The sequence below is a fragment of the Bradyrhizobium sp. UFLA05-108 genome, assembly GCF_059803455.1.
In genome coordinates, this window is the sequence record NZ_JBANAZ010000008.1 from 1 (window position 1) to 56904 (window position 56904).

Here is a 56904-nt window from a genome sequence, read left to right on the forward strand (position 1 = left end):
GCGCGCGCCATCTTCACACTCCAACGGTCGGGACGAAGAGCTGGCCTGCAATCGAACAAAGAGCTGACCAACCACCTTGACACACCAACTCCCCATGTGAGCAATCCAGAATATTCCCGCGGTGGGACTCTGGATTGCTTCGCTGCGCTCGCAATGACGATGTGGATGCAGCCTCTCCCCGCATCCGCCTTCGCTGACGCTTCGGCGGGACAAGCGCGGGAAGAGGCGAAGCATCACTTCTGCGGCAGGTTCACCCGAACGTGGAGCTCGCGGAGCTGCTTGGTCGTGGCTTCCGATGGCGCGCCCATCAGGAGGTCCATGGCCTGCTGGTTCATCGGGAACAGCGAGATCTCGCGCAGGTTCGTCGTGCCGCAGAGCAGCATCACGATGCGGTCGACGCCCGCGGCCATGCCGCCATGCGGCGGCGCGCCGTACTGGAAGGCGCGGTACATTCCGCCAAAACGCTCGACCACTTCCTGCTCGCCATAGCCGGCGATCTCGAACGCCTTCACCATCGCTTCGGGCACATGGTTGCGGATGCCGCCCGAGGCAATCTCGTAGCCGTTGCAGGTGATGTCGTACTGGAAGGCCTTGATGGTCAGAGGATCCTGGCCCTTCAACGCTTCCAGGCCGCCCTGCGGCATCGAGAACGGGTTGTGCGAGAAGTCGACCTTCTTGTCGTCCTCGTTGTACTCGTACATCGGGAAGTCGACGATCCAGGCGAGCTCGAACCGCTCCTTGTCGGTGAGGTTCAACTCCTCGCCGACCCTGTTGCGGGCGAGCCCCGAAAACTTCCAGAACTTGTCGGGATCACCGGCGACGAAGAAGGCGGCATCGCCCTCCTTCACGCCGAGCTGCGCGCGGATCGCAGCCGTGCGTTCCGGCCCGATGTTGTTTGCCAGCGGACCTGCGCCCTCGCCGCCCTCACGCCACATGATGTAGCCGAGGCCGGGCTGGCCCTCGCCCTGCGCCCAGGAGTTCATGCGGTCGCAGAAGGCGCGGCTGCCGCCGCCTGCGGCCGGGATCGCCCAGACCTGGTTCTTGGGGTCTTCGAGCATGCGCGCGAATACCTTGAAGCCGGAGCCGCGGAAGTGCTCGGAGACGTCCTGCATCTCGATGGGGTTGCGCAGGTCCGGCTTGTCGCTGCCGTATTTGCGCAAGGCCTCGGCGAACGGAATCCGCCGCCAGCCCTTCGTCACCGGCTTGCCCTTGGCGAACTCCTCGAACACGCCGGTGATGACAGGCTCCATCGCCGCGAAGACGTCGTCCTGCGTGACAAAACTCATCTCGACGTCGAGCTGGTAGAACTCGCCGGGCAGACGGTCGGCGCGCGGGTCCTCGTCGCGGAAGCAGGGCGCGATCTGGAAGTAGCGGTCGAAGCCCGACATCATCAGCAGCTGCTTGTATTGCTGCGGCGCCTGCGGCAGCGCGTAGAACTTGCCGGGATGGATGCGCGACGGCACCAGGAAGTCGCGCGCGCCTTCCGGCGAGGACGCGGTCAGGATCGGCGTGTTGAACTCGAAGAAGCCCTGCGCCTTCATCCGCTGGCGCATGGAATCGATGATCGCGACGCGCGTCATGATGTTCTGGTGCAGCTTCTCGCGGCGCAGGTCGAGGAAGCGGTATTTCAGGCGAATGTCTTCAGGGTATTCCTGGTCGCCGAACACCGGCAGCGGCAGGTCGCCGGCCGGGCCCAGCACCTCGATCTCGCTGACGTAGACCTCGACCTTGCCGGTCGGCAGGTCGTCATTGTCGGTGCCTTCCGGGCGGCGGCGGGCCTTGCCGTCCATACGCACCACGTATTCCGAGCGCAGCTTCTCGGCCAGCGAGAACGCCGGCGAGTCCGGGTCCACCACGCACTGGGTCAGGCCGTAATGGTCGCGCAGGTCGATGAACAGCACGCCGCCATGGTCGCGGACGCGATGGACCCAGCCGGAAAGGCGGACCGTCTCGCCGATGTGGCTCTCGCGGAGCGCGCCGCATGTATGTGACCGGTAGCGATGCATGGTAGTCCCAAAATGATGTCGGAGGATCGAATCGGACGGCCCAAAAGGCCGATCCGAAGTTGTGGCTGGGTTTACCCGACGAGGCCCGGTGCGGCAACCAAGGGAACGGCCTGTTTTGGGCCCGGAATGCCCATTTTTATACGAGCCTGGCCTGAGCCTTTGCTGACGGGCGTTCCAGCCCTACATTTACGACCATGACCGTCCATTTCCCGTTCCAGAACTCCTATTCGGCGCTGCCGGACACCTTCTTCGCCCGCGTGGCACCGACCCCGGTCGCCGCGCCCCGGCTGATCAAGCTGAACCGGCCGCTTGCCATCCATCTTGGGCTTGATCCGGACCTGCTGGAGACGCCGGAGGGCGCCGAGATCCTGGCCGGCAAGACGGTTCCCGCCGGCGCGGACCCCATCGCCATGGCCTATGCCGGGCACCAGTTCGGGCAGTTCGTGCCCCAGCTCGGGGATGGCCGGGCGATCCTGCTCGGCGAGGTCATCGACAAGGACGGCGTCCGCCGCGACATCCAGCTCAAGGGCTCGGGCCCCACCCCGTTCTCCCGCCGCGGCGACGGCCGTGCCGCGCTCGGGCCAGTGCTGCGCGAGTATGTGGTCAGCGAAGCGATGTACGCCCTGGGCATCCCGACCACGCGCTCGCTTGCCGCCGTCGTCACCGGCGAGCACGTGATCCGCGAGACGGCGCTGCCGGGCGCAGTCCTGACCCGCGTGGCGTCGAGCCACATCCGCGTCGGCACCTTCCAATATTTTGCAGCGCGCCGCGACACCGATGCGATCCGCGCCCTCGCCGACCACGTCATCGACAGGCACTATCCGGAGCTGCGTGGTGCAGAGCGCCCCTATCACGCGCTGCTCGCCGGCGTCGTGGCACGGCAGGCCGACCTCGTCGCGCGCTGGCTGCTGGTCGGCTTCATCCATGGCGTGATGAACACCGACAACACCTCGATCTCGGGCGAGACCATCGATTACGGCCCCTGCGCTTTCATGGACTCCTACGATCCCGCGCAGGTGTTCTCGTCGATCGACGAGATGGGTCGCTACGCCTATGCCAACCAGCCGCGCATCGCACTGTGGAATCTGACGCGGCTCGCCGAATGCCTCTTGCCGCTGTTCTCCGACGATCAGGAGAAGGCGATCGAACAGGCGCAGGACATTCTTGGCGCGTTTCCAGACGCGTTCAGCAAGGCCTATCAGGCAGGCCTGCGCAGGAAGGTTGGACTGTTCACGGAGCGTGACGGCGACGAGGCGCTAATCCAGGACCTGCTGGATGCGATGGCGAAGAACGCTGCCGACTTTGCCCTCACCTTCCGCAAGCTGGGCGACGTAGCGGGCGATGCCGCCGCCGACGAGCATGTCCGCGCGCAGTTCATGGATCCGAGCGCGTTCGACGAGTGGGCCAAACGCTGGCGCGAGCGTCTCGCTTCGGAGCCGCAATCGGCCGCAGAGCGGCAAGCCACCATGCACGCCGTCAATCCCGCCCTCATCCCGCGCAACCATCGCGTCGAAGCGGTGATCCGGGCTGCGGTGGATGACGACAACTACGCACCGTTCGAGGAACTGGTGAAGGTGCTGGCCAAGCCGTACGAGGATCAGCCGGAGTATGCGGCCTATCAGGACCCGCCGCTACCGGACCAGCGCGTGCTGCGGACGTTTTGCGGGACGTGAGAGGCGATTGCAACTTCGTAGGGTGGATTAGCCAAAGGCGTAATCCACCACCTTTCTCACTACGTGGAAACTAAAGAGGTGGGTTACGCTTCGCTAACCCACCCTACGAACTGACGCAGCCATCACATCCGCTCTCCGAACCCTCCGATAGCCTCGGAGTCCCCGCCCCAATCTTCCGGAAACAATCCGGCGCGAACATCGCGGTGAAACGACGAGTACGGCCAATCGCGCACCCTGGAGACGTGCCCGTGCTTTACGGGGTTGTAATAGCAGTATTCGACATGGCGCGCGTAGTCCGCTTCATCGCGGATCAGGTGCTCCCAAAAACGGCGCTGCCAGATGCCACGCTCGTTTCGAGCTGCACGGATAGCGCTCAACCGTTCGTTCGCTGGCAGCGCTTTCGCAAACCGGGTCTTGATCAACCGCCAGCGCACCGAGAAGTCGGAATCGCCCGACGGCAGCTTCAGGACCACGAACGCATTGATGCCGAACGGATGGCTCCGAAACGTTGCGGCGACAGCCTCTCGCAAAGTTTCGATCTGCTCGATTAAAATAGCCTTGCGTCGATCAAGTAGGTTCACCGTGAAGAACCAGCAACCTCCGGGGACGAATGCGCGGCGGTAGTCAGACATCTGCGGCAAGTAGCACAACTTGAAGTTGGCGAACAGGGGTGGATTACGCCTTCGGCTAATCCACCCTACGCAGTGCGTCGTTCAAATACCGCACCGCGAGACGACCCGGTTGACCCCGTCTGCCGTTCTGCCCAACAATTTGTCGCATCGGCAATCATCGTCATCAAACTGAAACACTCGCACTCTAACCGGCTGGCGGGCCGTCTTGCCGGAGGCGACCATCCTCCCAGAGACCTGATACGCGCGCCATGCCTTTCAAATTCATCCACCTCACCGACACGCATCTTGCGGGCCCGGGCCTGAAACTCTACGGCCTCGATCCGCGCGCCCGCCTCGACGCCGCCATCGATGACATCAACACGCACCATGCCGATGCCGCCTTTGCGGTCGTGACCGGCGATCTCACCCATTGGGGTGATGCCGCGGCTTACGCGGATTTCGCCGCTGCGATGGCCCCGCTTGGGATTCCCCACATCGCCATGGTCGGCAATCATGACCGCCGCGTCGCCTGCCTTGACGGGCTCAAGGCGGCGCCCCGCGATCCCAATGGTTTCGTGCAGGGCACGCGCACGACAGAGCACGGCCTGTTCGTCTTCCTCGACACGCTGGACGAGACCAGCGACGCCGGCGAGATGTGCACAAAGCGTCTCGGCTGGCTTGCGGACACGCTTGCCGCCGCGCCCGCAGCGATGCCGTTCCTCATCTTCATGCATCATCCGCCGTTCCCGGTCGGCGTCCACGCGATGGACGAGATCGCGCTGAAGCAGAGCGCTGAATTTGCCGAGGTGATCGCGCCCTATCGCGCGCGTATCCGCCACCTCTTCTTCGGCCATGTGCACCGGCCGATCTCGGGCAGCTACGGCAAGATCCCCTTCTCCACCCTGCGCGGCACCAACCACCAGGTCTGGTTCGAGCTCGATCCGAAGGCCACCAATCATCTCGCAAGCCATGAGCCGCCGGCCTATGGCGTGGTGCTGATCGACCAGGAGAACCTGGTCGTGCACAGCCACGACTTCCTCGACACCAACCTGCGTTTCCCCTTCTCTCCGCCAGAGGGAATGGACGATCGCGACTATGCGCTCAACTTCCCGGCGCGGTGAGATGAGCCTGGCCGAACCAGCACCGCTCGCCGTTACCCGATCAGCACCGCCGCGCCTCAACGTCCTCCAAAGGTTCACCGCCGGCTTCAAGGCCTCGCTTCCGGCCTATCTGCTGCTGTTGCCCTCGCTCATCTTCCTCGCAGCCTTCACCTACGGCGCGGTCGGACGGGTGATCGTCGATGCGCTCTATCAGCGTGCCACGCCGCGGGCGCCGAGCCGCTTCGTCGGGCTGGACAATTTGGCGGCGGTGCTCGCCGACCCCGCTTTCACAGGCGCCGTCGTCAACAATCTCATCTATGCGGTCGGCACCGTGGTGCCGAGCATGGCGCTCGCCTGCCTCTTTGCGCTGGCGCTGTCGCGTACCAATGCGGTGACGAGCGCGCTGCGCGCCGCGCTGTTCCTGCCAGTGCTGATCCCGATGGTCGCCGCCTCCGCGCTGTTCCTGTTCATCTTCCTGCCCAACGTCGGACTGCTCGACTACTATGTCGGCCGCCTGGTTCCGGTGCTGCCCAACTGGCTCGGCAATCCCGACGTCGCGCTGATCGTGATCATGGTAATCACGATCTGGAAAAACGCCGGCTACTACATGCTGTTCTTCCTCGCAGGCCTCCAGGCGGTGCCGGAGGACGCGATGGAAGCCTCCTATCTCGACGGCGCGGGGCCTTGGCAGCGCCTGCGCTACATCATCCTGCCGGAGCTTAAGCCCACCTTCCTGTTCGTCACCGTGATCGCCGGCCTCAATGCCGTGACGCAGGTCGACCATGTCTTCGTCATGACCCAGGGCGGGCCATCGAACGCGACCAATCTCGTGCTGTTCTACATCTACGAGCAGGCGGTCGAGCATTACGACGTCGGGAAGGCCTCGGCAGCAACGCTGCTCTCGCTCGGCGTGCTGATGGGCCTGACGGCGCTGTCCTTCCGGACTCTTGCGAACCGCGAGGGCGGGCCATGAACCCGTTCAAGGGATTGTTCACGCACGCGCCGCTCGCGACCCGCAACGAGATCACGCCAAAGCTCGGATTTGCGCTGGTGGTGCTGCTCGCGCTGGTCTGGCTGATCCCGTTCCTGTGGATGGCAGTGGCAACGCTCCGCCCCGCCTCCGACGGCATCAACGCGATGGCCGAGCTGATGCCGAGCCTGAAACCCACGCTCGACAATATCAAGGATGCCTGGGACATCGGCGATTTCCCGCGCTACTTCCTCAACACCACAATCATCTGCACCGGCATCCTGCTGGTGCAGTTCGTGACCGTGACTCTGGCGGGCTTTGCTTTTGCGCGACTTTCCTTTGCCGGAAAGTCGCTGATCTTCTATCTCTTCCTGCTCCAGCTCATGCTGGTGCCGGTGCTGCTCATCGTGCCGAACCTGACGCTGGTGGCAAAGCTCGGCCTCTACGACACCTTGACCGGTGTGATGATGCCGTTCTTCGCCTCGGCCTTCGGCACCTTCCTGATGCGACAGGCCTTCGAGGCCATCCCGACCGAGCTTGAGGATGCAGCCCTGATCGACGGCGCCGGCGTGTTCGCGCGCATCCGCCACATCTACGTGCCGCTGTCGCTGCCGAGCTTTTCGGCCTTCGCCATCGTCTCCGTAACGAGCCATTGGAACGACTTCCTCTGGCCGCTGATGGTGATCAACTCGCCGGACAAGCGCCCGCTGACCGTCGGGCTTTCCGTCTTCACCAAGACCGCCGAAGGCACTCAGGCCTGGGGCACCATTGCCGCCGGCACCCTGATCGTGATCGCGCCGCTGCTCGTCACCTTCCTGATCTTCCAGAAGCGCTTCATCAGCTCTTTCGTCACCTCAGGCATCAAATAGGAGATTTTCGATGCTGCTCTCCCGCCGGCTTGCGCTCGGCCTCACCATCGCAGGCGCCCTCGCCTTTCCAGCCTTTGCCGAAGGCCCGACCGAGATCGACTTGTTCTTCCCCGTCCCCGTCGACGGCAAGCTCGCCCGCGACATGGGCACCATGATCAAGGAGTTCAACGAGACCCATCCCGAGGTCAAGGCGACCGCGGTCTATACCGGCTCCTATGACGACACGCTGATCAAGACGCGCGCCGCGATCAAGGCCGGCAAGCCGCCGGCGGCCGTGATCATGTCGGCGAACTTCCTCCTGGACATGCAGATCGAGAACGAGCTCACCAATCTCGATTCCCTGATCGCCGCCGACGGCACCACCAAGGCGCAATTCCTCGGCCAGTTCTTCCCCGCACTGCACGGCAACGCCGTGATCAACCGCTCGGTCTATGGCGTGCCGTTCCACAACTCGACGCCGCTGCTCTACATCAACGCCGAGCACGCCAAGGAAGCGGGGCTCGATCCCGACAAGCCACCGCAGACTTGGGCCGAGGTCACCGACTGGGCCAAGAAGCTCACCAAGCGCGAGGGCGACAAGGTCACGCGCTGGGGCATCGAGATTCCCTGCGCCTATGACTATTGCGGCTGGATGATGGAGACGCTCACCATGTCCAATGGCGGGCGTTACTACAACGAGGAGTTCGGCGGCGAAGTCTATTACGACACGCCGTCGATGCTCGGCGCGCTCTCCTGGTGGAACGACCTCATCGCCAAGCACAAGGTGCATCCGCCGGGCGCAACGCCAGGCCCGGCCGTGAGCACTGCCTTCATCTCCGGGAACGCCTCGATGATGATGCTCTCGACGGGCTCGCTCACTTACGTGCGCGACAACGCCAAATTCCCCTACAAGGTCGCGTTCATCCCGCGCAACGTCCGCAACGCCGTGCCGATCGGCGGTGCCTCGCTGATCATCCCGGCGGGCCTCGAAGCCGACAAGCAGAAGGCGGCCTGGACGCTGATCAAGTGGATGACCTCGCCGGAGAAGAGCGGCTGGTGGAGCCGTGCCACGGGCTATTTCGCCCCGAACATGGCCGCCTACAAGACGCCGGAGATGCTCGACTTCCTCGGCAAGAATCCGGACGCGAAGACGGCGGTCGACCAGCTCGACGTCGCAAAGCCCTGGTTCGCGACCTACAAGACCGTGCCGGTCCGCAAGACCCTCGAGGACGAGGTGATGCTGGTCCTGAACGGCAAGAAGCAGCCGAAGGATGCGCTCGCCGCCGCCCAGAAGGCCGCCGACGAGCTGCTCAAGCCCTACAACGCCGAGACGGCGTTGAAGCTGCCGTAAGGTCAAACGGGCGCTCCGGCAAACGGAGCGCCCGTTAACCTCCCGTCCACCATTCGGCCCGCCCCGGCGCCGGTAACCACGACAATTAACAGACCGTCAATTCGGCCCCGACAAATCTACGGATCTTTCGGGGAGTTGGCCGTGGATCTGTTGGTTTTCGAGTTTCTGGGACTGGCGATGCTCGCCATGTGCGTGGTCGTGGTGGCACTGCCCTGCGGGCGAAAGCCGTCGCAACGGATCCGGTACGAGTAGGATTTCGCGTCCGCGACCTGCGGATTGGCCCGTCCGCGGTCGGCAGGGGCGATTCCGGCCGAAATCAAGCTCCGAATTCGTTCCAACCCCCTTGACATCACAGCACTTTCGGCAGAACGGCTGATGTACGTGTCATGGGCCGTTCATGGATCTGATTACCACCACCGCTGACCTAGCCGCTGCCTGCAGCCGGCTGGCCGAGCATCCCGTCATTACCGTCGATACCGAGTTCCTGCGCGAGACCACCTACTACCCGCTCCTGTGCGTGGTGCAGATGGCGAGCCCCAAGGAGGCCGTGGTCATCGATGCCCTCGCCGAGGGCATCGACCTCAAACCCTTCTTCGAGCTGATGGGCAACGAGAAGGTCCTGAAGGTCTTCCACGCCGCCCGCCAGGACATCGAGATCATCTGGCACCAGGCCAACATCATCCCGCATCCAGTGTTCGACACCCAGGTCGCGGCCATGGTGCTCGGCTATGGCGACAGCATCGCCTATGACCAGCTCGTCGAGAAGGTCACCGGCCATCGGCCGGACAAGACCCATCGCTTCACCGACTGGTCGCGCCGGCCGCTGACGAAGGAGCAGATGCACTATGCGGTCTCCGACGTCACACACCTGCGCGAGGTGTTCGCCGCGCTCGATGCCGACCTGAAGAAGCGCCGCCGCAGCGAATGGGTCTCCATCGAGATGGAGATCCTGACCTCACCCCGCACCTACGACTTCCATCCCGAGCGCGCCTGGGAGCGGCTCAAGACGCGGGTGCGCAAGCCGAAGGATCTGGCGGTGCTAATGGAGGTCGCGGCCTGGCGCGAGCAGGAAGCGCAAAGCCGCGACGTGCCGCGCGGCCGCGTGCTGCGTGACGACGCGATCAGCGACATCGCGACCCACGCGCCGACCACGCTGGAAAAGCTTGCCCATCTGCGCTCGGTGCCGAAGGGTTTTGAAAAATCCAGGTGGGGCGCGGACATCATCGCCGCGGTCGAGCGCGGGCTGGCGCGCGACCTCTCGAAGCTGCCGAAGCTGGAGAAGCCGCGCAACAATTCCAACGGCGCGGCGATCGTCGAGCTGCTGAAGGTGTTGCTGCGCATGACCGCGGAGCGCCATGCTGTGGCGAGCAAGGTAATTGCGACCGTCGACGATCTCGAAGAGATCGCAGCCGATGACGAGGCCGACGTGCCCGCGCTGCGCGGCTGGCGCCGCGAGCTGTTCGGCGACGCCGCCCTGAAGTTGAAGCACGGCCAGCTCGCGCTTGCGATCGACAAGGGCCGCGTGGTCGGTGTCAGCCGGGCGTAATAGCCCGCAATCTCTCCCCAGGGTCGTCCTGGCGAAAGCCAGGACCCATTACCCAGGGAGGAGTTTGACGAAGACTCGTCGTTCGATACTCGTGCCACCCGCTATCGTCACGCGGTATGGGTCCTGGCTTTCGCCAGGACGACACCGAAAGTGTGACAAGCGCCCCTCAAGCCGGCGTCAGCTTTGCAGCCTCCGCCTTCATGTCGTCCAGCACGCCCGCGATGGTGCCGACCAGCTCGTCGATCTGGGCCTTGGTGACGATCAGCGGCGGGCAGATGGCGATGGCGTCGAGCATGTTGCGCGAGATGACGCCGCGCTCCTGGAGCATGCGCGCCGCGATGCCGCCGACGGCGCCCGGCGTGCTTGCTGCCGTCTTGCGCTGCTTGTCGAGCACGAGTTCGATCGCGGCGATCATGCCGACGCCGCGGATTTCGCCGACCAGCGGATGGCTCGAAAGCTCACCCAGCCGCGCCTGCAGATGGGCTCCCGCCTCCGCAGCATACGCGACCAGGCCGCGCTCCTCGATGATCTTGAGGTTTTCCAGCGCGACCGCCGCGCCGACCGGATGACCGCCTGCCGTGAAGCCGTGGCCGAGGACGCCGATCTTGTTGCTCTCGTCCGCGATCGGCTCGAACATCCGGTCATTCATCAGTACCGCCGAGAACGGGAAATAACTCGAGGTGATCTGCTTGGAGAGGACGATCGCATCTGGCTTGATGTTGTAGGTGTCGCAGCCGAACATCTTGCCGGTGCGGCCGAAGCCGCAAATGACCTCGTCGGCGACGAGCAGGATGTCATACTTCTTCAGGACCTGTTGGACCTTGTCCCAATAGGTCGCGGGAGGAACGATCACGCCGCCTGCCCCCATCACCGGCTCGCCGAAAAAGGCCGCGATGGTGTCCGGACCTTCCCTCACGATCAGCGCTTCCAGCTCCTCGGCGCGCCGCGTCGCAAAGGCTTCCTCGCTCTCGCCGGGCTGGCCGTCCTTGTAGAAATGCGGTGAGCCCGTATGCAGGATATTCGGCAACGGAAGATCGAAGGAGCGGTGATTGTTCGGCAGGCCGGTGAGGCTTGCGGAGGCGATCGTGACGCCGTGATAGGCGCGCATGCGGCTGATCACCTTCTTGCGCTGCGACTGTCCGAGGGCGTTCGAACGATAAGCGATCAGCTTCAGCACCGTGTCATTGGCCTCTGAGCCGGAGTTGGTGAAGAACACCTTGCTCATCGGTACCGGCGCGAGGGCAACGAGCTTCTCGGCGAGATCGATCGAGGGCCCATGCGATTTCGCGGAGAACACGTGGTAGAATGGCAGGGCCTGCATCTGCCGGTACGCAGCCTCGACCAGCCGCTTCTCGTTGAAGCCGAGCCCGACGCTCCACAGGCCGGCCATCGCCTCGAAATAGCGCTTGCCCGCGGCGTCGAAGACATAGGGCCCCTCGCCGCGCTCGATCACCAGCGGGCCATTCTGCTGATGGGTGCGCGCGTTGGTATAGGGATGAAGCTGGAAGGCCACATCGCGGGCTTCTTGCGAATTGGGCAGCATGGTCATCATATCATTCCTTCAGCCTTCGGCTCGCGTCAAAACGGAGCTCGTCTGTCGACGGCGTCGTCACTTGGCTATTGCGACACGTCACAACTTGCAACGTCAATTCGTCGGCAGCACGGCTGCGTTGCAGGAAACAGTAAAGTGCCGGTTCAGGCAGCTCCGTCATCGTCGCTGCCATCCGAGGCAGCCTCGGCCGCCTCGCGCGCCTCGACAAGCGCCATTGAGAGCAGATAGACGGTCGTCGACAGGCCGAGCCGGCGCGCGACTTCAAGGGCGCGCGACAGATCGCCAACCAGACCTTCCAGCTCTTGCCCCCGGGACAATGTCGTCAATCACCCTCGTCGCGGGCCGCGCCCGTCTATACCGCGATGGCGCCGGTGGTCCTGATGAGCTCGGCGCTGGGGCGAAGAGTAGCAAAATTACTGATCACGTTCACCACCGACTGCTTGTAGTCGGCTGCGTCGCCATGGCCCGGATGGCGGCAGGCGACCGCGTCAGTGACAACCTGGTAACGATGGCTCCGGTGAAACCCGTCGACCACTGTCGCCAAAATCGTCTCGTCGAGCGAAAAGCCGAGCAACACGCAGCGGATATTTCGGATGTTCGCGCTGTAGTCCGCGAACCGCGCGGAACTGTAGGCTGACGGCAGAGGATGCTCAAACGTCATCTCCCCGGGGCGCGGCCTCAGCTCAACAATCCAATCGGTCAGCTTGGATGCCGGATTGAACCAGGCGGCCTGCGCAATGCGCTTGATGTGCATCACCGGCCAGAGATTGTCGCGCCACAGCGTCAACAACTCCAGGCAGCGCGAGGTCGTGGCGTCGCCGTCGAGAATGACATGGCGACGCCCGGGTGTCAGATATTCGACCTGCAGATCGGCGCAAACCAGGATCGGCGGATCGTCGTGAATGGAGTCCGGCATTTTTCTGTTCGTAGCTGCACCAATTTTTAGCGCTGGGTCATCGAGACGTTACGCAGTGGCGATGTCACCGCCCGTCCCGCCGAGGCATCGAGCACTCCCGGCCGATCCCAATCGCCCTCGGGGCGGATGATCACGTAAGGATCACTGTCCAGCGTGATCGCGTCCGGTCCCGGCTCGATCTCGAGCACCATCTCGGTATAGGAAAAATCCGAGAAGGTGATCTTGCGATTGTGGCCCAGCGGCTTGGCGCCGAAATGGGCCCAGAAGTCCACCAGCCGGTCCTGCGCCTGCCCATAGATCTTGCGGAAGCCCTTGCGCTTCACATAGTCGACGCTCGCCTGCACGAGCTTGAACGACACGCGCGAGCGACGGTACTGGTGGCGCACCGCGAGCCGCTCGACCTTGGCGAACTCGCCGAAGAAGCGAACCCGCAGGCAGCCGGCGGGCTCGTTGCCGATGAAGCCGATGAAATGTGCGGCGACCAAATCGTTGCCGTCGAACTCTTCCTCGAAAGGACAATCCTGCTCGGCGAGATAGACCGCCGATCGGATGGCAGTGACCAGCATGAGATCGCTGGGATCACGCGCGATGCGGATCGTGATGGCGCGCGAGTCGGGTTTGGCTAAAGGAATTCTAGTGCCGTGCATCTGCAAGACTCCCTGCTTCAATCATCACGCCCCGCCTGCGTATGGGCAGTCGATTCCATGGCCGCTCGTAACACCAGAGGTCGGGCTGAAAGCTCGCGATAGGCTCAAAACCCGTCGCTTTCATGATGTCGCGTCCTGCCGCCGTCGACGGCTGCGCGAAACAATCGGCGCTTCGTAACCGCGGCTGCCGCAGATGCGCAGCCGCCTTGCCTAGACCGGCAATCCCGCGGCCGGTGGTCGCGATAGCCCAGATGTAGGTGGCCGAGACCTCCTCGTCGCCAGATGCGAGATGCCGGATGTCGGGCCTGGTCAGGCAGATCTCGTCGAGCAGCAGCGCGTCATGGCCGCGCTCATTGAGAAACAGGAAGGCCATGCCTCCGACCAGCGCGCCGTTCCGCGTGAACGTCAGAAGACATTGAGAATCGAAGGTGAAATAGCGTGCTAGTTCCTGCTCGCCGATCCGCACGCCGGGGACTAACCGGTGCGCCATGTCGGCAAGTGCAGCAATTTCGGAAAATTGCGCACAATGGACATCGATGTCTGGGCTGAGCGGCAGCGCGTCAAATTCATGCCTTGCGGCGAAGGAGCCCCTTTCCATACCCATCCCACCCCTCTATCGTTTGGTTCGTCCCGTTAGGGTGAGGAGCTTAGCGGGTAAGGAACAGGTGTATGCAGCAACTATTGCACCGGGGTGCTGCGATGACGCAGCACCGCAGCGATGAGCCCCTGGATGCATCCTGGGACGATTTGAAGCTGTTTTTAGCTTGCGCGAAATATAAAAGTTTCCGCAACGCCGCTGAGGAGCTCGGCCTCACGTCAACGACGCTGATGCGCCGGATCGACCGGCTCGAAGAGAGCATCGGCTGCAAGCTGTTCCTGCGCGACCAGAGCGGATTGACGCTGAGCGACGAAGGCACGGCGATGATCTCCGATGTCACGTTGATGGAGCGTTACGCCTTCAATGTATTTCGCCGCGCCTCGCGTAGCTCGAGCGACGCAACGGGCACCGTGCGCGTCGCAGTCACGGAAGGGCCCGGCAATTTCTGGATACTGCCGCGGCTGATCGACTTCCAGAAGACCTATCGCAAGATCACCGTCGACCTGCGCTGCGCGATGGAGCAGGCCGATGTTGCGCGCCTGGAGTCCGATATTGCGATCCAGCTGGAGCCGCCCACCAATCCGGATCTGATCGTGGCCAAGCTTGGCCGGCTGCACATCTATCCTTTCGTCTCGAAGGATTACGAGAGCCTGCACGGCGTGCCTGGCACGCTTGCCGAGTTGCCGAACCATCGGATCATCAAGCAGAATGCACCGCAGGTCGACGACACGGCTTATGCCCGCATCCTGGGGCTCAAGTCGCTCGAGGGCATCGTCGGAATCAAGACCAACTCGTCGGTCGGCGTGCTCTATGCAGTGGAACGCGGCGCCGGCATCGGCTTTCTGCCCACGGTGTCGATCGCACTCGGCGCGCCGCTCGTCGCCGTCGATCTCGGCGTCAGTCACCACGCCGATCTCTGGCTCACCTATCACAAGGAATTCCGCGCCTCCGAACGGCACAAGATCGTGGTCGAGTGGCTGAAGAAGATCTTCGATCCGCGCACCTATCCCTGCTTCCGCGACGAGTTCATCCACCCGAACGCGCTGGTGCCGATGATGGCGGCGGTCCGGGAGAGCTTTGGCCTGATGGGCTATGTTGCGGCGGCGCCAACCTGATCGGCGGCGCTACCATCTGTACTCGAAGCCGACCGTGCCCTGGTGTGACCGCAACTCGTTGCGGAACTTACCGTCATAATTGACGTAGAGGCGCGCAGTGTTGGTCAGGCTGAGCGAAGCGGACGCGCCGGTGTCGAGGCCGTAGCGGCTCTCGCCGATGCCGGGCACTACGAGGCCCTGCGTGCCGAGGCTGACCTGGATCGATCCCAGGTCCTGATAGAAATTGTCGACGAACTTGCCGTAGGCGGAGAGGTCCAGGATCTTCTGGTCGAATATGAAGTAGCGCCCGACCTCGGCGCCGAGCATGAGGCGCGCGCGAGCGAGTGCGGACGAGCCGACGGTCAGGGGAAAGAGGCTGCCCGTCTCCTGAAACGAGGCGCTGGTGGCGCGGACATATTCCAGCGCACCTTTCGGGACGAAGCGGGCCTGGTCCTGGGTCCAGTAGTAGCTCATCTCGGTCAGCGCGCCGTCGATGGTGGCGCGATAGCCCGCGGTCGCAAAGCCGAAGCCGGTGTCCCGGCTGGAATGGACGTTGCCGAAGCCGTGCACGAGCGCAAAAGCCCAGGTCCAGGGTCCCTTGTCGACCGAGCCGTTGACGCCGAGCTGGGTCAGATCCAGCGTCGCCGATTGCAGCGCCAGAGGCACGTCGATGTCGGTATGGCTCTGATCGACGGAGAAGCCGAGATTGACTCCCGGCGCAAGCCGCGCGCCGAAGCCCGCGACTCCGCCGATGGTCGTGCGCTTGTCGCCGACGAAGTCACCCTGCGCGTCGGTTCGCGTTGAAATGCCGTAACCCTCAAACCAGGTCCGGTAGCGCGGCCCTTCCGCCGCCTCCGCAGCACCGCCGCCGCCGGGATTGGTGCGGGAGGTCCGGTCGAAGCCGTTCGAGGCCTGGTTGCCCAGCCGCTCCAGGAAACTGGAGCCGAGGTTGAGCGTTGTGTTGCCCGCCGACTGGCCGTAGTTCATCGCGGTTGGCGTCGGTGACGGCGTAGGTGTCGGGGTGGGCGTTGGGGTCGCTGTGGGCGTTGGTGTCGGCGTCTGCGCATGGGCCGGCGCGACCAGGATCATCAGGGAGAGCGCAAGGGCGATCGCGGTGATGCTCGCGGCCCGCCGGACAAAACCCGGCCGGCTCGTCCGCCTAGTCCCTGAAGGCTGCGATAGGCGGCGCATGACGACACAATTCCCGAAGCAAATGGCGGCGCGCAAAAATGCAACACGCATCGCGGCACCTGCGACGATTTGCGCTGAACCGGCGTGAAGGGTCAATCGCTTGGGCGGCATCGAACGGGGTGATTACCCCGCCCTGTGGTACCGCTGCCACAGGTCACGAACTCTGCCGTCGCGCGCCGGATCGGGACTTGAATTTTGCACGCTGCTTGCTAGCGCGCGATTTTCATGTTGCAATATCCGGCACAATCGGATTTGGCCGCTCGACTGTGCGTTTCGCGACATTGAGACTCAAGACTCGAACAGACTTCCGGAAGCCCGTTTGTGGCGTGGCACGCGCAAAGACGTGACCGCGTCTTTTTTATGTCTGAAGGAGGAGACTGGCGATGCAAAAGGGCACCGTCAAATGGTTCAACCCGACAAAGGGCTATGGCTTCATCAAGCCGAATGGCGGCGACAAGGACGTGTTCGTCCATATCTCCGCAGTCGAGCGCGCTGGGCTGACCACCCTTAATGAAAATCAGGTGGTTGAATACGATCTCGTGGAGAACCGCGGCAAGACCTCGGCGGAGAACCTCAGGGTTCACTGACTTTCTGCCCACGATCGACTGACACGCATGAATTCCCCCGGGCTCCGCCCGGGGGATTTCGTTTGTGGCTCAAGCCTGCATGGCGCTTCAGCTCACCACCGGCGAGATCAAGAAATTCTCCGAGCCGCCGCTCCCCCCCGTCTTGCAGACATCGCCGTCGATTCGGACCTTGCCGGTCGCAAGCAGGCGCAGCGCTTCGGGATAGATGCGGTGCTCGACTTCGAGGATACGTTCGGAGAGCGTATCCGCCGTGTCGTTGTCGCTGACGGGAACCGCGCCCTGCATCACGATTGGGCCGGCATCGGTCGCGGGGATCACGAAGTGCACCGTCGCGCCGGACAGCTTGACGCCCGCGCGCAAAGCCTGGCCGTGCGGATCAAGACCGGGGAAGGACGGCAGCAGCGAGGGATGGATGTTGAGCATTCGTCCGTACCAGCTTTGCGTGAACTCTGCCGTGAACAGCCGCATGAAGCCGCCGAGACAGATCAGCTCGATGCCGTGCTGGTCGAGCGCGGCATGCAGCGCCGCCTCGAAGCCGGCGCGGTCCTTACCGAACGGCTTGCTCTCGATCACCAGCGTCTTTACGCCGCTCGCCCTCGCCTTCTCCAGGCCCAGTGCGGCGGCCTTGTTCGAAATGACGAGCGAGATCTCCGCCGGAAAATCCGGTGCGGCGGCGGCCTTGATCAGCGCCGCCATGTTGGAGCCTCGGCCTGAGATCAGGATGGCGACACGGCGCTTCATGGGTTTTACAGCGACAGATCGAGTTGGCCGTTATAAACGACGCGATGCTCGCCCTCGGCCGGGATCACAGTGCCGAGTTGCGCCGCCGTCTCGCCGGCATCGGTGAAGACCTCGATCACCTTGTCGGCGGCATCCGGCTCGACGATCGCGATCATGCCGATGCCGCAGTTGAAGGTGCGCAGCATTTCGAGCTCGGCGATGCCGCCTTGCGCCGCCAGCCATTTGAACACCGGCAGCACCGGCAAGCGGGCGAGATCGATGCCGACACCGAGATGTTTCGGCAGCACGCGCGGGATGTTGTCGGTGAAGCCGCCGCCGGTGATGTGGGCAAGGCCCTTCACCGCGCCGGTCTCGCGGATCGCGCGCAGGCAGGATTTGACATAGAGCCGGGTCGGCGCGAGCAGCGCCCCCCCGAGCGTCATGACCGGCGCAAACGGCGCCTGGGCCTCGAAGCCCAGGCCGGACTGCTCGACGATCTTGCGCACCAGCGAGAAGCCGTTGGAATGCACGCCCGAGGACGCGAGCCCGATCACTGCATCGCCCGCGGCGATATCCTTGCGCGGCAGTAGCGTCCCGCGCTCGGCAGCACCAACCGCGAAACCGGCGAGATCATAGTCGCCGTCCTTGTAGAGGCCCGGCATCTCGGCGGTCTCGCCGCCGATCAATGCGCAACCTGACTCGCGGCAGCCTTCGGCAACGCCCGCGACGATCGACGCAGCAGCCTCGGGGTCGAGCTTGCCGCAGGCGAAATAGTCGAGGAAGAACAGCGGCTCAGCCCCCTGCACCACGAGGTCGTTGACGCTCATCGCGACGAGGTCGATGCCGATCCCGCCATGCAGGCCGGTCTCGATAGCGATTTTGACCTTGGTGCCGACACCGTCGGTGGCGGCGACCAGGACCGGGTCCTTGAACCCGGCTGCCTTGAGATCGAACAGGCCACCAAAACCGCCGATCTCGGCATCGGCGCCGGCACGCGCGGTGGCGCGCACCATCGGCTTGATCAGGTCGACCAAGCGATTGCCCGCATCGATGTCGACGCCTGAATCGGCGTAGGTAAGGCCGTTTTTGCGGTCGGTCATGCCGGATTTCCAGTGGATTTGCGGCTGGTTACGTCGAATTCGAGGGTTGCGCAATGGCTCGCAAGAGGCCTGAGGCTATACTATGTAGATATCAACCGGTTCAGCCTCCAAAGGGCCGGATTCGAGGTCACACCGGGTGCCGGGAAGCGCCGCGTGAGTATTCCGAACATCATTACCCTGGGCCGCATTATGCTGGTCCCGATCATCGTCTGGGCGATTGTGTCGAGCCAAATGGAGGTGGCGTTCGCCGTCTTCCTGATCGCCGGCATCAGCGACGCCGTCGACGGCTTCCTGGCCAAGCGCTTCAACATGAGGAGCGAGCTCGGCGCCCTGCTCGATCCGCTCGCCGACAAGGCGCTGCTGGTCTCGATCTATCTGGCACTCGGCATCTGGGGCGACATCCCGCGCTGGATCGTGATTCTGGTGGTCTCCCGCGACATCATGATCGTCGCCGCCGTGATCGTCTCCTGGCTGTTCGACAAGCCGGTCGAGATGAAGCCGTCGAAAGTGTCGAAGCTCAACACTGCAGCCCAGGTGGCGTATGCGGCGTTGGTGCTGGCCTCCCTTGCCTTCGGCTTCAACCCCGGACCCTATGATATAATCCTGATGGGCCTCGTCACGGTCTTCACGCTCTCCTCCGTGTCGCTCTATCTCGTCGAGTGGCTGCGACACATGAGCACGATCGAGGCGAAATGAGGGGGATGCGGCCCCGCAAAAGGCCAACTCCCGCCCGATAGGTCGAATCTCTTCGAACAAAGCCGGCCCGTCCGGCATGGAGCAAAGCAAGCGTGGCAGGCCGCGTTCATCCCCGACAACTGGCGTTTTCGCTTCCGCATGCGGAAAGCCTGAGCCGGGACAATTTTCTCGAAGGCCCCGCCAACGCCGCCGGTCTCGCCCTGATCACCGGTTGGCCCGAATGGCCAAACCGGATCATGTGGCTGGCGGGGCCCGAAGGCTCAGGTAAGAGCCACCTCGCCGCCATCTGGGCCGAAGAGGCGGGCGCCCGCTCCACTACCGCCAATGCATTGACTGCGGCCGCCGTGCCTGGAGCGCTCGCCACGGGCGCACTGGTCGTCGAGGACCTGAAAGCGAAGGATTTGGATGAGCGCGCGCTCTTCCATCTGTTGAACCTCGCGCGCGAGGACGGCGCCTACGTCCTGCTCACAGGCCGCGAGGTACCGGCGGCACTGGATATCGAGCTGCGCGACCTCCGCTCGCGCCTGCGCGCCGTGCCGGTGGTGTCGCTCCTGCCGCCGGACGACCAGCTTTTCCGCGGCCTGATCGTCAAGTTCTGCGCAGACCGCCAACTGAGCGTGGATGAGAGCGTGGTCAGCTATCTCGCGACCCGCCTGGAGCGCTCCTCCGCCGCCGCGCGGCGGGCCGTGGAGTTGCTCGACGGCGAAGCCCTGCGGCTCGGCCGGCCCGTGACCCGCGCACTGGCGGCCGAGCTGCTCCGCGACGCCTGACATTTCCAGTCCCTTTTGCAGGCCCCCGCCCACCTCGACCGCTTGACGCGGCCGAGCGGCGGAACATCAATGTCATCGAAACGTCATCGCATTAACACATGCTCCCGCCGGTTTTGCGCGTAAGTCGCAAAGTAAGGCGAGACAATATGGACCGACTTCTCATGGACTCCGCGCAAGCTATTGAAATCAAAGAAAAAGAACTAGAAGCGACGGGTCTGCCGGCGATCGCCACGAGCCCCGAGCGATTCATCAATCGCGAGCTCTCCTGGCTACATTTCAACCGCCGGGTCCTGGAGGAATCCGTCAACTCCCACCACCCGGTGCTGGAGCGGGTGCGATTCCTGTCGATTTCGGCGAATAACCTTGATGAGTTCTTCATGGTCCGCGTCGCCGGCATCAAGGCGCAGGTCCGAGAGGGTATCCCCGAGCGCAGCCCCGACGGCCTGACCCCGTCCGAGCAACTCGCCCTGATCAACCGGACCGTCTCGCAACTCGCAAGCGACCAGCAGGCGATCTGGCGCGATCTGCGCGGCACGCTTGCCGAGGTCGGCATCGTGCTGGTGGACGGCAAGGATGTCACCAAGGCAGAGCGGACGTGGCTGGAGGACTACTTTCTCCACAACGTATTCCCGCTGCTCACCCCGCTTGCGATCGATCCCGCCCACCCCTTCCCGTTCATTCCGAGCCTCGGCTTCACCATCGCCCTGCAGCTCACGCGCGCCGCCGACGGCAGGCAGATGAACGCGCTGATCCGCATGCCCGGCAAGATCGACCGCTTCATCAAACTGCCCGTTGATGGCGTGACGCGGCTGATCCCGCTCGAGCAGGCTACCGCACTCTTCATCAACCGTCTGTTCCCCGGCTATACCGTGCACGGCCAGGGCGCCTTCCGCATCATCCGCGACTCCGAAATGGAAATCGAGGAAGAGGCCGAAGACCTCGTTCGCGTGTTCGAGACGGCGCTGAAGCGCCGCCGCCGTGGATCGGTGATCCGGCTCGAGGTCGATGCCAAGACGCCTGAGCAACTGCGCAACTTCGTGCAGCACGCGCTTTCAGCTGCCGATGACGAAGTGTTCCTGGTCGACGGCGTGCTCGCCATGAACGAGCTGTCGCAGCTCACCCGCCTCGATCGCCCCGACCTCGAATTCACCCCGTACGTGCCCCGTCATCCCGAGCGCGTGCGCGAGCATGGCGGCGACATCTTCGCTGCGATCCGGCAAAAGGACCTCATCGTCCACCATCCCTATGAATCCTTCGATGTCGTGGTGCAGTTTCTCCAGCAAGCCACGCGCGACCCCGACGTCGTCGCGATCAAGCAGACGCTCTACCGCACCTCCAACAATTCGCCGATCGTGCGCGCGCTGGCCGAGGCCGCCGAGGCGGGCAAGTCCGTCACCGCGCTGATCGAGCTCAAGGCGCGCTTCGACGAGGAAGCGAATATCCGCTGGGCGCGCGACCTCGAGCGCGCCGGCGTGCAGGTCGTCTACGGCTTCCTCGAGCTGAAGACGCATGCAAAACTCTCGATGGTCGTGCGCCGCGAGGGCGGCAGCCTCACCACCTATGTTCACACCGGCACCGGCAACTACCATCCGGTGACCGCGCGCATCTACACCGATCTCTCCTACTTCACCTCGGACCCGACCATCGGCCGCGACGCTGCGCGCGTGTTCAACTTCATCACCGGCTACGCGGCACCGAGCGATCTCGACAAGATGGCGGTATCGCCGCTGACGCTGCGCAAGCGCATCCTCGAGCACATCCAGGGCGAGATCGAGTATGCACGGCACGGCAAGCCTGGCGCGGTCTGGATGAAGATGAATGCCCTGGTCGACCCCGACATCATCGACGCGCTCTACGAGGCGTCTCAAGCCGGCGTCCAGGTCGAGCTCGTGGTGCGCGGTATCTGCTGCCTGCGGCCGGGTATCCCCGGCCTGTCAGAGAACATCCGCGTCAAGTCGATCATCGGGCGCTTCCTCGAGCACGGTCGAATCTACTGTTTCGGCATGGGCCAGGGCCTGCCGAGCGCGAAAGCGGCTGTGTATATCTCGTCAGCCGACATGATGCCGCGCAATCTCGATCGCCGTGTCGAAGTGCTGTGCCCGCTGCAAAATCCAACGGTACATCAGCAGGTTCTCGAACAGATCATGGTCGCGAATCTGAAGGACAACGAGCAGAGCTGGCAATTGTTGCCCGATGGATCGTCAACGCGTATGAAAGCCGCGAAGGGCGAGGAGCCTTTCAACGTGCACAACTACTTCATGACAAATCCGAGTCTGTCTGGCCGTGGAAAGTCGCTCAAGGAATCCTCGCCGCGGCGTCTCACGCGCCGGAACGAACGTCATCAGTCCTGATTGGGGATTGTTGCCGTGACACGGCCGCGCAAACGTGGCGCAAGCGTCGCGGTGATCGATATCGGCTCCAACTCGGTTCGTCTCGTCGTCTACGAGGCGTTGGCGCGGAGCCTCATTCCGATCTTCAACGAGAAGACGCTCTGCGGCCTCGGCCGCGAGGTGCAGAGCACCGGTCTGCTCGCGCCCGACGCGGTCGACAAGGCGCTGACCTCGCTGAAGCGATTTCGGGCACTCTGCCGCGTGATGCAGGTCGGCCGCGTCTTTGCGATCGCGACTGCCGCGTGCCGGGACGCCTCCAACGGCCCCGACTTCATCGCCAAGGCCGAGCGTATCTGCGCGGTGAAGATCGAGATCCTGTCGGGCCCGCGCGAGGCACGGCTCTCGGCGCTCGGCGTCGTCTCCGGCATCCACCACCCCGACGGCATCGTCGGTGATCTCGGCGGCGGCTCGCTGGAGCTCGTCGAGGTCCACCGCAACAGCGTGCGCAGCGGCGTGACGCTGCCGCTGGGCGGGCTCGCCCTGCAGGATCTCGCGCATAAATCGCTGAAGCGCGCCGACCGTATCGTGCGCGAGGAACTCGACGCCGTGGCGCAGCTCAAGGCCGGGCATGGCCGCACCTTCTATGCGGTCGGCGGCACATGGCGCGCACTCGCCCGCATCCACATCATCCAGAGCGGCTATCCGCTCCAGGTGATGCACGGCTATTCGATACCGGCGGCGGATGCGCTGGATTTTGCGCGACGCCTGCGGCGCCTGGTTGCGTCCAACATGCTCGCCGACATCGAAGTAGTCGCCGACGCGCGGCGGCCGCTCCTCACCTATGCCGCGCTGGTGCTCGAGCACATCATCCGCGTCGCCCGGCCGAAGACGATCGCGTTCTCGACCTTCGGCGTGCGCGAAGGCCTGCTGCACGAGAAGCTGTCGGAAGCCGAACGTGCCAAGGACGGATTGATCTGCGCTGCGGAAGAGCTGAACCAACTGATGTCGCGCTCGGCGCGCCATGCCCGCGAGCTGATCGAGTGGACCGACCGCTTCGTGCGCGTGGTGAAGCTGCGCGAGACGGAAGAGGACCGCAGGCTTCGCCACACCGCGTGTCTGCTCTCCGACATCGGCTGGCGCGTCCATCCCGACCACCGCGGCGAGCAGACGCTGAGCCTCGTGGTAAACGGCAATTTCGGCGCGATCAGCCACGAAGGCCGCGCCTTCGTCGGCCTGTCGGTGTTCTATCGCTATGCAGGCTTGAGCGAAGAGAACCAGCCGCCGCTGACGATGCAGGAGCTGCTCACGCCTGCGCATCTCGAGCGCGCGCGGCTCTTGGGCGCCGCGTTCCGCGTTGCGCATCTGATCTCGGCGGCCCGGCCCGGCGTGCTGCCCGCCACCCATTTCCGCAGCACTGGCCGCAAGCTGATGCTGGTGTTCGAGCACCGCCTCGGCGATCTCGTCGCCGATCGCGTCGGCGGCCGCTTCAAGCAGCTCGCCCGTCTGGTCGGCCGCTCGGGGTCGATCGTAAGGCGTTAGACTAGAGCACGATCCGGAAAAGTGTGCAGCGGTTTTCCCCTCGCGACAAACGCGGAACGCGTTTGCGCGGAGATCATGCTCAAACGATAAAGTTTATTCAGCCGACACCTTGGCGTGGCGTTCGGAAGCTTCGAGCGCAGCTACATGCAGGCTGCGCCGGCGCCAGATATAGCCGACGACCAGCACGACGATGACGCCGAGCACGGCGCAGAGATATTCGGCACCCGCGCCGCCATGGGCAAATTGCGGCGGGATGCGCAAGCCCGCAAGCAGCGTGTCCAGCGATACGCCGACCGGACCGTCGGACAGCGCATGCAGCTTCGGCTCGACGCCCGGATCGGTCGCGATCACCTCGCCGGCGATCCAGCCGAGCAAAGCCGCGCCGGCCCAGACCAGGATCGGCAGTTTTGACAGCAGCGCCATAATCAGCGCGGCGCCGGCCACGATCAGGGGAACGCTGATCGCAAGGCCGAGGACCAGGAGCGGCACGCTGCCATTGGCGGCGGCCGCAACCGCGATCACGTTGTCCAGACTCATGATGATGTCGGCGACAACGACGATCTGCACCGCCTGCCACAGATGCGAGGCCGAGGCGACGTCGTCCTCGTCCTCGTTCTCCGGCACCAAAAGCTTGGCGGCGATCACGATCAAAGCGAGACCGCCGACCAGCTTGAGGTATGGCAGCGCCATCAGGCTCGCGACGATGCCGGTGAAGACGATGCGCAGCAGCACAGCGGCCCCCGCACCTAGCACCATGCCCCACAACCGATGCCGCGGCTTCAGCCCGCGGCATGCAAGCGCGATCACCAGCGCATTGTCGCCGGAGAGCAGGATATTGATCCAGATGATCTTGCCGACCGCGACCCAGAACGCCGGCTCGGCCATTTCATTGCGGAACTGGGTGAAGAACGACCCGAGCGTGGCGGGGTCGAAGATCTGCCAGAGCCAGTTCACAATGCGTCCTTCCGATCAGCCGACGATCTCGTTGCCCGAGAAGAACTGGGCGATCTCGATCACGGCCGTCTCGGGGGCGTCGGAGCCATGCACCGAGTTCTCGCCGATCGACTTGGCGTAGAGCTTGCGGATGGTGCCATCGGCCGCCTTCGACGGGTCGGTCGCGCCCATCGCCTCGCGGTACTTGGCGATCGCGCCCTCGCCTTCCAGCACCTGCACGACCACGGGGCCGGAGGTCATGAACTCGACGAGCTCGCCGAAGAACGGACGGGCCTTGTGCACGGCATAGAAGGTCTCGGCCTGGCCCTTGGTCATACGGATGCGCTTCTGGGCGACGATGCGCAGGCCGGCCTTCTCGATCACGGCGTTGACCGCACCGGTCAGGTTACGCTCGGTCGCGTCGGGCTTGATGATCGAGAAGGTGCGTTCAATCGCCATGGTTCTGTCCTTGAGAAGGGGGGTGATTTGGAGTTGCCGGGCTTATATCGGCGCGATCGGCGAACGGCAAGCGACCGGCCAAAAGGGCCTCACAGGCGGATCGCCGCGGGGGCCGGATTCCTTAATTACTATTATTTCATCGAGATGAACCCAATCTGCAACGTCCATTCAGGCCCCGGTTCAGGATCACCGGCTTAATGTCGGGGCCATCGAGACGCGTTCTGCCCTTCAAGAGGCGTTTCGGCGGCCATTCCATCGACGCGCAGGCCCGCGCCGGCAGTTTTGAGGAGATCACGATGTTGAGGAAACTTTCGCTTGCTGCAGTCGCCGCGGTCGGGCTGGGTGCCGCGCTGGCTCCGACCTCTGCCTCCGCCCATTGGTATGGCGGCGGTTGGCATGGCGGCTGGCACCATGGCTGGGGCTGGGGCGCACCGCGTTTCTATGCCGGCGGCCCCGTCTCCTACGGCTATGGCGGCTGCTATGTGCGCCAGCTGGTCCCGACCCCCTGGGGACCCCGCTGGCGGCTGGTGAACCGCTGCTACTGAGCCCGTCAGCACCTTCCAAGAGAACTTCCAGAAGAAGCCCCGGCGTCCCCCACCCGCCGGGGCTTTGCCTTGAGCGCACATTGCCGCGCTCATACAATTTTTACGAGAATGAAAGGCGGTCCCCATCGGGACCGAAACTATTTCGCGGACAGTGACTTGGTAGGGTGTCCTTGCTTTTCACGATGGAACCCGCGATGCCTCGCCAATCCGCCAACGACAGCGAACAGATGGACCGGCGGACCAGCCGATCGATCTGCGACGCCATCGGCGAACGGCTCCAGCAGAGCCTACGGCCCGAGCCGCGGCTTCCGACATATCTCGAGCACCTCGTGAACGAGCTGCGCAAGCGGGATCGCGACCGCGATCCGCAGAACTAGGCGTAACAACGGGGTTGCGTTTGCCTCGCGCTGCGGTGACAAGGCCGCATGCTCACCATCACCGACCTTTCGGTCCGCCTCGCCGGACGCCTCCTGATCGACCAGAGCTCCGTGCAGATCACGCCCGGTTCGCGCGTCGGCCTGGTGGGACGCAATGGTACCGGCAAGTCGACGCTGTTCAAAGTGATCCGCAGCGAGCTCGCCGCCGAGCATGGCTCGGTCGCGCTGCCGCCGCGCTGGCACATCGGCAGCCTGGCACAGGAGGCGCCTGACGGCCCGGAAAGCCTGATCGAGGTCGTGCTCAAGGCCGATCTCGAGCGCGACGCGCTGCTGCGCGAGGCCGACACCGCGCACGACCCGCATCGCATCGCGGAGATCCAGACCCGGCTCGTCGACATCGATGCGCATTCGGCCCCTGCCCGCGCGGCTGCGATTCTCAGCGGCCTCGGCTTCTCGGCCGCGAACCAGTTGCGCGCCTGCTCGGAGTTCTCCGGTGGCTGGCGGATGCGCGTGGCGCTTGCCGCGACGCTGTTTGCAGCGCCCGACCTCCTGCTGCTTGACGAGCCCACCAACTATCTCGATCTCGAAGGCACGCTGTGGCTGGAGGACCACCTCGCCCATTATCCCCGCACCGTGATCGTGATCAGCCACGACCGCGATCTCCTCGAAAGCTCGGTCGACCAGATCCTGCACCTGGATCGCGGCAAGCTGACGCTCTATCGCGGCAGCTACTCGTCATTCGAGGAGCAGCGCGCCGCGCGGGAAATGCTGGATGCCAAGCAGGTCAAGCGCCAGGAGGCCGAGCGGGCACGCCTGCAAGCCTTCGTCGACCGCTTCAAGGCCAAAGCCTCCAAAGCGCGTCAGGCCCAGTCGCGCGTCAAGATGCTGGAGCGGCTGAAGCCGATCACGGCGCTGGTGACGCAGGACGTGCACGAGATCAGCTTCCCGCCGCCGGAGAAGACGCTGTCGCCACCGATCATCGCCGTCGACAACGTCTCGGTCGGCTATGATCCTGCGACCCCCGTGCTGAGCCGCGTCACCTTGCGCATCGACAATGACGACCGCATCGCGCTCTTGGGCGCCAACGGAAACGGCAAGTCGACGCTGGTGAAGCTGCTCGCAGGCAAGCTCACGCCGTTCTCCGGCAGGGTCACACGCGCCGACAAACTGTCGATCGCCTATTTCGCGCAGCACCAGCTCGACGAGTTGAACGAGGATGCCTCCGCCTACGACCACGTCCGCAAGCTGATGGGCGATGCGCCCGAGGCCAAGGTACGCGCGCGCGCCGGCGCGATCGGCTTTTCCGGCAAGGCGGCCGACACCAAGGCCGGCAAGCTGTCCGGCGGCGAGAAGGCGCGGCTGCTGCTGGGCCTTGCGACCTTCTTCGGCCCCAACATGATCATCCTGGACGAGCCGACCAACCATCTCGACATCGACAGCCGCGCCGCGCTTGCGGAGGCGATCAACGACTTTCCCGGCGCCGTCATCATGGTCTCGCACGACCGCTACCTGATCGAGGCCTGTGCCGAGCGGCTTTGGCTGGTCGCGGACCGCACGGTGACGAACTATGACGGCGATCTCGACGACTACCGGCGCGTGGTGCTGTCGGCGGCAAGCGTGGATAACGGCCCACGCGAGCGCAATGGCGCAAGCGAGAAGCCGCAGCGGGCGCGATCGGACAATCGTGGCCCGCTGAAGAAGCGCATCGCAGAGGCCGAGGCCGAGATCGCGCGCGTCAGCGAGATCATCGCCAAGATCGATACCGCACTCGCCCTCCCCGACATCTTCACCCGCGACCCCAAGCAGGCCGCGCAGCTCTCCAAAGCACGCGCCAACGCCGCCGACGCGCTCACGCGGGCTGAGGAGCAATGGCTCGAGGCCAGCGCGCAATATGACGAGGCGGCGGGTTAGAGCTCCGCGGCTGCTAGGCCGTCACCAAAAATCTGAAAAACAACCCCATGCAAAGTAGAGGTGTAATAATACCTCAACCTCTAAAACCGTCGGCGATGAGTATCTGATCCGCCGAGCCGGTCATCGACCGCGACAAATTGGTTGATGGCACAGATCGCACATCTCACCGCCTTTGCTACGCGATAGCCTTGCCGGATCGATGAAAGCCGAGGTTTTCTCGATGTGCCGCGCGAAGCCTCACAGTTTCTGGCGCTTGCGTGCCCCTATTGGGCTCCACAAAACGAGAAGACTTCTTCTGTGCAGCTTGCTGTATTTCGGATCGCCAAGCCACGCGGACGAGACAGCGAAGCACATTCTGATCTTGCATTCCTACAACTACACATTTCCAGCCACGTCCATGGCCTCAGACGCCGCGCGCAGCCGTATACTGGAGCGGTCGCCGCAGAAGATCGAGCTCGACGCCGAATATCTCGACCTCGCCCGCTTTGCCGAGCCGGGCCACGAGTCTCTGATGGCCCATTTTCTCCGCGACAGATACACGAACAGGCGGCCCGACATCGTCATGGTCATCGGCGGCGATGCCTTGCCATTTGTCATACAGCACCGGGATGATTTCGCGCCTCATGTTCCCGTCGTGTTTCTCGGTGTCTCACGGCAGGGCTACTCGGCTGCAAAGCCGCCGTCTGACGTGACCGGCCACATTGTCGACCTCGACGCAAATCTGAATGGAACCATCGCTCTGGCCGAGCGCCTTCAACCGGATACGCGTCGCCTCTTCGTCATTGCAGGTAGCGGTCTTGTCGACCGCCGATGGCAACCGATCGCTCGGAGAGCCGTCGAGGCGCGAGATCGTAAGCTCGAGACGACCTATCTGTTCGATCTGCGCTACGACGAAGTCATCGCCAAGGTCGCCGAGATCCCTAGCGACTCGATCGTCATTCTCCTTTCGATGTTTCGCGACGGCGCCGGGAGGGCACTGATGCCGTCCGAGGTCGCGGCCCAGCTCATCAAGTCTTCGTCGGCACCGATTTATGCACCCTATCCCTATCCGGTGAGAGGCTTTATCGGCGGGTTCAGCGAAAGCTACGAAGCAATGGGCCGCACCGCTGGCGACATCGCGCGCGAAATTCTTGCAGGCAAGGACCCAACCTCGATTCCTCCTCGAACCAGCTCCGAAGCGGCTTACCGGGTCGACTACCAGGCCATGCAACGTTGGGGCCTGAGCGAGAGCAATCTTCCGCCCGGCTCGGTGGTTCTCTTCAAGGCGCCCGGCGCTTGGGAGCTCTATCATCGCTACATCATCGGAGCGGGCTCCCTCATCGTCCTCCAGTCGCTCCTCATAGCCGCCCTCATCGCGCAGCGATCGCGCCGCTGGGCGGCGGAGCAAGACAATCGCTCGAAGGAGAGCGCGCTGCGGACCAGCTATGAGCAACTGCGCTACCTTGCCGGCCGACTGATTCATGCGCAAGACGAAGAGCGTCGGAGGATCGCACGAGAATTGCACGACGATGTCGGCCAGCGCGTCGCCTCGCTGTCAATCGGATTGAGCAGCCTGAGACGCGGTCTCCCGGGATCGCAGGAGCCGATCAGGGCCGAACTGTCGCAGCTTCAGCGGCTGACAGTCGATCTGGCGGAAGATATGCGCGACCTCTCGCATGGTCTGCATCAGGGTGTGCTCGAACATGCAGGTTTGCCAGAGGCGTTGCGCGAACGCTGCGAAGAGATCGCCCGTGACTCGAACACATCGATCGATCTCGATGTCGCCGAAGGCTGTACGGCGGTCAGGGACGACGTCAAGCTGTGCCTGTACAGGGTTGCGCAGGAAGCACTGCGCAACATCGCCAAGCACGCCCATGCCCGGACCGGGCGTATTTCGGTCGCGCGCGAGGACGGTCAAATCGTGATGAGGATTGCCGACGACGGGGACGGTTTCGACGCTGACGCCTCCGGCAGCCAGTGCGGCCTCGGGCTTCTGAGCATGCGCGAGCGCGTGAGGATGCTGGGCGGCACGTTCGAGATCAAGTCGGCACCGAAGGCAGGCACCGTTGCCACCATCTGCATTCCGGCCGGGGGATTGCATTGAGACCGCGCGTGATCCTCGCTGATGACCATGTGATGGTCGCGGAAGGGCTCGGCCGGCTGGTCGGCGAAGTCGCCGACCTCGTTGCGCAAGTCGACAATGGAAAACAGCTCGTCGAGGCCGTGCAGCGATTGAAACCCGACATCGTCGTGTCCGATGTCACCATGCCCGTCATGAGCGGACTGGAGGCCCTTCGCCAGCTCAAGGCAGGAGGCTCGAAGGCTCGTTTCATCTTCCTGACGGTTCACACCGAACCACAACTCGCAACGCAGGCGATACGCGACGGCGCATGCGGTTACCTTCTCAAGGCAGCCGCCGGAGAGGAATTGCTCGACGCGATCCGAGCAGTCATGGCAGACCGTATCTATCTAACGCCACATATCACCAAGGACGTGCTGGAGACGATGTCACGCTCCGCCGATGCCGGTAGATCCTCGCTCTCGTCGCGCCAGCTGGAAGTGCTGCGGCTGATCGCGCAGGGCAATCGCATGAAAGAGATCGCCGCCCAGCTTGGGATCTCCGTGAGAACAGTGGAAGATCACAAGAGCCAGTTACTTGCAGCACTCGGCGTCAAGAGCACTGCCGATTTGGTAAAATTTGCCATCAAACAAGGTCTCATTCCCGAGTGAGATGACCGGGAAATCCGGGTGCCCCTGCCCCGTGATATCCACGCTCGAAGTTTCGACTTTCCCCGATGTGTTCGTTTGCTTGGACGCGTAGGTTTGGCGCGAACTCAAGGCACCGCCAACCGCCGAGACGGACATGAGGCGAATACGTGTCATCTTGGCAGAGGATCACCCCGAGATGGCTCAGCGCCTGCAAGCCCTGCTCGACTCCCGTTACGACGTCCACGTCGTGCCCGATGGACAGGCCCTGATCGCGGCCGCGCGTCTCGAGGCTCCCGACCTCATCATCAGCGATATCGCGATGCCCGGCATCAGCGGATTGACGGCAGCGCGCCGAATCCTGGACACGCGTCCGCAGTCCCTCATCCTCTTCGCGACTGTTCTGCACGAACCCGCAATCATCCTGCGAGCGCTCGCGGAAGGTGCGCGGGGCTATGTCGTGAAATCCGATGCAGGCGACGAGTTGGTGGACGCGGTCGAAACCGTTCTTGCAGGGGGGAAATACGTTTCATCTTCCGCGCGAACCGCGCTCGGCGGCGGGCTGAGGAGCGACTGAGAGCAAAAGAGATTCAAGTCGACAAAAAGAAGGCTGCCGATAAGGCGGTGGAGCAGATCGAGAGGCACGGTGAATGATCAATTCCCTTTTTGCAACGGTCGCGGCTCCGCGGTCTCGCCCGGATGACCGCGCACGAGCCCCGTTGCCCGCCACCGGAGCCGGCACTTCGAGATGCGAGGACAACGCCGATGTTGACGACTGACCACAAGGGCATGACCCTTATCCCCGGTGGCACGTTCAGAATGGGTTCGAACCAGCACTATCCGGAGGAAGCTCCTGTGCACCGTGTCGCAATTGATCCGTACTGGATCGACTGTACGCCGGTCACGAACCGTCAGTTCAAGGCATTCGTGAAGGCGACGGGCCACGTCACGTTTGCTGAAATCCCGCCCGATCCGAAGGACTATCCGGGTGCATTGCCCCATATGCTCTATGCCGGCTCGCTTGTTTTTGTGCCTCCCCAGCGACCGGTTGACCTCCACGACTGGAGCCAATGGTGGACCTTCATGAAAGGTGCCGATTGGCGCCACCCTTACGGTCCGAAGAGCAGTATCGCCAATCTCGACGATCATCCTGTGGTGCACGTCGCCTACTCCGATGCGCTCGCTTACGCGCACTGGGTCGACAAAGACCTACCAACCGAGGCTGAATGGGAATTCGCTGCGCGAGGGGGCCTGGATGGCGCGGAGTTCGCCTGGGGTGACGAGCTCACGCCAGGAGGCAAGCACATGGCCAACACCTGGCAGGGCAGCTTCCCGCATCAGAATCGCTGCGATGATGGCTTCGCACTCACCTCGCCGGTGATCGCTTTTCCGCCCAACGCCTATGGCGTCTACGACATGATCGGCAACGTCTGGGAATGGACCAGCGACTGGTACACGCCAAGCCACGAAGCCGATGCGCCGAAGGCCTGTTGCGTTCCAGAGAACCCACGCGGTGGATGTCAACAGCAGAGCTACGATCCCTGCCAGCCCAATATCAAGATCCCGCGAAAAGCTCTGAAGGGCGGCTCGCACCTCTGCGCCCCGAACTACTGCCGCCGCTACCGCCCGGCCGCTCGCCACGCTGAGCCGGTCGATACCTCCACGACTCACGTCGGCTTTCGTTGTGTCATCCGCAAAAGGAGCGAAGCATGAGTGCGAATAGCGATCAAGACGCAATCAAAATGAAGGACGCAACCCTGAACCGACGCCGCATTCTGCTGGGTAGCACCGCGTTTGCAGCGACCTCCGCGCTTGCCGCTGCCGGGCAGCTCCAGGTGGGCGAGGCACAGGCGCAACAACCCGCTCCGTCCGGACAGCGGCCGAATATCCTCGTCATCTGGGGCGACGATGTCGGATTGGCCAACGTCAGTGCCTATTCGTTCGGCCTGATGGGATATAGGACGCCGAACATCGACCGTATCGCCCATGAAGGCTTGATGTTCACCGACTACTACGCCGAGCAGAGCTGCACTGCGGGACGCGCATCGTTTATCACGGGCCAATCCGGTCTGCGCACCGGAATGACCAAAGTTGGCCTGCCTGGCGCCGCGCTCGGCCTGCGTTCCGAGGACATCACCATTGCCGGGGCGCTCAAACCGTTCGGCTACGCCACCGGCCAATTCGGCAAGAACCACCTCGGCGATCGCAACGAATTCCTGCCGACAGTGCACGGCTTCGATGAATTCTTCGGCAACCTCTATCATCTCAATGCCGAGGAAGAGCCCGAGCGCGAGGACTATCCGAAGGACCCCTCGTTCAAGGCCAAATTCGGTCCGCGCGGCGTGCTCAAATGCAGGGCCACCGACCGCGACGACCCAACCGTCGATCCGCGGTTCGGCAAGGTCGGCACGCAGACCATCGAAGACACTGGCCCGCTTTCCAGGAAACGAATGGAAACGGTCGACGACGAGACGACCAACGCCGCGATCGACTTCATCAAGCGGCAGGTACAGGCCAACAAACCGTTTTTCTGCTGGTGGAATGCCACGCGCATGCACCTCTACACGCATGTGCGGCCGGAATACAGGGGGCGCAGCGGTCTGAGTGAATACATCGACGGCATGCTCGAACACGATGGGGACGTCGGGAGCCTGCTCAACGCACTCGACGATCTCGGCATCGGCAACAACACTATCGTGATTTATGGGACGGACAACGGCGTACACATGAACTCGTGGCCCGACGGCGGGATGACGCCGTTCCGCAGTGAGAAGAACACCAACTGGGAGGGCGCCTACCGCGTTCCTGCGATGATCCGCTGGCCAGGCCGCATCAAGCCGGGACAGGTCAGCAACGAAGTCTTCGCCGCACTCGACTGGTTCCCGACGTTGCTGGCCGCGGTCGGCGAGCCCGAAATAAAGAGCAAGTTGCTGACCGGCTACAGCTCGATGGGCAAGACGTTCAAGGTCCATCTCGACGGCTACAATCAGTTGCCGTTCCTCACTGGCCAGCAGGATAAATCCGAGCGCAAGGAGTTCTTCTATATCAACGACGACGCCGAGCTCGTAGCGATACGTTATCAAAACTGGAAGGTCGTGTTCTGTGAGCAGAAGACGCCCGGTACCCTCGATCTTTGGGGAGAACCGTTTGTCTGCCGGCGGTTGCCCAAGTTGTTCAACTTGCGAACGGATCCCTACGAGCGCGCGGATATCACATCAAATACCTACTACGACTGGACGATGCAGCGGGCATTCTTGTTTGTTCCGGCGCAAGCCTTCGTGGCGCAGTTTGTCGCGACATTCAAGGACTTCCCGCCACGGCAAAAGCCGTCAAGCTTCAGCGTCGATCAGATCATGAGTCAATTGGAGAGCGCGCACGGCGGTTGAAAGCCGCAAACGGAGCGCCGACCTGCGTTTAGGCTGGCCGGCGCTCCAAGGGATTCCGGTCAACGGGAGATCGCCATGACCGCCAGCATGCAGCAAGCGACCCGACGCTTGATTCTCGTCGCGTTGCTTGGAGCCACGTCTTGCCTGCTTGCAAGCCACGATGCGTCAGCGCAATCCGACCCGCTGCCGTCCTGGCACGACGGTGCGGCGAAGAGATCAATCACCGATTTCGTCGCACGCGTGGTTACGCCAGGCAGCGCGGATTTTGTGCGCCCCGCCGAGCGCATCGCGGTCTTCGATAATGATGGGACGCTTTGGTCTGAGCAGCCGGTCTATTTTCAGCTCGCGTTCGCACTTGATCGCATCAAAGCGATGATGCCGCAGCATCCGGAATGGAAGGACATGCAGCCATTCAAGGCGGCGATCGAGGACGACGCGAAGGGACTGGAGGCCGCCGGCGAGAAGGGGCTGCTCGAAATCGTGGCGGTCAGCCACGCTGAGATGACAACCGATGCCTTCTCCGGAACGGTTGCTGATTGGTTAGCGACGGCGCGCCACCCGCGTTTCAATCAGCCCTATGACAAGCTGGTCTACCAGCCGCAGCTCGAGCTCCTCGCCTACCTCCGTCAAAACGGCTTCAAGACGTTTATAGTATCGGGCGGTGGCGTCGAGTTCATGCGGGTATTCGCCGAGCGGACCTACGGTATTCCTCCCGAACAGGTCGTCGGTTCGTCCGGCGTGGTGAAGTTCCAACTCGGACCCAGCGGCACTCCCGAGCTAATCAAGCAGCCCAAGGTCGAATTCGTCGACGATGGCCCCGGAAAGCCGGTCGGTATCAACCGCTTCATCGGCCACCGGCCGATCCTCGCCTTCGGCAACTCTGACGGTGATCTTCAAATGCTGCAATGGACGATGGCCGGGCAAGGTCCCCGTTTTGCCGGCATCGTGCACCACACGGACGGCGCGCGGGAGTACGCCTATGACCGGCAATCCAAAGTTGGAAAACTCGACGAGGTATGGGACGAGGCTAAGCGGCGAGGATGGACCATCGTCGACATGAAGGAGGACTGGAAGCAGATCTTTCCGGCGGAAGGCGCAGGGAAGTAAACGATCCAACTTCAATCGGGATGCTCTTCCGAGCGCTGTTGGCCTGTCGTTAGAGCTTGGTAGAAACGGGTGGCCTGCCATGATCATCGAACCCAAAACGACGGACGCTCCGATCGCATCGATTCGGGAAGGCTTGGCTCGAAGGACCTATCCTGGAGGTTCGACGATCTTCGCGGAAGGCGAAACCGGAACGATCGCGTATGTCTTGCTTCGGGGCGATGTGACCATTTTTCTCCGGTTTGGAACCGATCAGGAGCGTGCCGTGACCGAGCTGAAGCCCGGCCAGATGTTTGGCGTGCACGCATTGATGGCAGGAGCGCAGCGCGCCGCATCGGCCTACACAAGAAATGGATGCGAGCTCTTGGCCATCAGCGAGAGCCGGCTCAAGCAGAAACTGGCGGAGGCCGATCCGTTCCTCCGGTACTGGGTCGACTATCTGTCTAAGCGCATCATTGATCTGTCCACGTAGTCGTTCTGAGTGGAGCTCAAAACCATGCGCTCTGCATCAGCTCGTAGCCCCCATATCCCGATCTTCGTGACGGTGCTCACGTTGTTTGTGCTGGCAGCGCTGCTCCTCGGAACTGCACTGACAATCACCAACTACGTCGAAACGCGCAGAACGGCCATCAAGGCAGCCACGGACACCTTCAAGGCAACGATCGACCGGATCAACGAGCGGCGGTTGGGATTTTTTGCCCCTGCCTTTTTGATAGCGGCACAGCTCAGCGAGGATCCATCCGTCAAGGAGTTTGACGGGCTGAAGACCTCGATTCAGGCCCTTATCCTGACCAGTTTGACGCTGAACCCGCAGATATCGGCAGCTTACGTCGGCTACGAAGATGGAGACTACTTCCAGATCCTGTCGATTTCGGAGACGGAGGTTGCTTTCGTTGCCGGGATCGGCGGGCCGCCGGCGACGCGCTTCGCGATACAGGAAATCCGTCACAATGTCGCGGGCACGCGCACGGAGACTTGGCGATTTCTCGATGCCGGCCGGCATCAGTTGGGCACGCGGAGCAACGACGCCGACTACGATCCCCGCCGTCGCGATTGGTATCGCGACGCCAGGGCGCATCCCCAGAAGATTATCCGGAATGTGCCGTACATCTTCGCCACCACGTCACAAGCTGGAATGACGCTCGCGAAGGCCTTTGAGGGCGGCGCGGTCGGCGTTGACATCACGCTTGACCGATTGATGGCCTACGTCCGGTCCGCCACGCTCAATGAACAACATCGCTTCGTGGCATTCGACGAGGAGAAGCGGGTCCTGGCTCATTCCGATCCCAGCCAGATGTTCAGGTCGTCCGGCACGGGGAAAGCCGAAGCGATCAACGTTGCCAGAGTCGGAGATCTTTCCGATCCGGTCGTCCGGGAGGCTATGCGGATATTCGATCAGGACGGTCCCTATTCCCTGGTTCGCTTCCGTGCTGCCGGTGCGGACTACCTCGCAACCGTCGTTCGCCAGGTTGCACGCGACGGAGGTGTGTTCTTCGTGCTCTATTCGGCTCCGCTTTCGGATTTCCTGGGAACATTGGCAGGTGCGGCTGCGCGAAGCATTCCTGCCGCGCTTCTCATTTTCGTCCTATCTCTGCCGGCGATTGCCTATCTGGCGCATTCGATTTCAAGGCCCGTCATGAGACTGGCGGGCGAGGCCGACCTGATCCGATCGTTCAGGCTGGACGATCCGATCGGGTTCGACTCGCGCGTCCGCGAAATCAACGTCCTGATCAGGTCGATGTCCGGGATGAAGAGCACGATCCGCGAGGTGTCGAAGTTCGTGCCGAAGGCACTCGTGAGGGACATCCTGCAAAGCGAGAGCGTGGTCGCGGTCGGCGGAGAGACTCGCAACATCAGCATCATGTTCACTGATGTTCAGGATTTCACGTCGATGGCCGGCGTCACTCCCGCCAAGGATCTGATGATGAATCTATCGACGTATTTTGAAGAGCTCGCCTCCGTGATCATCAGCGAGCAAGGCACCGTCGATAAGTTCATAGGCGACGCAATTTTCTCGTTCTGGAACGCACCGCAGCCGGTCGCTCGCCATCAGCATGTGGCCTGTCGCGCGTCGCTCAGGTGCCGAGCAGCCGCTCATCGCCTGTGCGAGCGCTGGAAAGAACTCGGCCTTGTGCCCTGGCACACCCGTTTCGGACTTCACGGGGGTGACGCGATTCTGGGCAACGTAGGTTCGACCGACCGGATCGACTACACTGCAATCGGCGACACAGTGAACGTCGCCTCTCGAATCGAGGGACTGAACAAATATTACGGGACCGAAATTCTGGCGAGCGGTCAAATCGCGGAAACCTGCTCGGACGAGTTTCTCTTTCGTCGCGTCGACAGGATTCAGCCGAAGGGAGCCGAAAACTCGTTTGATGTGTTCGAACTACTTGGTGCCCTGGAAGGTCCGGAGGACTGTCGTGCCACGCCAGCGATGCTGCGGCTCGCTGGCGATTGGCACAATGCTTACGAGGCATACTCCAGCCGGGACTGGATGCGCGCGTTCGAGGCCCTGGATACGTTTGCCCGAGAGCGTCCGGATGACGTGCTGGCTGGAATCTACCTCGATCGTGTGGTTGGTTTCTTGCTTGAGCCTCCGCCGGACAATTGGGATGGAATCATACGGTTTACCAGGAAGTGACGTCCCGCCAGACCGAACGATCTGTCGTGTGCGCTCATGGTCTCGGCGGCGCGCACCATGCGCTCCGAAGTCTTCAGGTTGCCTTGCGAAGAGGCCGGAACGCGTTGCGGACCTCCCTGCTGAAGATCCCAGGTTGCTCCCACGCGGCGAAGTGACCGCCGGCCTCGGCCTGATGGAAGTAAATCAGCTTGTGATAGGCCTTCTCGGCCCAGCTCCGGGGCGCAACGAAGCTCTCGCCGGGAAATGCCGTCACGGCGGCCGGGATCGAGACGTTGGCAGGCAAATAGAGATTTGTCTTGTTTTCCCAGTAGAGCCGCGCCGAGGAAATCGCGCTGTTGGTCACCCAGTACAGCGTGATGTTGTCGAGCACGTCGTCGCGGGTCAGCGCGCCCGCGGAATGTCCGTTGACGGCGCGCCCAAGCACCGCCGATTGCATCGCCGAGGCCGGCTGCGCAAAGCCGTCGCCGTGGTCGAGCAGCCAGGCCGCAAGGCCAGCCGGCGAATCCGTCAGGGCTGCCAGCGTTTGCGGACGCGTCCCCATGATCTGCGCATAGGCGCGCCGCTTCGCGAATTGAATCTTGAGCTGGTCGAAGGCGTGCTGCTCATCCGGAGCAAGATTGTCCGGAGCAGGATTGCCCGATGCCACCGCCTTGAATATCTCGGGCGGAACCACGCCGGGCAAGTTGACGTGGATGGCGAGCAGCTCCGGCGCGCCCAGCTTTGCCATTTCGTTGGAGACGGGCGAGCCCCAGTCGCCACCCTGCGCGACGAACTTCTTGTAGCCGAGCCGCTTCATCAGCACGACCCACGCGCGCGCGATGCGCTGCGGATCCCAGCCGGTCGCGGTTGGCTTGCCGGAGAACCCATAGCCCGGCATCGAAGGGATCACCAGATGGAAGGCGTCTTCAGCGCTACCGCCGTGTGCGGTCGGATCGGTCAGCGGATCGATGATCTTCATCTGCTCGATGACGGAACCAGGCCAGCCATGCGTCACGATCATCGGCAACGCGTTTTCGTGTTTCGAACGAACGTGAATGAAGTGGATGTCGAGTCCATCGATCTCGGTGATGAACTGCGGCAGGGCATTGAGCCGCGCCTCGACCTTTCGCCAGTCGTAATCGGTTTGCCAGTAGCGGACGAGGTCCTGCAGCATGGCGAGCGGCACGCCCTGGGAGTCGTCGTCGACCGTCTCTTTCTCAGGCCACCGGGTCGCCGCGAGGCGACGGCGTAGGTCAACGAGATCGGCTTCGGGAATTTCGACGTGGAAAGGACGGATCTCGTCATTCGTTGCGGCCGGCGCCGAACGTATCGCAAACAGGTTGGCGACGCCTGCAGCGGCAAGTCCAGCGGCAGCTCCGACGAGCAGCTTGCGCCTCTCATGATCGATAGTCTCATGGTTTGGCTGCACTGCGGCGATTGCAATTGGCTTGCGAGATTGCGTGGTCATTTCACGATCTCCTCAGTATGGGACACGGCCGGCAAGGCCGCGATCACGTCGCTGGTTGTCAGGATCGAGTGGGCGTAGGTTGGGCCGTTCAGCTCGTGAGCGGCATGCATCATTTCGTGGGTGAAAGCGGCCGTGGCGTCGCGCACCAGCGTGACGTGATAACCGAGCTCCATGGCGTAGCGGGCGGTGGACTCGATGCAGGTGTTGGCGAGCAACCCGACCACGATCACATGGGTGATCCCCTTCTGCTTCAGCTGGAAATCCAGGTTGGTGTTGGCGAAGCCGCTTTGACCCCAATGTTCGCTGGCGACGATATCGCCTGGTTTCGGCGCGAAGTCAGGATGCCACTCGCCGCCCCATTCGCCACGCGCGAAGTGGTGTACATGCATGACCTTCCGCTGCGTGGGGTTGGGATGGTCCCAGTGCTCATAGTCGCCCGGCTCCCACCGTCGGTGCGGAACGATGACGACCTGAACGCCCGCGGTACGGACGGCGCCATCCAGCCGACGCAGGTTGTCCAGCAGCCCGACCTCATCGGCGATCGGCTTGATATGCGGATAGACTTTTCCGCCCTCGGACAAGAAATCATTGTAGGGATCGACGAAAAGCAGAGCGGTTCTCCCGCGTGAATAGAAGGTCTCGGTCACTGTCGCCTCCTCGGGCCGCGTGCGGCCGGTTGCATCGGGTTCAGTCGGGCAGCTTTTGGCCGGTCTGCTCCCGGACGATGTACTCGGCGTACCAGTCCGGCCAGCTCGCATCGGGTGCGCCTGCCCGCTTCTCGTGTTCGCCATGAGCGAGGGCCGCGCGACGGAGGGCTGCGGCGAGATCGGCTGGCGAGGCGAAGGTCGCCTGATCCCCGCTGAGGCGACCCGGCAAACGCTGCGTGACCTGTTGAAGCAGCCAGACATTCCCGTCCGGATCGTCGAACGTGGCCAACGAGCCGTAACTGGGACGTTCCGGATCGGGACCCGGGATAGGACCTTGCGGTCCGCGGTGAAACACGTCGCTCACATCGATACCGCGCGCGATGAGCTCGGCGCGGGCCGCCACGATGTCGTTCACGATGAGAAAGCGGGGTAGCGCCGGTCCGGAGCCGAGATGGATCGAGGCTGGCGAGCCCGGAGGGGTGAATTGCACAGCCCTGGATCCGTCGGCCCTGACGAAATCGGCATCGAGCCGCCAGCCCAGATTTTCATAAAAGCGCTTGGCGCGGTCGACGTCGGAAACGGGAATGACCGTGACTTCCAGCTTCATGTCGACCTTGCCCGGTTTCCGGTCTTCCCTTTCGGTAGTCATGGTTCGCTCCTCTGTTGACGAACCGGGCGCCTAAGGCCGCCCGTTGCACTTGAACCGACCTCGCCCCATATTTGCTATGAAAGTCATAGGCACAAGCGCGATGAAGAAAACGTGATGAAGACCGTAAATGACAATACTGCTGACCAAACACTCTGCCCCGTGGCGCGCGCCGAGACAGTCGTAGGCGATCGCTGGACGGTATTGATCCTACGCGAGCTGTTCATGCGGATGCACCGCTTCGAGGAGATCCAGGCGCAGACGGGCGCGACACCGCAAATGATCGCGGCGCGACTGAAGAAGCTGGAAGCTGACGGCATGGTGAAGCGGCGTGCCTACAACAAGCGGCCGCTGCGTTACGAATATCAACTCACGAAGAAAGGCGATGCCTTCTATCCCGTGATCCTGGCGTTACGCGCCTGGGGAGAGACCTGGTGCAAGTCGCCGAAGGAAGGCCGCGCAGTGAGCTATACGCATCTCACCTGCGGCAAGCCGGCCGGCCTTGGTCCGGCCTGCGAATCCTGCGGCAAGCCGCTTCATCGCGCGGATCTGGTCGCCGAACGGGCTCTCAAATACCAACGAGAGCGCGAGGCGCGGTGGGAAGCTTTCAAGGCGAACCGCTAGATATTCAGCACCCGAGCGATGGTGTTCGGTCATTCCGCCCCGCGCTCTTCGGACTCACAAGAAGCATCACGTAAGGTTCGCCATGAGTGGTTACCCGTCGAGTCAGTTTGACTGCTCGCGCTGACGTTGGCTCGCCTCGTAACGTGCATTCGCCTCCTCGAACAGGCGGCGCCTCTGCTCGTGGTCCAAGCGGTGCTCGTCGAGGGTCAGTGAGTCCCATTCGCTGCGCTCGGCGGCGAAGAAATCGCCGCCGTAGATGTGGATTGCCCCGGTCAGCCGATCGATCGGGTTGATGACCGAATGGATGATGTCGGGGCCGAATGCCACGGCGTCTCTTTCCGATAGGGCCTTCGCGCCGGCGGCCTCGACTTTATGGGGCGTGCTTGGAATTCGCCGCCAGAAGATATTGTCCTCTCGACCCGAGTAGACCCCGATCACGGCCCACATGCGGTGATCGTGGGGCATCACCATCATGCCTGGCGCCCAGACCACGTTCAGGATCGTTAGCGTGTCCGAATGGAAGAGCTTGCGGCTTTCGGGACGCCTCGGCTCACCAAGCCCCCTGAGGACTGCCGCTGGTTCAGACACCGCGCGCGCAAGAACCTCGCGAACTGCTTTGTGGGTGGGGTCTGCCGCAAAAGCTGCGCGGCAGTCGGCGATAAATTGCTCGGGTTCGAACATATCAATCTCCTTTTAGAGACCAATGGCTGTCAACCGGATCGCCCAACGCGCGGCGTATGCGCGCGCCGTCTTCGCTCATGCTTCGTGGACCGTAATTGGCTCCCGCCCGTTCGATACGTCGTCACCGCGTTTCGGGTCCTCGTAGCAGGCAACAGGAGAAGGCGGCTTGATCGGCATTCGCAACTCCGCAACCGCGGCGAGATGGAATTTACATCACCAGCAACTGTTCGGCCATGCGCTTCGATTGCGCATTCGGCGTTTTGCATTGCGTGAATGCATGGTCACAATTTCAGCCTACCGATCGCTCGAACCAAGGTATCGTTGCCGATTGCCCCCAAAATCCGGCGCTCGTAGAATATCCCGGTCTGGCCGTTGTTGCGACACTGAGCTTCGCGAGGGCTTGGCGAGATGTCCGATACCATATTCGATCAGAGCGCTTGGCTTCAGCGTATTGGGTATTCCGGGCCGGTCACACCAACGCTCGAAACGCTCAATCGATTGATTTTCGCACACGCGCATTCAATCGCCTACGAAACATTGGATATCATGCTTGGACGACCGCCCAAGCTCGATGTGCCTGCGCTCCAACAAAAGATGATCGCCAAGAAGCGCGGCGGATACTGCTTCGAACAGAACATGCTGTTCCGGGCCGGACTGCGGTCGCTCGGATTCAGGATTACGAGTCTGCAGGGGCGCGTCGTACGTGGACTGGCGATCGATGCGCCGCGCCCGGCAATTCATATGCTGTTGAAAGTAGAGTTACCCGAAGGAGCTTATCTTGCCGATGTTGGCTTCGGAAATCTCGCGCCGACCTCGGCGCTGCTGCTTGCACCGCAGATCGAACAAGAGACACCCCACGAATTGATGCGGTTTGTCGATGTTGACGGCGAACTGACACTCCAGGCACGGCTCAAAGATGGCTGGCAGCACATCTATCGCGTGATCCCCTACCCGCGCTACGATGGCGAATACGAGATCGCGAATTGGTATACGGCGACGCACCCGGAGACGCCTTACCAAGGCAACATCATCGTGGCAAAGCCGGGATCAAACAGAAGCCGGATCACGATGTACAACACACGCGTCACGATACGCGATGCGGATGGGCACGCTGAGAAACGCTGGCTCGCAAGCGAGAGCGAATTCAAAGAGGTGCTGCGCGGAGAATTCGGGCTCGACATGTCCGATCAGGAGATCGAAGACTGCGTGGCCGTCATGAAGGCCAAGGGCACTGGAGACGCCCCGCACCCGTTTTTCGCCTAGGTCACTTCCACGTCGGCAACGGGTCACGCCGCGACCTGTCTCCGAGCACCGCGCATGTAATCCTCCGCCTTCCGTAATCTGGCCTCCGGCAGCCGCGGCTCTCTACGTCGTTCCGAGCTGTACCTGCCGATCAACGACAATCCAGATGGCACGGCCGACTGCCAGCAGGTTCTCCTCATCACCGAACAACGCAGCTTCCGCGATGAGACGACGGCCTTCGCTGGCGATTTTCCAGGACGTCACCACGCATCGCTCGCCCGGACGTGGTCGCCCGTCGATGCGCACGGAAAGGCGCCCGAGCAAGATCGGCAAAGTACTAAAGTTTCCGGTCTCGGGGTCGCACTGCGATACATAGCCAGTCGGACAATCCAGCGCAGACCACACGAACTCAGGCGCAACCAGGCCATCGGCGGCGGCGAGAGAGGCGTCGGGCGTCCAGGGTACAGCAAAAGCCTTGCTGCCGTTTTGTCGGACCAGTGGTCCGGCGAAAAGCCGCAGCCCATCGCCCGGCGCGCGGTCAGGCCCGCAAACGAAGCACATCGGCAGCAGATGCTCGTGCGGCTTGACTGGGGTTCGTCTCTCGGCCTCAACCGCCTCGGCGTAGGTCGCCCTCTCGAGGCGGCTGACCTCCAGCGTTACGGCTCGGCCGATCGCTATTGTCGCCGTGCCCTGGCGAAGCTCCCACGCCCCCGTCTCGACCTCAACACAATCAAGCACCGTCTCCAGGGGTGGTGGAGCGCGCAAGGTCACTTCCGCGGCACCGGTGATTTGGCGCGCCAGCATCCCACAGACATAGCCGCCGTTGCCGGAATTCGGCGGACCACGAAAGCGACGCGGGATCATCATCGTCTGCATGCCATGCCGACTTTCCCGGACCACGCCTCTCCCCTATTGGGCACAGGCTATTATCCCAGACGTAGGTCCATGAAGGCCGGCCGGAGGTTCAAATCTCCTCGGTTGCACATTCCATGATCGGCGTCAGTTCGACTATGACGGCCTGCTGTCGAGAATCGCCTTCGGCGCTAGCGTGCCAGCAGAGACAGCGCGACACCGATCGCAATCAAGATCATCATGACCAGTGTCGGCCGCACAGGTGTAGGCGCCCCGGGTCGAAACGTCCGCAGGGTGGTGGCGACATACAGCATCGGGACGAGCGCGGCAGCCGAGATGGTCAGGATTGCCCACGGTGCCCAGCGCTCGCCCTCATGGAGCGCAAAACACAACCACAGCAAGGTAACACCAAGGGTAGCGAAGCCGCCCCCAATGATTTTTAGCATACCGAGAATGATTGCCTGAACTCCGGGATCGAGTTCAGCGAAGGGCTTTCCAGCCACGACGGCGTGATACGGCAAATATGCCTCGCGCCGCATGTACCTCACACCGAACAAAATCCCACCGAATGCAACAACAAGCACCGCCGCCAGCGCAACGTTCAACATTTTCGAATGCGAGCCCCGTTTAACTGGATGGTCGTATAGCGCACACGCGGCAACGTCTGCCATGGGGCCAAATGCGATCCCGGAGTGTATGGCCCTTTGACGCAAAGTGGACATTTGGGCTTTAGGACGAAGTCGGCCTCGGGCCCATGCGCGGAAGACAGCACTGGTGCCCGTACTCTTCCAACGTGATTGTTGCGCCGCACCAGCTGTGTGCTCGGGCGTATCCGTGGCCCGCAACGCCGACGTGCACAACTTTTCGGCGAGCTGCCCGCTAGGCAGGTTGCAGAATTCACGCTACGAATTGCGCGTGGTTATTTTGACCAATGGACGGCCTGTCCGTCCTGGAAAGGCATCATCATGAAATTGTCTTCAAGTGCTGTCGCTCCTTCGATCCTCGCTATATTCGCAACTGTTTTCCTGTGTGGCCCGGCATCGTCGCAAGGCTCGGCCACCAGCACGCTCCCCGGTGTCACGGTCAATGCGCCGGACCAGGCGGCAAGGCCCCATCATCCGCAACGGGGGTCGTCAAACACGGGGACATCCCGCAGGACAACCGGCACCTCAACCGCTCAAACGCCAGTGTTCGCGCCGAATACAACATTGGGGAGGCTTGCCAAGCTGGAGAGAGAAGCCCGCAGCTGCAACGGTGGTTGCGTTTCAGGGTCGGCAACGCCCCCTGGGTTGGATGTAGCCTTGCTGGCCAGGGAGGAGTTGATGGCAGCATGTTCTCACCAACGTGCACAGACACGCTCAGCTACAAGACTTACGCACAGTGCGTAGAGACCAAGGCTTTCCTTGGCGCGCAACCCAGAGAATCTCGGTGGATTTGCACCAGCCTGCTGGTCGGGGGCAAGTTGGCCGGCGAAAAGCAAGTCGCCGAAATCAAGCAATTGGGCACCCGATAGTCCACGCCGCTCGCCGGCTGCGCCCGAAGGCATAGGATAGCATGGCTCGAGGGATTTCGAGCCATGCGCAATGCGCGCTCAGGGTCAAATCGCGACCTCACGGGGGGCCGCTCTTTGCGCCGAGCGGACGTTTGGACTAAGCCGGAGTTCTGGGACGGCCCACTTGCAGACATTCTCCCTGCAGGCGGCTTCGCCGCACGCGGTCAGAAACCGAGCATGCGGAGCTGTTGTTTGCTGACCTGGTCGACCGGGTCGATCGACTGCGCCTTGCGAAAATCTGCGATCGCATCAGTGCGGCGCTGCTGTGCTTCATAGGTGAGGCCGCGGTTGTTGTAGGCCTCGACATAGGACGGATTGAGCTGGATCGCCTGCGTATAATCGGCAATCGCGTGGTTGCGGTCGCTCTTTAAAACGTAGGCTTTGCCTCGGGAGTTGAAAGCGTTGAAGTCCTTGGGATTGATCGCGATCGCCTGGTCATAGTCGGCGATCGCGTCATCGATCTTGCGCAGTCCCACTTTAGCATTGCCGCGGTTCCAATAAGCCACACCATTCCTTGGATTGATGCTGATCGACTGATTGTAGGCGGCGATCGCACGGCCATATTGTTTCGCGCCTTCGTAAGCGACGCCGAGACAATTGTATCCCCCGGAATTGCCGGGTTCGCGATTGATGGCCTCGCTGCAATCCGGAACGGCCAAATCGTACTGGAAATTGTTGCTGTAGGCGACGCCACGCGAGCTGTAGAGCCAAACCAGATTTGGATCGAGCCTGATGGCCTCGCTGTAGTCCGCGATCGCGGGCTCCCATCCGCCTTTTTTCGTGATCAACCTTTTTCTGAAGAGCGCTTGACCCCGTTGGCCAAAACCAAAGGCGTATTTCGGATCGATGGTCACCGCTTTGGTGAGATCGGCGACTGCCTGGTCGAATTCACCCTTTTCCATCCAGGCCATGCCGTGACGGGCATAGGCCCACGCGTCTTTGGGATCGCCGCTGATCGCCTCGGCGTGGTCGGCCAGAGCTGCGTCATATTCATGCAGACCGTAATAGGCGACGCCACGGTTGTTGTAGGCCCAGCCATACTTCGGATCGATCCTGATCGCCTCGGTGCAATCCGCGATGGCCGCGTCGTGGTCCTCTTTGCTCTCGTAAGCCTCACACCGGTGCGCAAAGGCCCAGGCATCCCTCGGGCTGAGCTTGATGGCCTCGCCGTAGTCGGCAACCGCGCGGTCGTAATCCTTCCTGTTGAACGCACCGCGTCCCCGGTTCCTGAAGGCCTCGAGGCGTGCCGCCATCGACTCGCTTGCATCGTCGATGATGCGGCTGCATGCCGTTTCCCCGATCTCGGGCTTGTCGGCGCTGGCGGCGCACCCGTCCCGATCGACCGGCGTCGCGGCCTGCACGGGCATCGCAGGCAGGAGCGCCGCGCAAAGGAGCAGTCCACCTGATCCACGCGCTGCCATGCTGTTCTCCTCCGTCAGGCGCGCCGGCGCGACACGTCCCGACGTGAGGACTTTAACCCCAACGGCGGGCTATCCGCCATCGGCAACCGATGTCCGCTATGGGCCCACGAGATGGACGCTTATCGCGTGGTGCGACCAAGCTGATCCACCACGGCCAGCCATAGTGCTATGGTCTCTGCTGACGAAGTCCTGTCGGCCGCTTCGGGACGCACGGCTGTATGTACCATCACCAGCTTGGTCCCAGGATCCACAAAGATCATCTGGCCGCGGATGCCGAGCAACACGAACCGGCGTTCGGCGCCGGGCAGTAGCCAGACCTGATAGCCATAGCCGTAGTACTTTGTGGCCACACCAGGTGCGAGATGGACGTCGGTTGAACTCACCGTCGTCGCATCAATCAGCCATTGGTGTGGAATGACCTCACGCCCATTCCACACGCCGTCATGCGCCAGCAGGCGTCCGAACCGGGCGTAGTCGCGCAACACGGCGTTAAAGCAGCAAAAGGTCACCTCCTGGCCGGTTCCGTCGATCGCCCATGAGGCATCGGCTTCGGTGCCGATCCGCTGCCATATCTTCTCTCTAAGGTAGTCTGCGACTGGAGCGCCGGTCACAGAGCGCAGGATGAGGCCAAGGATCTCGGTCTCGGAACTGGCGTAATGCCATCGCGTATCTGGCGGCGCCACGCGGGTATTGAACTGCGCGATGCTGACCACAGGGTCCTTGCCGGGCCGACCGAACAGATCGCGCCCGAGGCGCGCAATATCGTCCTGCCCGTCATACCGCTCTTCGAAGTTGACACCAGAGGACATGTGCAACAGCGCACGGATCGACGTCTTACCGTACTCAGTACCTGCAAGTCCGGGCACATAGGTCGCGGCGACGTCGTCGATCGATTTGATGACACCATCGGCCACAGCGATGCCGATCAGCATCGCAGTAATGGTCTTCGCCATCGACTGGGAGAGAAAGCGATCGTGGTCCGATCGCGCATATTGATAATGTTCGTACAAGATCGTGTCGTCCCTGGCGATCAGCAGTCCGGTCGTCGGCTGCCGGGCAAGATAATCCGCGATCGTGCGGCGCTCGCCGTCGAAGCTGTAGTAAATCTCGGGCTCGTTGGCGCGCTGAAACGACCAGGATGTGGCCGCACGTGCAACGATGCGCGCCGGCGTCAGTTCGTCGAAACGACTATAGGTCGCCACGAGATGCCGCATCTCTGCGCCGGTCGACAATGTGCCAAGGGGATATCCCTCGTCAGCGCCGTAAGCGGCCGCATCATGACCGGTGTTCGACAAGACCGGTCCGGCAGCGGCACGCTTGGTGGCTTCTTGCGCATTTGTGATGCCGAAGGTCGCGAGCACAACCATCGCGATGATCGAAACCCGCCCCGTTGCCCTGTTCATCGCCGCCTCCGCGTGTTGCGCTGCATTAGCGCAGCCCTTCCATCAAGAGCACGACTTACGAGATTGTCAAAATGCGACCAGCCGGAAAGGACCGCTTTTTCGCGTCGGTCCGGCGCTGGACGCATCAGCCCATGCTGCCCGGTATGAAACAGCGGACACGGGGGTGGCCGTCGATGTAGTGCTTCCAGACCATCGTCCGTCCGGCGAGGTTGGGTTGCGTGATGAGAGCGCCGTCTGGCGCCAGAACCCATTCGCCATCGATGCGAACGCGATATCGCCCGCGATCGGACTCCCAATCCGGTTCGGAGACCACGTAAGCGTCGGAGTCCTCGCAACACTTCCCGAATTCGCTCTCCAGGCTCTCGAACCAGGGCTTTAGCGGGGAATTCGCGTAGCGGCCGTCGTCTCGCGCGAGCGCCGCGGTCGTGAGCAGCAGCAGCACACAGATCGGAGCAGTCGTCCGCCTCATCGCCAGCATGTCTTCGCCTCCGCGATCTGTCTCGGCTCAACGGAAGACTTCGAGGCCATAGAGTGGCCCTGAAGTGGTGTGCTCGATCTCGCATGCGCTCAGTCGGCGGTGCAAAGCTCCGCGCCAGTCGCGCCTGTTGGCAAGCTGGGCGGCGTTAAGCCAACGGTGGCTGGTTCTCGAATAGCGACCGTTGCCTGAGCCATTTTCATAGTCTTCGATCGCTGAGTGAGCACCGCAATCTGGTGAGGCGAAGCGGGCATACCGGCCAACACGAGCTTCGGTGTCGCTGAGCTCTCCTCGACATGGGCCGATCCCATCACCGCGACCTGGTGCGGGGAGATCGGAAAGCCCATGAGTTCGAAAGTCGGAAGGTTCAAGTTGCACGCGCCAGCCTTGTTGGTCCATGCGCCTCCGATGGCGGCGACGGCAATCGTGATTACAAATAGATTTTTCATGATGACATCCCTCCTGGATAGCAGAGATATTCGCACCACGATTTCCAAATCGACTTGGTTCAATTCGCCGGCCCTTCATGGGGCCGCGGACGCAGCATCTGATACGCCGTCATTCAGGGAAACGGCGGACTCCATGCGAGATCCTGGGAAATTTGCCCGACGTCGAACCAAACGGTATCGAGCAGCAGCCGGATGCTGTAATCTGCGGAAAGCAGTACGGACCCCTCGCCATGCGGAAGATGAGGATTCTTCGGCGCCGGCCGGTCATCGATCTCAAGTGGTCGCTATTGAGGCAAGTAGCGGCTGTGGCGCTACTCTGTTTTCTTGGCGGAGCGGCGATCTCCGTCTACCGAGCAGCAGAAGAGACGTTGAAGACCAATCAGGCTGTCGGCGATGCCCTTGGCAAATATCTGGAAGTACCGATTCTAGCCCAGCGCGAGCGGCGGACTCTCTTCGGAACACGCCTTGATCTGCAAAAGCGCTTTCGTTTCATGGATGGCTTTCTGGATCAGGCGATGAGCCCGGGTCAGTGCGTACAGTTCAAGGAAGTTGGGAAGGATGTCATCTCCAGCTGTCTGGGGTTTCAGACTCAGGTGGGCGCGGCACCGGCATGGTTTTCGGCCGTCTATCAGTGGGCGGTCGGCAGCCGTATGACTTACAGCCGTCCTGTCGCGCAGCAGGGTCCCGTACTTGGCACGGTCGTCGTCAGCTCGGACCCATCAGTCGTGACAGCGCGTGCCTGGTCCGATATCTCGCGAATGCTCGGCCTCTCCGCAGCGACGATCGGCGCACTTGGCATTCTGGTGTATTTCGTCGTCGAGCGCGCACTGCGGCCGACGAGAGATGTCGTTAGCGGCCTCAACAGGTTGGCTGCGGGTGATCTGAAGTGCCGTCTCCCGCCATTTCGACTTGCCGAGCTGCAAAGAATACGCGGCGTCTTCAACGATCTGGCGAACACTCTGGAAGTCGCGACCTCCGAGCGCGCCGAGCTTGCGCGACGTCTGGTGGAAGCCCGCGAGCAGGAAAGGCGTCACCTCGCACGGGTGCTTCATGACGAGCTGGCCCAGAGCCTCAGTGCCATGAGTGCGACGGCAGCCTCGATCAAGTTCACGGCCACGACTGACTGTCCATCTCTCGTTGCCGAAGCTCAGGCCCTGACGGAAACTGCTGGCAACATCATGAAGGGGCTTCGCAGGACCGTGCAGGAGTTGAGACTGCAGGAGATCGACGACGTCGGCCTGCTCACGAGCCTTGAAGGGCTAATCGGCGATCATAATCGCCGCGGTTGCGGGAAGACCCGATTCTCTCTCGAGACGCACGGCGACCTCGATGCGCTCCCCCCGGCGATCACCGTTCACGTCTTCTATATCGTTCAGGAGGGTCTCACAAACGCGGCGAAGCATGCGCAGGCGGCCAACGTGCGCGCCGTGGTGCGCATCGACCTTGCGCAAGTCGGTGCGCCAAGGTCCGACGCTGGCATAGTCGAGGCTACGGTTGAAGACGACGGTGCTGGATTAGCGCCTGAGATCAGGAGAGAGACTGGTTTTGGCCTCGGGCTGATCGGGATTCGCGAGAGAACGCTCGCGCTGGGCGGGCAGATGAAAGTCGTGTCGAGGCCCGAGAAGGGCCTCATCCTCAGTGCCATCATTCCTGTTGCGACTACCGAGGGTGCAGCATCATGACGCCGCGAAGCATCAGTGTCCTGCTCGTCGATGACCACGCGGTCGTGCGTGAGGGATACCGTCGGCTTCTCGAGAAGCATGAAGGCATTACCGTCGTCGCCGAGGCCGCCGATGCGGCGAGCGCCTATCAAGCCTACAAGAGCAGCAAGCCCGATGTCGTGGTGATGGACGTGTCGCTGCCAGGTCGCGGCGGTATCGATGCTATTCGCCAGATACGTCAGTGGGATCCAGCAGCGCGCCTGCTGGTTTTCACCATGCATTTGAGCGCGACATTCGCTCTCCAGGCCTTCAGGGCCGGTGCAAAGGGCTTTGTCACAAAGAGCAGCCCGCCCGAGTTGCTCGTCAGCGCAGTACGTGACGCGGCTGCCGGCCGTATGACAATCTGCCCCGAGGTCAGCGAAGCCCTGGCGAGAAGCCGCTTGCAGGACGATGCAAGCCTCATTGATACCTTGTCCCCACGTGAATTCGAGATCCTGCGCATGCTGCTCGCCGGCCGGTCGGCCGAGGAAATAGCCGCCGCATTCAATCTCAGTCCGAAAACCGTCTCGAATTACCACTACGCCATCAAATCGAAGCTCAGCGTCTCTTCCGATGTCGAGCTCGTGCTTTTTGGCCTGCGAGGCGGATTGATAACGCAAGTCGAGGAACGCGAGCACGAGGACAATTTCCGATCTGCCTAACCGCGGATGGCCGCTGTTTTAGACTCATGAGAGACGCCACGCAGGCGTCAGCGAATGATCCCTTTCCGGAAATCTCCAAACTGAAGAAACAGTGGCGCACTGAGGCTTAGCTATGCCCGTGCGGACCGCAGCCAGCGCGGCTACTCTTGCTGCACAGGCTCTCGATGTAATTGCACCGAGAACAATGTTACTATTGCACCGAGACATTATTCGGATCAATCTAGCGACACAAACTCGATTGCACGTTGCAATTGGCCTGCGGTCGCCCGGACGCGCCAATGACACGGCGATCGCGGAGACGAGCACATGGATCTGACGGTCACTACATTTCTCGTCGCGTTTGCCGGCGTGTTCCTGATCTGCTTCATGAAGGGCGCCTTCGGCGGCGGGTTCTCCATCGTGGGCATTCCGCTGTTGTCGTTCGTGATGGACCCGGTCACCGCCGGAGGCCTACTCGCACCGCTGTTCATCGCGATGGATTTGTTCGCGCTTCGCTACTGGAAACCTTCGACCTGGTCGAAGCCGGACCTTGCGCTTTTGCTACCCGGCCTCGTGACGGGCATCGGGCTCGGCTATCTGCTGTTCCGCGTGCTGGACCATCGTGCCGTCGCGATTGTGATGGCGGTCGTGACTTTGGTCTTTGTCGGCCTATGGCTTTTGAGTGCGTCGAAGGTGACTGGTCAACCTCGTTCGTCGCCGAAGGCGGTTGCTGCCGGTCTCGCCTCGGGTGTCACCACCATGGTCGCGCATTCCGGCGGTCCGCCGCTTGCGATGTATCTGCTGCCGCTCGGCCTCACCAAGGAAGTCTACGCCGGAACGACGAGCCTCTTCTTCACGGTTGGCAACGCAACCAAGGCAGTGCCGTGGCTGCTCCTGGTAAGGCCGAGCGGCAACGTCTGGATCGTGATGGCGGCATGCCTGCTCGCCATTCCCAGCGGCGTCTGGCTGGGCTGGCGCCTCCACGGCAAGCTGGACCAGCAGCAAATTTACCGGGCCTGCTACGGATTGCTGCTCGTCACGGCATTGAAGCTGCTGTGGGACGGAGTGTCCGGCTATCTCGCGTAAATCGAGAGAGGACGTTCAACCCGGAATCATCGAGGTGGCCCGTTGTAGCCGCTTGCGGCCTCGACGTCCGGTTAGCCGGGATTTGGCGCAGTCGAAAATGACCGACCGCGGATCGTGGACGAGCAGCGTCAGGATCAGAGTGCAAAGACACTGGCGCCGACGCTACGTCCGATCTTCAGTTTCGTCATTGCCCTCGAGCTTCTTGCGCAGCGCCGTGACGAGGCGGTGGACCGTTTGCAGGTCCTTGACCGAAAGCCCTTCCGAGAGGTCGTTGATCCACGGGGCCTGCAAAGCCATCGCGGCCTCGAAAGTGCGCCTTCCCTTGTCAGTCAGGACCACAAGTTGTGCGCGCCGGTGATGCGGGTTGGCCTCGAATGCCAAAAGCCCTTCAGCGTGAAGATCGTTGACGATCCGCTGCACGTTTTGCCTGTTGGCACCGAGGTCGCGGGCGAGCCATGCGACCGGCTGCGCTCGCTCCGCGTGCACGATGGCGCCGAGGATCTGCCAACGGGCACTCGTGAGCCCGAGTGAGGCGACCAGGCGGTCACCTGCGGTCAGGACCAGGCTATTCAGCCGGAACAGGTCAAGCATGAGGTTGCTCAGGGCATCGCCAGCAGGCGTTCGTCGGGATCTCAACATCCGTCACCATAAATCTTTATTGACATCATAATGCCAAATTAGCACTCTAAGTACAATACCGCATCATGCGACCACAGAACGGAGACCTTTCATGTCGCACCTGCGCACACTGGATCCCGCGTTTCCGATTGAACGTCAGCTCGGCATCGATACCAGCCCTGTCGTGCTCGTGAATCTGTTCACGCTCGACAAAGCCGATGAGGAAACATTCCTCCAGGTCTGGCAAGACGATGCTGCCTTCATGAAGCGGCAGCCGGGTTTCATCGCCACCCAGCTTCATCGCGCGATCGGTGAAAGCCCGACCTATCTGAACTACGCCGTCTGGGAATCGACCGCCCACTTCCGGGCTGCCTTCACGCATCCCGAGTTCCGATCCAAGATCTCGGCCTATCCCTCTTCCGCCGTAGCTTCTCCGCACCTGTTCCAGAAGGTCGCGGTGCCCGGCATCTGCGTCGCGTAGCTCGCCCGGCAAACGCCTGAAGGCCCACGACCCCTTGATTCAAGAACGGCTGAGGAGTCGCACTGCGAAGCTCCTCCAAAGAAGAGAAGTATGTGTCGGGAACTGCCCCGCCCGTTCGTCCTCTGGCCACAAAGTGCAGGAACCGGAAACTTGTCGTCGGCTTCACGCAATTGCACGGAGACTTCCCGTGATCCCTGTCATTACCGCCTTCGAAAGGTCACCCGACCGCGGCAGAGGACAAGCACGCGACATGCGTGTTCGGTGGGCGCTCGAAGAAGTGGGCCAACCTTACGACGTTCGTCTCGTCTCGTTCAGCGAGATGAAGGAGACCGTGCATCGTGCGCTTCATCCGTTCGGGCAGATTCCAACCTACGAAGAAGGCGGTCTTGCCCTGTTCGAGTCGGGGGCGATCGTGCTCCATATCGCGGAGCGCCATGGTGGACTGCTGCCAGACGATGCGCATGGCCGAGCGCGCGCGATCACATGGATGTTTGCCGCGCTTAACACGCTGGAGCCGCCGATCGTTGATCGGGCAATTACCATACTCGTGGAGCGCGGCGAGACCTGGTACGAGCAGCGCTTGCCTATCGTCGAGGATCGCATCCGTGTCCGGCTTGCCGAACTTTCCGGTCGCCTGGGGAATTCCGATTGGCTCGATGGTGCATTCAGCGCCGGCGACCTTCTGATGGTGACCGTGCTGCGCCGGTTGAATGGATCGGACATTCTGGACGAATATCCGAACCTCTCCGCCTATGTGGCCCGCGGCGAAGCGCGTCCGGCCTTCGGGCGTGCTTTCGATGCTCAATTGGCGGTGTTCAACGCCGCATCGACTGGCTGATGAGGCCGCTCAGGCTGCCTGCTTCTTCTTCGGCTTCGGCTTGGCCGCCTTCGGCATCGGCGCCGGCTCTGGGCTGCCCTCGATCGAAGACAGGCGGCCAGCGGTAAACGTGTAGATGCCGGCACGTGGACCGGTCGCCCAGGTGATCACGGCAACGCGCCTGCCGGCGGCATCATTGGAGAGATTGACGCCCGACGGCGCCCCGATGCCGCGCACCACATCGCATTCGGTGTGACCGAGCGCGACTGTGCCGCCCGGCTGCGCCGAAGGCGCGGTCGAGGCATTGGCGTCGGTGGGCGCACCCGCGGGCGCCATGCCCGGGCAAGCACCATCTGCGCTGACCAGATCCTCCGCCGTCACGGGCTTGTCGGGGGTCAGCGGCGGCGATTCGATCGAGATGTTCTTGATGAAGAGCCGGGCCGGCTTGTTGAACCACTCGGCATCCTTCGACAGCAGTTCCGAGCTGCTCGAGCAGGCCGCCATCAGCGGCGCAACGGCGCACAACGCCAACACAAGCGTCGAAGGAAGCTTTTGATGTCGCACGATAAACTCGAATCCCCGCGTTAAGGGCCAGCCCTAAACGATTGTCCCAACATCACTTTGCGGCACGACCGTGGCTAGAGGTCAGCATTACCCCAAAAGCCGCAAATTATCATTAATTTGACAGCCAACCGCTAATTGCGCCGCTGCCACCGGCCCCGCTCGTCAGCCTGCCAATAGGTGACATCAAATCCGCGCGTCTTGCAATCCGTCCAGGCGCTGCGCGCAAGCGCGAGCGCATCGGGATCGTCGCCATTGAACAGGAGCACCATGCGCTCATAGCGTTCCGAATCCTGAGGCAGCGCGGCGTTGTCGATCAGGAAGCGGACATTGGCGCCGTTGGGATTGCCCTCTTCGACCGCCAGCACGATCGGTTGCTCGGCGGCGTCGCCGACTCGCCATGTCGCGTGCGGCAGGAAGGAATCGTCGCGATAGGTCCATAAATGCGCGTCGAGCGCATCGGCGCGTTCCTCCGAGGTCGACTGCACCACGACGCGCCAGCCGCGCTCGAGTGATTTCTCGATCAGCGGCGGCAACACGTTCTCCACCGTCATGTTTTGCAGATGGTAGAAGAGCACTTCGGTCATTTGCGCTCATAGTGGTCGGCGACCAGACGGTCCAGGAGCCGCACCCCGTAGCCGGAGCCCCAGCTCTGGTTGATGTCGGTTTTCGGCGCGCCCATGGCGGTGCCGGCGATGTCGAGATGCGCCCAGGGCGTGCCGTCGACGAAGCGCTGCAGAAACTGCGCGGCGGTGATCGAGCCGCCGTGGCGACCGCCGGTATTCTTCATGTCGGCGAACTGTGAATCAATCAGCTTGTCGTATTCGGGCCCGAGCGGCATGCGCCAGACTTTTTCGCCGCTCTCGATGCCGGCCGTCAGGAGGCGTTCGGCGAGCTCGTCATTGTTGGAGAACATGCCGGCATGCTCGGTGCCGAGCGCGACCATGATCGCGCCGGTGAGCGTGGCGAGATCCACCATGAATTTCGGCTTCACTCTCTTGGCGACGTACCAGAGCACGTCGGCCAGCACGAGGCGTCCCTCGGCGTCCGTGTTGATGATCTCGATGGTCTGGCCCGACATCGAGGTGACGATGTCGCCGGGACGCTGCGCGTTGCCGTCGGGCATGTTCTCGACGAGACCGATGGCGCCGACCGCGTTGACCTTTGCCTTGCGCGCCGCGAGCGCGTGCATCAGGCCGACGACGCAGGCCGCTCCCCCCATGTCGCCCTTCATGTCCTCCATGCTGCCGGCCGGCTTGATCGAGATGCCGCCGGTGTCGAAGCAGACGCCCTTGCCGACGAAGGCGACCGGAGCCTCGCCCTTCTTCCCGCCGTCCCAGCGCATGATCACGGTGCGGCTCGGCCGCGCCGAGCCCTGTCCGACGCCGAGCAGCGCGCCCATGCCGAGCTTGTGCATCGCCTTGACGTCGAGCACCTCCACCTTGACGCCGAGCTTGCGGAGCTGGCTCGCACGCCGCGCGAACTCCTCCGGGAAGAGCACGTTCGGCGGCTCGTTGACAAGATCGCGCGCGATGATCACGCCGTCGACGACATGGCCCGCCGGCGTGAAGGCCTTTTTCGCAGCAGCCAGGTCAGCGACGGCGAACGCGACGTCGGCGCGCAAAGCACCGCCCTCCTCGCCGTCCTTCTTCTTCGTCTTGTAACGATCGAA

General features: G+C 62.6%; 56 protein-coding genes (1 of these 56 only partly in view). 30 read left to right on the forward strand and 26 right to left on the reverse strand.

Translation table 11 applies throughout. The annotated features are described in order from the left end of the window. Positions 1-233 precede the first annotated feature (233 nt). Positions 234-2006 (reverse strand): aspartate--tRNA ligase, encoded by a 1773-nt coding sequence (aspS, locus tag SO140_RS07705; protein ID WP_449378506.1) that lies wholly within the window; start codon positions 2004-2006, stop codon positions 234-236. Positions 2007-2200: 194 nt separating this feature from the next. On the opposite strand from aspS, the gene SO140_RS07710 reads away from it, so the two are divergent. Next, on the forward strand, positions 2201-3679 hold the full coding sequence (locus tag SO140_RS07710; RefSeq protein ID WP_449378507.1) for a protein adenylyltransferase SelO: 1479 nt from the start codon (positions 2201-2203) through the stop codon (positions 3677-3679). 122 nt (positions 3680-3801) lie between these two features. Here the strand turns inward: SO140_RS07710 and SO140_RS07715 are convergent, their stop codons facing one another. Then, the gene (locus SO140_RS07715; protein ID WP_498542401.1) at positions 3802-4311 is read right to left on the reverse strand and encodes an REP-associated tyrosine transposase; all 510 of its coding nucleotides are present in this window, start codon (positions 4309-4311) and stop codon (positions 3802-3804) included. Positions 4312-4559: 248 nt separating this feature from the next. On the opposite strand from SO140_RS07715, the gene SO140_RS07720 reads away from it, so the two are divergent. The 5 genes from SO140_RS07720 to rnd all read left to right on the forward strand — a co-directional run bounded on the left by SO140_RS07720 (position 4560) and on the right by rnd (position 10105). After that, positions 4560-5411 carry a phosphodiesterase gene (locus tag SO140_RS07720; RefSeq protein WP_449378509.1) on the forward strand — a complete coding sequence of 284 codons (852 nt, stop codon included), beginning with the start codon at positions 4560-4562 and terminating at the stop codon, positions 5409-5411. A 1-nt stretch (position 5412) separates the two neighbouring features. Then, positions 5413-6363, forward strand: coding sequence for a carbohydrate ABC transporter permease (locus SO140_RS07725; RefSeq protein ID WP_498542402.1), 951 nt, complete (start codon positions 5413-5415; stop codon positions 6361-6363). Then, complete coding sequence (locus tag SO140_RS07730) at positions 6360-7229, forward strand: carbohydrate ABC transporter permease (RefSeq protein WP_449378511.1); 870 nt, start codon at positions 6360-6362, stop codon at positions 7227-7229. The genes SO140_RS07725 and SO140_RS07730 overlap by 4 nt, the downstream gene beginning before the upstream one ends. 10 nt (positions 7230-7239) lie before the next feature. Next, positions 7240-8559 carry an ABC transporter substrate-binding protein gene (locus SO140_RS07735; protein WP_498539769.1) on the forward strand — a complete coding sequence of 440 codons (1320 nt, stop codon included), beginning with the start codon at positions 7240-7242 and terminating at the stop codon, positions 8557-8559. Positions 8560-8956: 397 nt separating this feature from the next. Next, entirely contained in the window at positions 8957-10105 is a 1149-nt protein-coding gene (gene rnd / locus SO140_RS07740) for a ribonuclease D (protein WP_449378513.1), read from the forward strand. 166 nt (positions 10106-10271) lie between these two features. Here rnd and SO140_RS07745 read toward each other — a convergent pair whose 3' ends face one another. From SO140_RS07745 to SO140_RS07765, 5 genes are all read right to left on the reverse strand, one after another. Continuing rightward, positions 10272-11654, reverse strand: a complete 1383-nt coding sequence (locus SO140_RS07745; protein ID WP_449378514.1) for an aspartate aminotransferase family protein — start codon at positions 11652-11654, stop codon at positions 10272-10274. 146 nt (positions 11655-11800) lie between these two features. Continuing rightward, positions 11801-11983: a hypothetical protein gene (locus tag SO140_RS07750; RefSeq protein WP_449378636.1), complete on the reverse strand. Its 183-nt coding sequence runs from the start codon at positions 11981-11983 to the stop codon at positions 11801-11803. A gap of 26 nt (positions 11984-12009) precedes the next feature. Next, positions 12010-12573, reverse strand: coding sequence for a cysteine hydrolase family protein (locus SO140_RS07755; RefSeq protein ID WP_449378515.1), 564 nt, complete (start codon positions 12571-12573; stop codon positions 12010-12012). 26 nt (positions 12574-12599) lie between these two features. Continuing rightward, positions 12600-13220 carry a GNAT family N-acetyltransferase gene (locus SO140_RS07760; protein ID WP_449378516.1) on the reverse strand — a complete coding sequence of 207 codons (621 nt, stop codon included), beginning with the start codon at positions 13218-13220 and terminating at the stop codon, positions 12600-12602. Next, positions 13207-13824 carry a hypothetical protein gene (locus tag SO140_RS07765; protein ID WP_449378517.1) on the reverse strand — a complete coding sequence of 206 codons (618 nt, stop codon included), beginning with the start codon at positions 13822-13824 and terminating at the stop codon, positions 13207-13209. The genes SO140_RS07760 and SO140_RS07765 overlap by 14 nt, the downstream gene beginning before the upstream one ends. Positions 13825-13889: 65 nt before the next feature. Between SO140_RS07765 and SO140_RS07770 the strand changes: the two genes are divergently transcribed. After that, a complete protein-coding gene (locus SO140_RS07770; protein ID WP_449378518.1) occupies positions 13890-14933 on the forward strand; it encodes a LysR family transcriptional regulator in 1044 nt (347 codons plus the stop codon). Between the two features lie 9 nt (positions 14934-14942). On the opposite strand, the gene SO140_RS07775 is transcribed toward SO140_RS07770, so the two are convergent. Next, a complete protein-coding gene (locus SO140_RS07775; protein ID WP_498542403.1) occupies positions 14943-16103 on the reverse strand; it encodes an autotransporter outer membrane beta-barrel domain-containing protein in 1161 nt (386 codons plus the stop codon). 383 nt (positions 16104-16486) lie between these two features. Between SO140_RS07775 and SO140_RS07780 the strand changes: the two genes are divergently transcribed. Then, positions 16487-16690, forward strand: a complete 204-nt coding sequence (locus tag SO140_RS07780; protein WP_027523877.1) for a cold-shock protein — start codon at positions 16487-16489, stop codon at positions 16688-16690. 87 nt (positions 16691-16777) lie between these two features. On the opposite strand, the gene purN is transcribed toward SO140_RS07780, so the two are convergent. Next, positions 16778-17431 (reverse strand): phosphoribosylglycinamide formyltransferase, encoded by a 654-nt coding sequence (purN, locus tag SO140_RS07785; protein WP_449378519.1) that lies wholly within the window; start codon positions 17429-17431, stop codon positions 16778-16780. A 5-nt stretch (positions 17432-17436) separates the two neighbouring features. After that, a complete protein-coding gene (purM, locus tag SO140_RS07790; RefSeq protein WP_449378520.1) occupies positions 17437-18510 on the reverse strand; it encodes a phosphoribosylformylglycinamidine cyclo-ligase in 1074 nt (357 codons plus the stop codon). Between the two features lie 153 nt (positions 18511-18663). Between purM and SO140_RS07795 the strand changes: the two genes are divergently transcribed. The 4 genes from SO140_RS07795 to ppx all read left to right on the forward strand — a co-directional run bounded on the left by SO140_RS07795 (position 18664) and on the right by ppx (position 23845). Then, on the forward strand, positions 18664-19206 hold the full coding sequence (locus tag SO140_RS07795; protein ID WP_449378521.1) for a CDP-alcohol phosphatidyltransferase family protein: 543 nt from the start codon (positions 18664-18666) through the stop codon (positions 19204-19206). A 92-nt stretch (positions 19207-19298) separates the two neighbouring features. After that, on the forward strand, positions 19299-19976 hold the full coding sequence (locus tag SO140_RS07800) for a P-loop NTPase family protein (RefSeq protein WP_449378522.1): 678 nt from the start codon (positions 19299-19301) through the stop codon (positions 19974-19976). Positions 19977-20137: 161 nt separating this feature from the next. Then, positions 20138-22327: an RNA degradosome polyphosphate kinase gene (locus SO140_RS07805; protein WP_449378628.1), complete on the forward strand. Its 2190-nt coding sequence runs from the start codon at positions 20138-20140 to the stop codon at positions 22325-22327. A 15-nt stretch (positions 22328-22342) separates the two neighbouring features. Next, positions 22343-23845, forward strand: coding sequence for an exopolyphosphatase (gene ppx, locus SO140_RS07810; protein ID WP_449378523.1), 1503 nt, complete (start codon positions 22343-22345; stop codon positions 23843-23845). A gap of 93 nt (positions 23846-23938) precedes the next feature. Here ppx and SO140_RS07815 read toward each other — a convergent pair whose 3' ends face one another. Beyond that, positions 23939-24799, reverse strand: coding sequence for a TerC family protein (locus SO140_RS07815; protein WP_449378524.1), 861 nt, complete (start codon positions 24797-24799; stop codon positions 23939-23941). A 15-nt stretch (positions 24800-24814) separates the two neighbouring features. Next, on the reverse strand, positions 24815-25237 hold the full coding sequence (ndk, locus tag SO140_RS07820; RefSeq protein WP_027522612.1) for a nucleoside-diphosphate kinase: 423 nt from the start codon (positions 25235-25237) through the stop codon (positions 24815-24817). A gap of 296 nt (positions 25238-25533) precedes the next feature. Between ndk and SO140_RS07825 the strand changes: the two genes are divergently transcribed. The 11 genes from SO140_RS07825 to SO140_RS07875 all read left to right on the forward strand — a co-directional run bounded on the left by SO140_RS07825 (position 25534) and on the right by SO140_RS07875 (position 37889). Further along, positions 25534-25782 (forward strand): sulfur globule protein precursor, encoded by a 249-nt coding sequence (locus SO140_RS07825; RefSeq protein ID WP_449378525.1) that lies wholly within the window; start codon positions 25534-25536, stop codon positions 25780-25782. Positions 25783-25976: 194 nt separating this feature from the next. After that, on the forward strand, positions 25977-26159 hold the full coding sequence (locus SO140_RS07830) for a hypothetical protein (RefSeq protein WP_254094860.1): 183 nt from the start codon (positions 25977-25979) through the stop codon (positions 26157-26159). Between the two features lie 48 nt (positions 26160-26207). Further along, the gene (locus tag SO140_RS07835; protein ID WP_449378526.1) at positions 26208-28070 is read left to right on the forward strand and encodes an ABC-F family ATP-binding cassette domain-containing protein; all 1863 of its coding nucleotides are present in this window, start codon (positions 26208-26210) and stop codon (positions 28068-28070) included. Between the two features lie 562 nt (positions 28071-28632). Further along, complete coding sequence (locus SO140_RS07840; protein WP_498542404.1) at positions 28633-30153, forward strand: sensor histidine kinase; 1521 nt, start codon at positions 28633-28635, stop codon at positions 30151-30153. A gap of 8 nt (positions 30154-30161) precedes the next feature. Further along, complete coding sequence (locus SO140_RS07845) at positions 30162-30779, forward strand: response regulator (protein ID WP_449378528.1); 618 nt, start codon at positions 30162-30164, stop codon at positions 30777-30779. Positions 30780-30912: 133 nt separating this feature from the next. After that, positions 30913-31332, forward strand: coding sequence for a response regulator (locus SO140_RS07850; protein ID WP_449378529.1), 420 nt, complete (start codon positions 30913-30915; stop codon positions 31330-31332). 188 nt (positions 31333-31520) lie between these two features. Continuing rightward, positions 31521-32468, forward strand: coding sequence for a formylglycine-generating enzyme family protein (locus tag SO140_RS07855; protein ID WP_498542405.1), 948 nt, complete (start codon positions 31521-31523; stop codon positions 32466-32468). Next, positions 32465-34141, forward strand: a complete 1677-nt coding sequence (locus tag SO140_RS07860) for an arylsulfatase (protein ID WP_474799566.1) — start codon at positions 32465-32467, stop codon at positions 34139-34141. Before SO140_RS07855 ends, SO140_RS07860 begins: the two co-directional genes overlap by 4 nt. Positions 34142-34216: 75 nt before the next feature. Beyond that, positions 34217-35248 carry an HAD family hydrolase gene (locus tag SO140_RS07865; protein ID WP_449378532.1) on the forward strand — a complete coding sequence of 344 codons (1032 nt, stop codon included), beginning with the start codon at positions 34217-34219 and terminating at the stop codon, positions 35246-35248. Between the two features lie 79 nt (positions 35249-35327). Continuing rightward, positions 35328-35717 (forward strand): cyclic nucleotide-binding domain-containing protein, encoded by a 390-nt coding sequence (locus tag SO140_RS07870; RefSeq protein ID WP_449378533.1) that lies wholly within the window; start codon positions 35328-35330, stop codon positions 35715-35717. A 9-nt stretch (positions 35718-35726) separates the two neighbouring features. Next, entirely contained in the window at positions 35727-37889 is a 2163-nt protein-coding gene (locus tag SO140_RS07875) for an adenylate/guanylate cyclase domain-containing protein (protein ID WP_498542406.1), read from the forward strand. A gap of 73 nt (positions 37890-37962) precedes the next feature. On the opposite strand, the gene SO140_RS07880 is transcribed toward SO140_RS07875, so the two are convergent. Genes SO140_RS07880 through SO140_RS07890 form a run of 3 tightly spaced genes read right to left on the reverse strand, consistent with a single transcriptional unit; the run spans position 37963 to position 40632 of the window. Continuing rightward, the gene (locus SO140_RS07880; RefSeq protein WP_474799561.1) at positions 37963-39336 is read right to left on the reverse strand and encodes an epoxide hydrolase family protein; all 1374 of its coding nucleotides are present in this window, start codon (positions 39334-39336) and stop codon (positions 37963-37965) included. Then, positions 39333-39983 carry a cysteine hydrolase family protein gene (locus SO140_RS07885; RefSeq protein WP_449378535.1) on the reverse strand — a complete coding sequence of 217 codons (651 nt, stop codon included), beginning with the start codon at positions 39981-39983 and terminating at the stop codon, positions 39333-39335. Before SO140_RS07885 ends, SO140_RS07880 begins: the two co-directional genes overlap by 4 nt. A 40-nt stretch (positions 39984-40023) precedes the next feature. After that, the gene (locus SO140_RS07890) at positions 40024-40632 is read right to left on the reverse strand and encodes a VOC family protein (RefSeq protein WP_449378536.1); all 609 of its coding nucleotides are present in this window, start codon (positions 40630-40632) and stop codon (positions 40024-40026) included. 114 nt (positions 40633-40746) lie between these two features. On the opposite strand from SO140_RS07890, the gene SO140_RS07895 reads away from it, so the two are divergent. Further along, complete coding sequence (locus SO140_RS07895; protein ID WP_449378537.1) at positions 40747-41253, forward strand: winged helix-turn-helix transcriptional regulator; 507 nt, start codon at positions 40747-40749, stop codon at positions 41251-41253. Positions 41254-41355: 102 nt separating this feature from the next. Here SO140_RS07895 and SO140_RS07900 read toward each other — a convergent pair whose 3' ends face one another. Then, positions 41356-41934, reverse strand: coding sequence for a cysteine dioxygenase family protein (locus SO140_RS07900; RefSeq protein WP_449378538.1), 579 nt, complete (start codon positions 41932-41934; stop codon positions 41356-41358). Positions 41935-42342: 408 nt separating this feature from the next. On the opposite strand from SO140_RS07900, the gene SO140_RS07905 reads away from it, so the two are divergent. Further along, positions 42343-43197 carry an arylamine N-acetyltransferase family protein gene (locus SO140_RS07905; protein ID WP_449378539.1) on the forward strand — a complete coding sequence of 285 codons (855 nt, stop codon included), beginning with the start codon at positions 42343-42345 and terminating at the stop codon, positions 43195-43197. A 102-nt stretch (positions 43198-43299) separates the two neighbouring features. On the opposite strand, the gene SO140_RS07910 is transcribed toward SO140_RS07905, so the two are convergent. From SO140_RS07910 to SO140_RS07935, 6 genes are all read right to left on the reverse strand, one after another. Continuing rightward, positions 43300-44052, reverse strand: a complete 753-nt coding sequence (locus SO140_RS07910; protein ID WP_449378540.1) for a hotdog family protein — start codon at positions 44050-44052, stop codon at positions 43300-43302. Between the two features lie 167 nt (positions 44053-44219). Beyond that, positions 44220-44699: a hypothetical protein gene (locus SO140_RS07915; RefSeq protein ID WP_449378541.1), complete on the reverse strand. Its 480-nt coding sequence runs from the start codon at positions 44697-44699 to the stop codon at positions 44220-44222. Between the two features lie 1045 nt (positions 44700-45744). Further along, complete coding sequence (locus tag SO140_RS07920) at positions 45745-47001, reverse strand: tetratricopeptide repeat protein (RefSeq protein WP_474799556.1); 1257 nt, start codon at positions 46999-47001, stop codon at positions 45745-45747. Positions 47002-47120: 119 nt separating this feature from the next. Then, entirely contained in the window at positions 47121-48368 is a 1248-nt protein-coding gene (locus SO140_RS07925) for a serine hydrolase domain-containing protein (RefSeq protein ID WP_449378543.1), read from the reverse strand. 160 nt (positions 48369-48528) lie between these two features. Then, positions 48529-48882 carry a hypothetical protein gene (locus SO140_RS07930; protein ID WP_498542407.1) on the reverse strand — a complete coding sequence of 118 codons (354 nt, stop codon included), beginning with the start codon at positions 48880-48882 and terminating at the stop codon, positions 48529-48531. An 89-nt stretch (positions 48883-48971) separates the two neighbouring features. Further along, entirely contained in the window at positions 48972-49328 is a 357-nt protein-coding gene (locus SO140_RS07935; protein ID WP_449378545.1) for a hypothetical protein, read from the reverse strand. 152 nt (positions 49329-49480) lie between these two features. Here SO140_RS07935 and SO140_RS07940 point away from each other — a divergent pair, with 152 nt between their 5' ends. The 3 genes from SO140_RS07940 (at position 49481) to SO140_RS07950 (ending at position 52755) form a co-directional block, all read left to right on the forward strand. Next, positions 49481-51010, forward strand: a complete 1530-nt coding sequence (locus SO140_RS07940; protein ID WP_449378546.1) for a HAMP domain-containing sensor histidine kinase — start codon at positions 49481-49483, stop codon at positions 51008-51010. After that, the gene (locus SO140_RS07945) at positions 51007-51690 is read left to right on the forward strand and encodes a response regulator (RefSeq protein ID WP_449378547.1); all 684 of its coding nucleotides are present in this window, start codon (positions 51007-51009) and stop codon (positions 51688-51690) included. Before SO140_RS07940 ends, SO140_RS07945 begins: the two co-directional genes overlap by 4 nt. Positions 51691-51996: 306 nt before the next feature. Next, a complete protein-coding gene (locus tag SO140_RS07950; RefSeq protein WP_449378548.1) occupies positions 51997-52755 on the forward strand; it encodes a sulfite exporter TauE/SafE family protein in 759 nt (252 codons plus the stop codon). Between the two features lie 162 nt (positions 52756-52917). On the opposite strand, the gene SO140_RS07955 is transcribed toward SO140_RS07950, so the two are convergent. Further along, on the reverse strand, positions 52918-53394 hold the full coding sequence (locus SO140_RS07955; RefSeq protein ID WP_449378549.1) for a MarR family winged helix-turn-helix transcriptional regulator: 477 nt from the start codon (positions 53392-53394) through the stop codon (positions 52918-52920). A gap of 91 nt (positions 53395-53485) precedes the next feature. Here SO140_RS07955 and SO140_RS07960 point away from each other — a divergent pair, with 91 nt between their 5' ends. Together SO140_RS07960 and SO140_RS07965 are read left to right on the forward strand one after the other, a co-directional pair. Continuing rightward, positions 53486-53854, forward strand: coding sequence for an antibiotic biosynthesis monooxygenase family protein (locus tag SO140_RS07960; protein ID WP_449378550.1), 369 nt, complete (start codon positions 53486-53488; stop codon positions 53852-53854). A gap of 187 nt (positions 53855-54041) precedes the next feature. Then, a complete protein-coding gene (locus tag SO140_RS07965) occupies positions 54042-54692 on the forward strand; it encodes a glutathione S-transferase family protein (RefSeq protein WP_449378551.1) in 651 nt (216 codons plus the stop codon). A 9-nt stretch (positions 54693-54701) separates the two neighbouring features. On the opposite strand, the gene SO140_RS07970 is transcribed toward SO140_RS07965, so the two are convergent. The 3 genes from SO140_RS07970 to SO140_RS07980 form a co-directional block, all read right to left on the reverse strand. Next, positions 54702-55196 carry a hypothetical protein gene (locus tag SO140_RS07970; protein WP_449378629.1) on the reverse strand — a complete coding sequence of 165 codons (495 nt, stop codon included), beginning with the start codon at positions 55194-55196 and terminating at the stop codon, positions 54702-54704. A gap of 170 nt (positions 55197-55366) precedes the next feature. Next, complete coding sequence (locus tag SO140_RS07975; RefSeq protein ID WP_449378552.1) at positions 55367-55819, reverse strand: DNA polymerase III subunit chi; 453 nt, start codon at positions 55817-55819, stop codon at positions 55367-55369. Next, a protein-coding gene (locus SO140_RS07980) for a leucyl aminopeptidase (RefSeq protein WP_498539771.1) crosses the window boundary here: on the reverse strand, positions 55816-56904 show its 3' portion. Its footprint extends 414 nt past the window's final position; the window shows 1089 of its 1503 coding nt (coding positions 415-1503); its start codon lies off the right edge, out of view; its stop codon occupies positions 55816-55818. Before SO140_RS07980 ends, SO140_RS07975 begins: the two co-directional genes overlap by 4 nt.

Bases quoted from the DNA above. Each gene is read 5' to 3' on its own strand.
- SO140_RS07860 (WP_474799566.1), top strand. From the start codon at position 32,465: ATGAGTGCGAATAGCGATCAAGACGCAATCAAAATGAAGGACGCAACC.
- SO140_RS07730 (WP_449378511.1), top strand. From the start codon at position 6,360: ATGAACCCGTTCAAGGGATTGTTCACGCACGCGCCGCTCGCGACCCGC.
- SO140_RS07930 (WP_498542407.1), bottom strand. From the start codon at position 48,882: ATGCTGGCGATGAGGCGGACGACTGCTCCGATCTGTGTGCTGCTGCTG.
- SO140_RS07915 (WP_449378541.1), bottom strand. From the start codon at position 44,699: ATGGCAGACGTTGCCGCGTGTGCGCTATACGACCATCCAGTTAAACGG.
- SO140_RS07725 (WP_498542402.1), top strand. From the start codon at position 5,413: ATGAGCCTGGCCGAACCAGCACCGCTCGCCGTTACCCGATCAGCACCG.
- SO140_RS07720 (WP_449378509.1), top strand. From the start codon at position 4,560: ATGCCTTTCAAATTCATCCACCTCACCGACACGCATCTTGCGGGCCCG.
- SO140_RS07910 (WP_449378540.1), bottom strand. From the start codon at position 44,052: ATGCAGACGATGATGATCCCGCGTCGCTTTCGTGGTCCGCCGAATTCC.
- SO140_RS07805 (WP_449378628.1), top strand. From the start codon at position 20,138: ATGGACTCCGCGCAAGCTATTGAAATCAAAGAAAAAGAACTAGAAGCG.
- SO140_RS07760 (WP_449378516.1), bottom strand. From the start codon at position 13,220: ATGCACGGCACTAGAATTCCTTTAGCCAAACCCGACTCGCGCGCCATC.
- SO140_RS07825 (WP_449378525.1), top strand. From the start codon at position 25,534: ATGTTGAGGAAACTTTCGCTTGCTGCAGTCGCCGCGGTCGGGCTGGGT.
- SO140_RS07770 (WP_449378518.1), top strand. From the start codon at position 13,890: ATGCAGCAACTATTGCACCGGGGTGCTGCGATGACGCAGCACCGCAGC.
- rnd (WP_449378513.1), top strand. From the start codon at position 8,957: ATGGATCTGATTACCACCACCGCTGACCTAGCCGCTGCCTGCAGCCGG.
- SO140_RS07905 (WP_449378539.1), top strand. From the start codon at position 42,343: ATGTCCGATACCATATTCGATCAGAGCGCTTGGCTTCAGCGTATTGGG.
- SO140_RS07745 (WP_449378514.1), bottom strand. From the start codon at position 11,654: ATGACCATGCTGCCCAATTCGCAAGAAGCCCGCGATGTGGCCTTCCAG.
- SO140_RS07920 (WP_474799556.1), bottom strand. From the start codon at position 47,001: ATGGCAGCGCGTGGATCAGGTGGACTGCTCCTTTGCGCGGCGCTCCTG.
- SO140_RS07865 (WP_449378532.1), top strand. From the start codon at position 34,217: ATGACCGCCAGCATGCAGCAAGCGACCCGACGCTTGATTCTCGTCGCG.
- ndk (WP_027522612.1), bottom strand. From the start codon at position 25,237: ATGGCGATTGAACGCACCTTCTCGATCATCAAGCCCGACGCGACCGAG.
- SO140_RS07890 (WP_449378536.1), bottom strand. From the start codon at position 40,632: ATGACTACCGAAAGGGAAGACCGGAAACCGGGCAAGGTCGACATGAAG.
- SO140_RS07715 (WP_498542401.1), bottom strand. From the start codon at position 4,311: ATGTCTGACTACCGCCGCGCATTCGTCCCCGGAGGTTGCTGGTTCTTC.
- SO140_RS07735 (WP_498539769.1), top strand. From the start codon at position 7,240: ATGCTGCTCTCCCGCCGGCTTGCGCTCGGCCTCACCATCGCAGGCGCC.
- SO140_RS07855 (WP_498542405.1), top strand. From the start codon at position 31,521: ATGTTGACGACTGACCACAAGGGCATGACCCTTATCCCCGGTGGCACG.
- SO140_RS07960 (WP_449378550.1), top strand. From the start codon at position 53,486: ATGTCGCACCTGCGCACACTGGATCCCGCGTTTCCGATTGAACGTCAG.
- SO140_RS07925 (WP_449378543.1), bottom strand. From the start codon at position 48,368: ATGGTTGTGCTCGCGACCTTCGGCATCACAAATGCGCAAGAAGCCACC.
- purN (WP_449378519.1), bottom strand. From the start codon at position 17,431: ATGAAGCGCCGTGTCGCCATCCTGATCTCAGGCCGAGGCTCCAACATG.
- SO140_RS07935 (WP_449378545.1), bottom strand. From the start codon at position 49,328: ATGAAAAATCTATTTGTAATCACGATTGCCGTCGCCGCCATCGGAGGC.
- purM (WP_449378520.1), bottom strand. From the start codon at position 18,510: ATGACCGACCGCAAAAACGGCCTTACCTACGCCGATTCAGGCGTCGAC.
- SO140_RS07975 (WP_449378552.1), bottom strand. From the start codon at position 55,819: ATGACCGAAGTGCTCTTCTACCATCTGCAAAACATGACGGTGGAGAAC.
- SO140_RS07710 (WP_449378507.1), top strand. From the start codon at position 2,201: ATGACCGTCCATTTCCCGTTCCAGAACTCCTATTCGGCGCTGCCGGAC.
- SO140_RS07850 (WP_449378529.1), top strand. From the start codon at position 30,913: ATGAGGCGAATACGTGTCATCTTGGCAGAGGATCACCCCGAGATGGCT.
- SO140_RS07755 (WP_449378515.1), bottom strand. From the start codon at position 12,573: ATGCCGGACTCCATTCACGACGATCCGCCGATCCTGGTTTGCGCCGAT.
- SO140_RS07765 (WP_449378517.1), bottom strand. From the start codon at position 13,824: ATGGGTATGGAAAGGGGCTCCTTCGCCGCAAGGCATGAATTTGACGCG.
- SO140_RS07835 (WP_449378526.1), top strand. From the start codon at position 26,208: ATGCTCACCATCACCGACCTTTCGGTCCGCCTCGCCGGACGCCTCCTG.
- SO140_RS07775 (WP_498542403.1), bottom strand. From the start codon at position 16,103: ATGCGCCGCCTATCGCAGCCTTCAGGGACTAGGCGGACGAGCCGGCCG.
- SO140_RS07870 (WP_449378533.1), top strand. From the start codon at position 35,328: ATGATCATCGAACCCAAAACGACGGACGCTCCGATCGCATCGATTCGG.
- SO140_RS07900 (WP_449378538.1), bottom strand. From the start codon at position 41,934: ATGTTCGAACCCGAGCAATTTATCGCCGACTGCCGCGCAGCTTTTGCG.
- SO140_RS07895 (WP_449378537.1), top strand. From the start codon at position 40,747: ATGAAGACCGTAAATGACAATACTGCTGACCAAACACTCTGCCCCGTG.
- SO140_RS07880 (WP_474799561.1), bottom strand. From the start codon at position 39,336: ATGACCACGCAATCTCGCAAGCCAATTGCAATCGCCGCAGTGCAGCCA.
- SO140_RS07955 (WP_449378549.1), bottom strand. From the start codon at position 53,394: ATGTTGAGATCCCGACGAACGCCTGCTGGCGATGCCCTGAGCAACCTC.
- aspS (WP_449378506.1), bottom strand. From the start codon at position 2,006: ATGCATCGCTACCGGTCACATACATGCGGCGCGCTCCGCGAGAGCCAC.
- SO140_RS07945 (WP_449378547.1), top strand. From the start codon at position 51,007: ATGACGCCGCGAAGCATCAGTGTCCTGCTCGTCGATGACCACGCGGTC.
- SO140_RS07830 (WP_254094860.1), top strand. From the start codon at position 25,977: ATGCCTCGCCAATCCGCCAACGACAGCGAACAGATGGACCGGCGGACC.
- SO140_RS07950 (WP_449378548.1), top strand. From the start codon at position 51,997: ATGGATCTGACGGTCACTACATTTCTCGTCGCGTTTGCCGGCGTGTTC.
- SO140_RS07840 (WP_498542404.1), top strand. From the start codon at position 28,633: ATGGTCATCGGCGGCGATGCCTTGCCATTTGTCATACAGCACCGGGAT.
- SO140_RS07780 (WP_027523877.1), top strand. From the start codon at position 16,487: ATGCAAAAGGGCACCGTCAAATGGTTCAACCCGACAAAGGGCTATGGC.